Raw genomic sequence first — 56,589 nt, forward strand, 5'->3', positions numbered from 1 at the left:
GCACCTGTCACTGCGTGGGACATCTCGCTCCTTCGATCTGGGCCGGGGGTGGTGGTTCCTGCTCGGTTGGTCATCCCTCGATGTGGATGGCCAGGGCGGGGCACACGGCCGCCGCGTGCCGAACGTCCTCTGCGAGTGCGGCGTGGGGCGCGGGGTCGAGCAGTACGACGACTCCGTCCTCGTCACGCTGGTCGAACACGTCAGGAGCGGCGGCCACGCACTGTCCGGCCGCGACGCACCTGTCCTGCTCGATGCTTATCTTCACGGAGAGCTCCTCACTGCCGTGAGGCACAAAGGCACCTCTGGGAGCGATGGGAATCGACTGGCAGCAGGCCGACGCGACAGAAGTGGGGCCCTTCAGGGGGCACGCGTCCCGGCGTCTCTGCACTCCGCAGTGAACTCCCGCCCAGAAATTAAGTCAATCGGTTGATTGAAAATATCTCGACGGGGTTCCTACGCACCGTCGGTCACCGGTGCCTGCCACAGTCCGACGATCGCGTCGACCAGGCCGATGGAGACCGACCGCCAGCCGGTCCCGGGGAGGGCGGAACCGTCCGCCAGGACATGCTCGTACTCGGCGCACATGGACAGACAGATGTGCCGGGTCATGGCGGTCCGTTCCGCGCGCACCGCGACCGGGAGGTCGGGGAGACAGCGGTGCACGCCCTCAAGAACCTGCCACTGCGCGGGAGACGTGATGGTCTCGTCGACCACGACCTCGTGGAGTACGGGGTCGACCATCACCTGGGCGCAGAAGCGCGCATACCACGTCGGGCTGCCCTGCCCCGCCAGGTACTGCGGCAGCGCACACACCAGGCAGGACACCCAGTCCCGCAGTTCCCAGGAGTCGCCGATCTCGGCCAGGAGACGCCTGGTGACCTGCTCGATCTGCTCGGTGTGTTTGTGGGCGATGGCCCGCACCAGGCCGTTCCGGGTGCCGAAGTGGTAACTGACGGCCGCCGTGTTCCCCTGCCCCGCGGCGAGGCTGATCTGGCGGTTGGACACCGCGTACACACCCCGCTCGGCGAACAGCCGCTCGGCCGCGGTCATGATGAGTTCCCGGGTCGCCTTCACGTTCTCGACCCGCACAGTCCCACCCGACATGCTGACTTCCTCCGGGGCACCCTGGCGCTCGACCTGGCACAACCGCCGAATAGCGAGCCAGCTTACACGCGAACCTTCGTGGCCGAACCTGTCCGCTCGTCGCTCTCGGCCACATCACGACCGTTGCGGAGCCATGGTCCACTCCGCTCTCGCCCGGTCGAGGAGGAACCGGCGATCGGTCTCGAGGAGCAGCCGGCGGCCGATCAGGCGTGTGACCGACGCGTCATAGGCGGCAAGGTAGCGGTCGAGCGAGCCGTAGCGGGCACGCAGCTCGTCCCCGGTAGAGGGATGCCAGCCGCCGAAGTTTCCGCACGTGGCCGCGGCGTTCGCGGTCGACACGGGCCGCAGCGCCGGTGGCGCGGGAGAACCGAGCGGCAGCTCGGCCGCGGCGAAGCGCACTCCCCCTACCGGGAACCCGTCCGCGTCGACCCGGGGCACCCACACCTCGCGGCCGGGCAGACCGTTCAACAGCGCGTGGTCGGCGGGCTTCGCGTCGGCTCGGAACAGTCGCTCCGGCGGCATCGGCGCCGACACACCGCCCACGATCCGGTGTTCCAGGGCCACCAGCATCGCCCGGGAGTAGGGCCGGTTGTCGATGGGGTTGAGCGGGATGGCCTCACCGTCGTTGCATCCCTGCGCGAACGCGGAGTCCGCCGCCGCCTGGCTCAGCATCGGCTTGTGCGCGGCCGGCCAGTCGTACCGATGGTAGCCGGGCGCACCGGGCGCCTGCCGGGACACGCCGGCCCGCAGCCGGTAGTAGTCGGTGTACGCGGCCACGTCCACGAACACCGGATCGCTGGTGGGCCTGTGCAGTACCTGACGTGGCGTCAGGGGGGCTGCGTCGGGCCGGACATAGGCCGTCTGCGGTTCACCGTCGGCGGCGGCGACCGCGTTGATGGCCAGTTGGTTCCCGGTGCCGTCCTGGGCGTAGGCCCCCTGGAATACCTGTCCGCGCGCGTCGTTGAACCCCTCGGCGACAAAACTGGTCACGAACCAGGCGGCCTGGCTCAGTCCGACGAGTAGCCGGTGCCGGTACGAGCCGAGCGGTGAACCGGCGTGGCCGAGCCGGCCGTCGCGCAGCAGCCGGGCGAAGTCACGGACGATCACCTGACCGACTCCTTGCGCGTCGTCGGGCACGCCCGGTGAGTAGCCGGCCTGCCACTGAACCCGTGCGTAGGATCGGCTGCCGTCGAAGAGGAAGCCGTTGCCCATTCCCGGGGCGTACGAGACGTCCTGCGGCGCGCCCGACGGCACGTCGAAGCCGTTGAAGTCGCGGAGCATGAGCGGAGTTCCGCGGTTCTCCGCCTCGATCACGACCGTCCCGTACGCATCCGGACCCGCCGGGCGGATCACCTCGAAGCCGGAGGTGTAGGCGTACGTGCCGTCGTCGAGGACCGTGTCGAGTCCCGCCACGGGCTCGTCGCGCGACACGGTGCCCGCGATGATGCCGGCCAGCCGCTCGTACGGGGTGCCGCCGAACGCTCCCAAGTCCTCCCGGCGGGTCACTCCGACATCCGTGATGCCCGAGCCCGAGACGGCTCTCGCCGCGAGCGTCAGAGCGGAAGCGGATGTCGGCAGGGACGCCGCCGCACCGAGCGCGAGTAACAGGAACGAGCGTCGGTTCAGCATCTGGTCTCCTTCAAGGAGGTGGCAGGGGAAGGGTGGCGGACCCCGGAACAGGGCGCGGCCAGCTCGGTGTTCCTTGCCGCGTCGCCGCTGGTGGAGGGGGTCCTGGGTCGGTACTTCCAGAACTGCAACGAAGCCGCGCCCCATGACCCGGCGACCGGGATCGGGCACGAGGGGGAGCCGACCGGGGTGGCGGCCCACGCGGTGGACACCGAGGCCTCGGTCCGGCTGTGGGCGCTGTCCGAGAAGATGCTGGGCATCTGAGACACCCAGGTCCACTTCAGCAGCGCCCTGAACGGGCGCGGGCGGTGCCGATGTACGGCGCCGCGGCGGGGGCGCGGCCGGCCCCGACGACAGGGCACCCGACGGGTGGTGTATCGCCGCGGCACTGTCGACCGAGCGCTCAGTGGGCCCCGTGCACGGGCAGGACGACGGCCGACGGGCGAGCGGGGTCGTGGTACACCTCCTGGTCTGCCGGGCGGAGTTCGACGGCGGTGGCGTGCGGCTCTCCCGTACCGGGGTTGCGGGCGAAGCGAGGGAAGGAGCCGCTGGAGACCTGCACCCTGATGCGGTGTCCGCGTCGGAACCGGTGGGCGGTGGGCCACAGTCGCACGGTGGCCCGGGACACTTTGTCGGCACCGGAGACCGAGACCAGGCCGTCGCACACGTTGACCGACCGGCCCCGCTCGTCCACGTCGCACAGCCGCACGAACACGTCCGCGAACGGCCTGCTGGAGCGGAACCAGATCTGGGCGCCCACCTCGCCGACGACCTCGACGTCCTGGTCGAGGACAGGCGTGGTATAGGTGAGCACGTCCGGGCGTGCCTCCAGCCTGGCATTGTCCTTGCGTCCGCCGCCGGAGGCGCGGACCCCGCCCACCGCCGGAGTCGGGTCCGCCGGGTCGTATCGGTACCGGTCGGGTGCCGAGACGGGCGGTGCCCCGGTGGACAGGGCGCCATCGGGCTGCAGGTGGAAGCTCCGGGGCCAGTAGCCGCGCGGCGGCCAGGAGGCGAAGTCGGCCCAGGCCTCCTCCCCCGTCACGTACAGACGCACCGGGGGCCTCCGTGGTGGCTCCCGGCCCTGGGCGAGCGCGAGTCCGAAGGTGAGCAGTTCGCGGGTGGGCGTGTTGTCGAGGTTGGCGTGGGTCCAGGGCCCGATGGTCAACCGAGCTTCACGGCCCGCTTCCTGCAGCGCCTGGAAGTCACGGATCTGGCCGGGCAGGAAGATGTCGTACCAGCCGCCGATCGAGCTCACGGGCACGGTCGTGGCCGGCACCCGGTGCCGGTGGTCGATGCCGGTCCAGCGCTCCGCATCTGCATCGTGCGCGAGGATGTCCTGGATGTAGGGGACGCGCTGCCCGGTGGCGGCGACGTCAGCCCGGTCCAACGGCAGTGTGTCCAGCGCCCGTTGCCTGCGCCGCATCCGGGCCAGCCCGCGCAGCACTCCGGCGGGCTCGTCGACGGCGTTGGTCACTCCCCAGATGAACGTCGTCTCCAGGGACAGTCCGTCGGAGCGCAGGAACTCCAGGGTCAGCGCGGAATCCGTCATGTTCGGGATCATCGCCTTGACCTGCGGCGGGAGCCGGTCGGCCACGGCCCACTGGACGTACCCGAGATAGCTGGCCCCCGCCAGCACGACGGACTCGCCGCACCACGGCTGTTTGATCACCCAGTCCAGCGTGGTGAGGCCGTCGTCGCGTTCCTGCCGGATGGGATCGAAGTCCCCGCCCGAGCCGTGCGTGCCCCGCACGCTCTGGATCAGCACCTGGAAGCCGCGCTCCGCGGGGACGCGGCCGAGCTGCACGCCGATCGGCCCTCGCCTGCCGTACGGGGATCTCACCAGTACGAGCGGCAGGCGCTCGCCGCCGGAGCGGGGTGCCCAGCGGTCGGCCAGCAACGTGGTGCCGTCGGCCATCGGCACCCGGAGGTCCCGCTGGACGACGACGTCCCGCGTCCGTGGCGGCGGCAGTCCGAGCATGCGCTGGGCGAGATGGCTGATCGGTCTCACGGCTCCTCCTCGTCCGTTCCCGAATCGCCCGCCGCGCCGCGCGAGGACCGAGACTGTCCGCCTCGGCCCCGCGCCGCGGGCTCGCGCCGGGCGTACGGCGGTCACGCCGCGATCTGCTCGGCGATCGCTTCGGGCCACGGCGCCCGGGCGGCGATCAGGGCCCGCCAGGCGCGCAGGACCTTGGGGCTCTTGCCCGCGGCCAGCACACCGTTCAGCCGATCACCCTTGCGGTAGGCGACGAGGAGCTGCCGGGCGTCGAAGTCACTGCCCAGCACGAGTGCCTCGTCGTGGTCGCGCAGGTTGCCGTAGGCCTGGAACTTGGTCTTGTACTGGTCGGACCAGAAGTACGGCACCGGGGCGAAGGGACGCCGGTCATCGGGCTGGAGCAGGTTGCGGGCGACCGCCATGCCCTGTTCGGCGGCGTGGGTGCGGTGCTCGACCCGCATCAGCGTGTCGAAGAGGGGGTTGTGCCAGCGGGCCACGTCCCCGACGCCGTAGACGCCGGGCGCGGCGGCACAGTACTCGTCGCAGACCAGGCCGTTGTCCACGGTGAGCCCGCTGCCCGCCAGCCAGTCGGTGTTGGGTACCGAGCCGATGGCCACCAGCACGTCGTCGGCCGGGATCACGGTCGCGTCGGTCAGCCGCACACCGGTGACACCGGCGTCGTCGCCGAGGACCTCGGCGACCGCGGCCTGCGTCCGCACGTCGACGCCCTGCTCGTGGTGGAGGCGGGTCAGGAAGGTGCCTGCCTCCTCGCCGACGGCCAGGGCCAGAGGTACCGCCGCCGATTCCAGCATCGTCACCTCGACCCCGAGGTCACGGGCCGTGGCGGCCACCTCGGCGCCGATGAATCCGGCGCCGACGATCACCAGCCGCCTGCCCGGGCGCAGGGCGTCCTTGAGCGCCAGTGCGTCCGGCAGGGTGCGCAGGACGTGCAGACCGGGCCGCGGCTCGGCTCCGGGCAGCCGCCGGGGACGCACTCCGGTCGCGATGACCAGACCGTCGTAGCGCACCTCGGAGCCGTCGGCCAGTGTCACCGCGCGGCGCTCGGTGTCCAGGCCGGTCGCCGCCCTGCCCAGACGCCACTCCACATCGAGTGCCTCGATGTCGGTGGCCGACCGCAGGCTCAGGCGCTCCGGTTCCCACTCCCCGCACAGCAGCTGCTTGGACAAGGGCGGGCGGTCGTAGGGGAGGTGCTGCTCGTCACCGACGAGCGTGACCTCGCCCTCGAACTTCGCTCTGCGCAGCGCCTCCGCTACGGCCAGGCCGCCCGCCGACGCCCCGACCACGACGACGCGCTTCATGCGGCGACCCACTTCTCGATGCCGACTGCCACCTTCACCCGACTCTCCTCCCGCAACTGGAAGTCCACTACCGGTTACCCCAGTGAACCATAAGTGGGAGTGAACTACTGCTTGCTAGACTGGGTTCGTGACTATGGACACCTCGAGACAGCTGCGCGCCGACGCCGCCCGCAACGCCGAGCGGATCCAGCGGGCCGCCCGGAAGGTCTGGGCGGAGCAGGGCCCTGACGCTCCCCTGGAGGAGATCGCCCGCCGGGCCGGCGTGGGCATCTCGACGCTCTACCGCCGCTTCCCCGACAAAGGTGTCCTCGCGAGAGCGGCACTCGAACAGTGCCTCGCCGAGGATCTGTCTCCGGCCCAGGAGCGAGCCCTGGCGAACCCCGATCCGCTGCTCGGTTTCACCATGCTGATCGAGGCGGCGCTGGCCCTGGTGGCACGCGAGCACAACACGCTGACGGCCGCCCGCATGTCCGGCTCGCTCACCGCGGACGTCGCCGCCGAGTTCAACGAAGGGCTCGCCGTGCTGGCCCAGCGCAGCCAGCGGTCCGGCCTCATGCGGGCCGATCTGGCCCCGGAGGATCTGCCCAGGTTCGTGGTCATGCTCTTCAGCATCCTGTGGACCATGGACGCGAAGACCAACGGCTGGCGCCGCTATCTCGCCTTCCTGCTCGACGCTCTGACCCTCGACGCGGCGAATCCGCTGCCTCCGGTCGCGGCCCTGCTGACAAGACCGCGGCCGGAGAACTTCCCGATCTGACCTCAGCCCTCGGCGCGCGCTCCCTGCGCGCCCGGTGCGCCGCCCCTGCGGGCGACATCCCCGAGCCAGGCCAGGCTCGGCTTGGGGGTGCGCGCGAAGGTCTCGCGATCGACGGCTATGAGCCCGAACGTGGGCGCCCAGTGACCCCACTCGTAGTTGTCCAGGGCCGACCAGTGCAGGTATCCGCGGACGTCGACGCCGTCGGCGACCGCCTGGTGGAGGTGCCCGAGGGCCTCGGTCGTGTACGCGATCCGGCGGGTGTCGTCGGTGGTGGCGATGCCGTTCTCGGTGACCAGCAGCGGGAGCTGCCCGTCCGTGGCCTCCCAGGCCTGGCGCAGCGCGATGCCGAGGGCGTCGGGCCGGTACGCCCAGCCGGTCAGGGTGTTGTCCGGGTGGTCGGGGTGGGCGACGATCCCCTTCTCGTCGACGGTCTGGCTGGTGTAGGACTGCACGCCCAGGAAGTCGTCGCCGCGGGCTCCGTCGTGGTAGAGGTCCTCCCATGCCCACTTCAGTTCCGCGTGCAGCTTCTCGGCGCCGGGGGCGGGGACCAGAGCCTGCTGCGCCACGGTCCAGCCGACCTTGGCCGAGGTGTGCTCGTGTACGACGGCCACGGCGGCCCGGTGGGCCCGGACCAGGGCCTCGCCGATCTCCTTGCTGGGCGTGGGCATCCGCACGTCCGCGCCGAGGTTGATGTCGGCTCCCTCGGCGACGGCCGCCGCCATGCCGCTCATCAGGGCCAGGATGTTGGGCTCGTTGATCGTCACTATCCAGTTGACGTCGTGCAGGATCGTGCAGGCCCGCTCCACGTACCGGGTGAAACGGTCGACGGCCGTCGGGCCGGTCCAGCCGCCCTCGTCGGCGAACCAGCGCGGGCTGCTGAAGTGGTGCAGGGTGACCACCGGTTCCAGGCCGAGGCCGCGCGCGGTCTCGATCATGCGCCGGTAGTGGGCCAGTTCGGCCTTGGAGAACTGGTTGGGCTCGGGCTCGATGCGGGCCCACTCGATGCCGAACCGGTAGGCGTTCAGCCCGGCGTCGGCCAGCAGCCGCATGTCCTCGCCGTAGCGGTGGTAGCTGTCCAGAGCGTCCCCGCTGAGTTCCAGGATGCCCTGGCTCTGGTGCTCCATACGCCACCAGTCGCTGTTGACGTTGTTGCCCTCGATCTGGTGCGGCGAGGTGGACGCGCCCCACAGGAAGTCGGGGCGAAGGTCGGACGTACGGCTGGTCATCGGGTTGCCTCCAGGATCTCGGTGAGGTCGTCGGTGGACACGGAAACGCCGGGAAAGTGCAGGAACTGACGGGCCGGGATGGAGGCGACCATCTCCATCATGTCGCCGTTGGCCTCGGCCTGTTGGCGCTCCTGCTCGGTGGCCTCGGCCATCAGCGCCGCGCGGAGCATCGGGCCGGCGACCGGGTGGGCGAGCCAGTCGCCGATGGCGGAGTCGAGGGACAGCGCGGCCGCGATGTTGTCCCCGATGAGGGTGACCGTCTGTTCGGCGACGACCTCGGCCGCGCTCTCGCCGATCTGCACGGTGTACGCGCCGGGGGCGACATGCCAGCGGTCGGCTTCGATGTCGTAATGCGCGAACGCCCTCCGCTCCAGCAGCAGTTCGACGATGCGGGACTCCCCCGGCCGCAACTCGACCTTGGTGAAGGCGCGCAGCTCGCGCGCGGGGCGACGAACCCGGCCCGCGGTGGTGGCGACGTACACCTGGACGACGTGCTTGCCGGTCCGCTCGCCGGTGTTGGTCACCCGCAGCCGGACGGTGGCGGTGTCGTCCCCGGTGACGTCGACCGACAGAGCGTCCGTTTCGAAGGTCGTGTAGCTCAGGCCGTGGCCGAAGGGGTAGCGGACGGCGCGCCCGACGCTCTCGTAGTGCCGGTAGCCGACCATCACGCCCTCGCCGTGGCGGACCTGGCCCGCTTCGCCGGGGAAGTTGAGAAAGCTGGGAGTGTCCTCCAGCCGCAACGGGACGGTCTCGGCCAGCCGGCCGGAGGGGTTGACGGCGCCGGAGAGCACGTCCGCGAGGGCGCTCCCGCCAGCCTGGCCGAGGAGCCAGCCCGCCACGATCGCGTCGGCACTGTCGTGCCAGCCCTCCAGGGACACCACGCCGCCGGTCGACAGGACGACCACCGTGCGCGGGGCGACCGCGGCCACGGCGCGCACCAGCTCCACCTGGTCCGCGGGCAGGTCCAGGTTCTCGCGGTCCACGCCCTCGGTCTCGCCCCGCAGGCCGACGAAGACCACGGCGACCTCGGCCCCGCACACGGCCCGTACGGCCTCCTCGCGGAGGGTCTCGGCGTCGCCCGTCCCGTCGGTGGTGAAGCCGGGCACGTACGTCACCAGGTGGCCGAGGGAGCGGAGCGCGTCCAGCGGGGTGTCCACACGGGTGGCGTTGACGAGCGAGCTGCCACCGCCCTGGAACTGCGGCCGGGCGGCGAACTCCCCGACGACGGTGAGGCGGAGGCCGTCCGCGAGCGGCAGGGTGTACTTGTCGTTCTTCAGCAGGACGACACAGTCGGCGGCCACCTCCCGAGCCAGGGCATGGTGGTCGGCGGCCACCGCGTCCACGCCGGTCTCGGAGGCGACGGCGAGCCGGGCCAGCGCGGCCACCCGCCGTACGCTCGCGTCGACCACGGCCTGGTCCAGCCGGCCCTCGCGCACCGCCTCCACGATCGCCGCGTCGTGCGCCTCGTCCGGGCCGGGCATCTGCAGGTCCAGGCCGGCCGCCAGGGCCGCCACCCGGTCGCCGACGGCGCCCCAGTCCGAGACGACGACGCCCTCGAAGCCCCACTCCGTGCGCAGCACGTCGGTGAGCAGCCGGCGGTTCTCGGAGGCCGGGACGCCATTGATCTTGTTGTACGCGGACATGACGGCTGCCGGACGCGCCTCGGTGACCACGCGTTCGAAGGCGGCGAGGTAGATCTCGCGCAGGGTGCGCTCGTCGACCTCGGCGCTGACGCGCATCCGCTCGGTCTCCTGGTTGTTGACCGCGAAGTGCTTCACGGTCGCGCCCACGCCCTGCGCCTGCGCCCCGCGCACGAACGCGGCGCCCAGGACGCCGGACAGCAGCGGGTCCTCGGAGTAGTACTCGAAGTTGCGCCCGCAGAGCGGGGACCGCTTGATGTTCACGCCCGGCCCGAGGACGACCCCTACGCCCAGCGCACGGGCCTCGCGGCCCACGGCCGCGCCCACGCGCTCGGCCAGCTCCGCGTCCCAGCTCGAACCGACCGCGACGGCCGGGGCGAAGCAGGTGGCCGGCTCGCTCGCGTGGAAGCCCAGGTGGTCGGCGCCGGCCTTCTGACGGCGGATCCCGTGCGGGCCGTCGGTCAGCACCACCGCCGCCACACCCGCCTCATCGAGCGGCTGGGTGGACCAGAAGTCCCCTCCGGAGAGCAGGGACGCCTTCCTCTCCAAGGGGAGAGTGGCCGGATCTGGCTGTGGCATGAGCGGGATCCTTTCGGGAGATTCGACCACGTCAACGCGGGTCTCGGAGGACCGGGAGGCCGTGGCCGCCCAAGGTCACAGAAATGTTTCCGTCATCGAAAATCTATCACTCAAAAAAATTAAGAGCTAGCCTGCGCGCTGGGAGCACGAAGGCTCCACCCGTACGAAAGGGCCGGGGTTCCGCAATGTCACTCAACGTCGAGTCACCGCAGCAAGCAGAGGAAGCCGGCAAGGCCGGCTTCGGGGCGCGGTTCGCACTCATCCTGATCGCTCTCCTGTGGGCATCCCAGCTCAACGGCCTCATCGGCCTGATGGGCTCGAATGCGCAGTCACAGATCGCGATCCACTACCACACCACCCAGATCGCCTGGTTCACCCAGATCGGGTCTCTGGTCGGCGTCTTCGCCACGCCCTTCATCGTGAAGGCGGCGGGCATCTACGGCAAGAAGCGCCTGCTCGTCATCATCACCACCCTCGGCCTGGTCGGCGACCTGGTCGCCGCCGTCTCCACCAACTACGAGACGCTGCTCGTCGGCCGCGCGATCGCTGGCTTCTACGGCCCCTCGATCGCGCTCGTCTACGCCCTCGCCCGGGACGTCTTCCCGCCCAAGCTGGTCGGCCCGGCCAGCGGCTTCCTCGGCGGCGGCATGGGCGTCCTCGCCCTCGGCGGCCCCTTCCTGTCCGGCTGGATCCTCGACGACTACGGCTACCGCGGCGTCCTGTGGTTCATGGTCATCGCCACCGCGATCGGCCTGCTGGCCCTGCTGTTCGTGGTGCCGGAGAGCAAGGTCCGCGAGGCCCGTACCCCGATCGACTGGGTCGGCGGCCTCCTGCTCGGCGGCGGCCTGACATCGGTCGCCTACGGCGTCGGCAAGGGCGAGCACTGGGGCTGGACCAGCGGCAACACCGTGTCCTTCATCGGCGGCGGACTGGTGGCCGTAGTCGTCTTCGTCCTGGTGGAGCGCAAGGTCTCCCACCCGATGTTCCCCATCACCCTGCTCGGACGCCGTCGCATCTGGTCGACGTTCCTGGTCACGGGCATGATCATGGCCGCACTGTTCGCCCAGGGCATGATCATGAACCTGCTCGTCCTGATGCCGAAGATCCCTGGACTGTCCGACGGCCTGGGTTGGTCGGCCACGAAGAACGCGTGGGTCAGCGCACCCAACAGCGTGCTGCTCATCGCGGTCTCGGTGGCGACCGGCATGCTGGCGCGGCGCATCGACTCCCGTGTGCTGCTGGCGACCGGCGGCACTCTGCTCGCCGTCGGTATCGCCCTCATCTCCCAGTTCCACGAGACCGTCGGCCAGATCATGTCGATCGGTGTGATCAGCGGCATCGGGATGGGCATGGTCGTGGCTCTGGTGCCCATCATGGTCATCGAGTCGGTCAGGCCGGAGGAACAGGCGCTCGGCAACGGCGCGCAGAGCATGATGCAGGGCGTTCTGCAGTCCGTGCTCACTCAGGTGGCGTTCGTCGTCGTCGCGCAGAACAGCCACGTCATGAAGGGCACCGCCTTCTACGTCGACGACAGCTACAGCAAGGGCTTCCTGCTCTTCGCCGGTGTGGTCGCCGTCGGCACCCTGCTCATCGCCCTGATCCCCAAGGCCAAGAGCCTCGACGACGTGCCGGTCGGTCAGTCGGCCTGACCTGGCTCTCCCGCGGCCCCGCCCCGGTCGGTTCCGTCCACACCACGGTGCCGACCGGGGCGACGGCGTGCGTGCTCCGGAAGAGCGGACCGGGCAGGCCGCGGCAATGGGTCCGCAGGCTCCTCCCGACCCGCCTCCTCCTTCCCGACGGGAGACTCATGCCGTCCGAAAACCCCAGGTCCGCTGCCCACGTCTTCGACCCCAGCGCCCGGTGGATCGGCCGCGACCATCCCACACCTCCGTCGTCCCCGGGAGCCGGCCACCGGCACCGCTGCTCCGGCGGGACTTCAGCCTCGCGCACCGGCCCGAGCGCGCCGCATTGCACATCGTCGGCCTGGGGTACCAGGTGACGGAGATCAACGGCCGCCCGGTGAGCGACGCGCTGCTGGACCCGCCTGCCTCCCAGTACGACAGGACGGCGTACGCCCGCACGTTCGACGTGACCGGGTTGCTGCACGAGGGCGAGAAGACCATCGGCGTCGAACTCGGCCGTTCCTACGCATCGGGGGTCGGCGGCCCCGAGGCGGTCTGGGCCTCGGAACCGCGGCCGCTCGCCCAGCTCGACATCGCCCTGCCGGACGGCGGCAGGCGACGCGTCGTCAGCGACGGCAGCCGGCGCATGGCCGACGGGCCCACGCGAGACTGGATGTTCCTCGGCGAGCACCACGACGCCCGGGCCGAGAAGACGGGCTGGACCACTCCGGACACGACGACTCGTCCTGGAGACCCGCGCCCGAACAGCCCGCACCCACCGGGGCTGTGGTCCCGGCGGACATGCCCGCAGTGAGGATCACCGACACGTTCGGCCCGGTCGGGGTGACCCGCTCCGACAGAGGTACGAAGGTATACGACTTCGGCCGGATCACGGCCGGGTGGACCCGGATCTCGGTCAAGGGCAGCCGCGGCACGAAGGTGACCCTGACTTGCGGTCAGATGCACATCGACAGCTACACCCTGAGCGGTGCGGGCCGCGAGGTGTGGGAACCGCGGTTCATCCGCCATGGATTCCAGTACGTCGAAGTCTCCTGTCCCGACGACGCCCTGTCGACATTCCGCATCGAGGCCCGTGAGAACCACACGGCACTCGAGTCGACGGGAACCTTCTGCAGCGGCAACCCGCTGCTTGACCGCATCCACGAGAACCAGCGCCGCAGCCTCCTGCTCGACCACTGAGGTTTCCCCACCGACACCTCGTGGCGGGACCGGCAGGGCTGGACCGCCGACACAGCGCTCCACATGGACGGCGGGATCCTCAACTTCGCGGGAGTGGCCGAAGTTTACGATCGTTTCCTGCGCACCCTGCGCGACGCGCGGCCGGCGGCCGGCGCGACGCCGATCTACGCGCACTTCGGCGGCGAGCACCCCATGTACAACGACCCGTCCTGGTCGGGCACGCTGGTGCCGATGCCGTGGACGCTGTACCAGCACTATGGGGACCCGGAGTACCTCAGAGACAACTACGAGGCCATGGTCACGTGGATGGACCTGATGGACGCCATGGTCGCCAAGTCCGGTGACCTGTAAGACGCCTACTCGTTCGGGGATCGCTCCTCCCCCGGCAGCGAGGACGGAGGCACGGTGGTGCTCAGTCCTCCGGAGGGCGGCGCCGTCACGGCCAACGGGCATCTGTACCTGGAGGCGAGCGCGCTGGCCCGCATCGCCCGTGAGCTGGACCGCCCAGGGGACGCCCCGAGGTTCGACTCGATGGCCGGCCGTATCGCCGCCACCTTCTACGCCGCCTTCTTCGACGCCGCGGCGAGCGTCTACCGGACCCCGACCCAGCAGGGCTACCGGCGGACCTCCAACCTGGTGCCGCTGGCCTTCGGGCTGGTCCCGGCCGGCCACGAGGAAGCGGTGCCGGCCAACCTGGTCGCCGATCTCACGGCGCGGGGCCACCGTCTCAACACCGGGGCGATCGGCACCAAGCTCCTGCTTCCCGTGCTCACAGAGCACGGACTGGTGGACGTGCCCACCGGTGTTCCGACCGAGATCCTCGTGCCGTTCCGCAGGGACGATGTGCAGGTCGTCGAGGGGCAGGTCACGGCGGCGGACGCACAGGGCGATCACACCTCCTACCGGACCGCCTCGGCGCGGACGGTACTGCGCGGTCGCTGACGGACCGCCGTCGGCGAGGTCACGGCCTGCCCTGACCGTCCGACGGCGCCAGCATACGCGTGAAGGTCTCGGCGATCGCGGCGATGTCCACGGTGGGGTCGTGCATCCACTGGATCTGCAGTCCGTCCAACACGGCCAGCAGCGCCCTGGCCAGGTGAGCGGCCGGTTCGTCGGCCCGGAGCACACCGGTGCGCTGCTGGTCCTCGAAGTCCCCCGTGACCTCGGCCGCGAGAACCCGGTAACGCTCCGCGAAATAGTTGTGCGCGGGGCTCTCCGGATCGGTGGCCGCCGCCGAGAGCGTGACGTACAGCTTGGCCAGTCCGGGGTGATCGGTGGTGTGCCGGGTGCTCGCCACCATGCCCTGGATCATGCTGTGCCCCTCGGCCGCGGCATTGGCGGACGCCTTGCCCATCAGATCCCGGCGCTCCAGAACGGCGAGCAACAGCTCGTCGCGCGTGGGGAAGTAGTACGTCAGCGCCGGCTGGGTCACCCCGACACGATCGGCGATGTCCTGCAGCGAGGCGCGCTCACCGTACTCGTCGACGGCCTCGTAGGCGGCCTGCAGGATCTGTTCCCGGCGCTCCGCGCTCTTGCGGTACGGGCCTCGTGGCTTTCGCTGATTCGTCACCCGTCAGACCGTACTTCACCTTGTCCGCCGACGAATCGGCCCCGTCAGCCCAGACCATGCGGAAGCCGCCTGGCCACACCCTTGCCCCGCCAATATATGAAATATATTATGGCCAACTGCCATCCGGAATCCGAATGCGAAGGAGTCACATGCCGATCGACGACGTCGCCCAGAGGCAGGCGGAAGCGGACCGGACAGAACGCCCCCTGGGCGAGATCAGAGGGATCAATCACCTCGTCCTGCTCACCGTCGACATGGACAAGACCCTCGACTTCTACTGCGGGCTTCTCGGCATGCGGGTGCGGGCCTCAGTAGCCATGGATCAGGCCGCGGCGGGGATCTGGCGAGACAGCGCGACCGCCGAGGAAGACATCGAGTGCAAGCGGCTGTACTTCCTCGAGATGCCCGACGGCGGCCTGCTCGCCTTCGCCGAGGTCGACAAGTTCGACGAGAACGACGACTACTCCGCCTTCGACATCTGGCCCGAGGAGCGCCCGGCCGAGGCCGGGAAGCGGGTGACGAGGAAGATGGATCACATCGCTTTCAACGTGGCCTCGGTGGAGGACCTGAAGGCGGTGCGCGAGAAGCTGATCAGTGCCGGTATCGCCTGCACGCCGGTCCAGGACCTCCGAAGCTCGCCGTTCGTCTACTCGGTGTACGCGCACGATCCGAACGGCACCCCGATCGAGTTCGCGGCCTTCGGCTGGACGAACCCCGAGAAGTGGAACGACCTCACGGGCTCCCCGTGGTACACCGATCCCGACCCCGCGCCGTCGTTCCGTGGGTTCGACGACACGTTGGTCGGGGACGGACCGGTTCCCGGGAAGAAGTAGGCGCGCCAGGAGTCACACGGGTGCGGTGCCGGAGCCGAAGAAGCGGCGGTGACCTGCCTGTCCGTCGCGCGGCGGCGGTCGGGTCGCCACCGCGGATCAGTCCGTCGCGCTCCCGACGTGCGCCTCGGTCCATACGGTTACGGCATGGCGCGGACGCCGGAGCCCACCGCGGCATCCGCCGCCGCGCGGTGGTAGGTGCGGCCGGCCCGTCCCGCTGATCGCAGTCCGCCGCGGGTGGTGAGCCCGGCGGTGTCCACGCCATTCGGTTCCCTGGTCGGAGACCGCGCCCCGATCGCGGCCCTGCCGTGCGCGAGCCGTATGCGGGCGATGACCACCCACGGCGAAACAGCCACCACGCCGCCCGTCGCTCCTCCGGCGGGCGGCGTGGTTCTTCTCTGTCTCAGGCCTTGGCAGGCGCCTCGCCGCGGATCCGGCCGGCAGCGCGCTCGGCCAGCATGATCGTGACGAGGTTCGTGCCGGCCCGGGGGACGGTCGGGAACGAGGAGGCGTCGACCACTCGGAGGCCGTCGACACCCAGCACCCTGCACTCGCTGTCGAGCACGGCCTGGGGATCGGACGGGTCGCCCATCCGGCAGCTCGACGCGACGTGCGCGGTGTCCTGCACCAACGCCGCGGACCACGACTCGAACTCGGAGGCGCCCATCTTCATGTCCACCTCGTTCCCGGCGATGTCGCGCACCGCCTTGACATCGGCGAACGACGCCTGGGCGAGCAGTTCGCCGATGTGGTCGAACACCGTCCGCAGCCGCGTCCTGTCCCGGTCGTCGGAAAGCAGGTTGAGGTCCACGGTCGGCGCCGCGTACGGGTCGGTGCCGGCGATCGAGACGCTGCCCCGCGAGAACACCTGGTTGAGCACACCCAGCATCGACGGCGGCAACTGCCCCGCCGGCTCGTCCACGTTCACCACGTTCACCGCGGTCACCGCCAGGTCGCCCGTGCCGGTTTCCGCGTGCCCCGAGCTGTAACGGAGCATCAGGTTGCCGCGCTGGCCCACCTGTGAGGTCCGGACCGCCTGGTCCGTCTCGACGCTCAGGATGATGCCATGGTGGTCCTGCAGGCCCACGCCGACCGGCAGATCGACGACCGGGTCCACACCGGCGGCACGCAGCACCTCGGCGGGGCCGACGCCGGAGCGCTGGAGGATGGCGGGCGAGAAGGTGGCCCCCGCCGAGACGACCACGTTGTCGGCCCGCACATCGCGCCACTCGCCGTCGATGCGCACCCGCACCCCGGTCACCCGGGTACCGGAGAGCAGCACCTTGTCGACGTGGGCGTCACCGATCACGGAGAGGTTCTCGCGCCCACGTGCCGGGGTGATGTACCCGTCGCCGGTGGTGACGCGCCGGTCGTCGATGATGTTCATCGCGAACGGGGAGATTCCGAGCGCCCCGGGAGCGCTGTGGTCGGGGGCATAGGTGTGCCCGAAGGACATCGCCGCGCCGTGGAAGGCCTCGTCCATCGACCCCCAGCCTTCGGGCTTCAGCCGTGTGATCGGGATCGGCCCGTCCACCCCGTGGTACTTCTCGGCACCGAAGTCCAGGTCGTTCTCCAGCTTGTTGAAGTATGGCAGTACGTCCGCCGCTCCCCAGCCGTCGCAGCCGAGGGCAGCCCAGTCGTCGAACTCCTCCATCGGCGGGCGGATTGCGTAGCACGCGTTGATCACCGAGCTTCCGCCCAGGCCACGGCCGCGGAGGTAGCGCAGTGGCTCCCGGTCCGGGCGGCTGCGGGCGGTGAGGTCCTGCCAGAAGTAGTCGGGGAGGATCGAGTAACCGGCCCAGGCGAAGAGCCCGGTCGCGGTGCGCAGTTCCCCCGGCAGATCACCGCCGGCGCCCCAGTCGTGACCCGCTTCCAGCAACAGCACCCGCGTCGACAGGTCCTCCGACAATCGCCCGGCGAGGGTAGTTCCCGCGGAACCGGCACCGACAACTATGTAGTCGTAACTCAACTCGTTCATCAGGCACTCTCCTTCTCGTCGTCCACCGAGAAACAGATGAGGTGACGGACCCGGTGACCGGGTTCCGGACCGTTCATGGACAGACGGGTCGGCTGCGGCCCGGCGCCCGTCCGGCCCGGGCCGCAGCCGACCCGACATCGTGCGTTCTCGCGCGCCCTGTCCGACGCGCCCGTGTTGCGGATGAGGCAGCCGCGTCACGCGGGCTCTACGAACGTCCCCTTGGTCAGGAACACCCGGGAGAGGAAACGCCATTCGCCGTCGTCCTCGCGGACGATCTCGTCGCAGTACTGGGCGAAGGAGTTCTGGCGGCGGCCGTCCTTATGGACACCGATCGCCTCCATGGTCGACCGGGCCGTGGCGCGATCCCCCGACACGCTGATGTTCGTGGCGTGGACCATCTGGACGAGGAACGTCATCGCCTCCACCGAGCCCTTGATCGCGTCGGTCACCGCGTCACGGCCTTCGGCGGAGTACACGGCTGCGTCCCCCTCCATCACCCGCCACACCACCTTCTCGGCCAGCAGCGAGCCGAGGTTGTCCCACTCCCGCGCGTTGGTGTAGTCGGTGTAGGCGTCGACCAGGTGTCTGATCGCGGCGTGCTCCGCCGGGTTCTCGGTGACGTTGCGGCTCGTCATGCGGTCTGCTCCCTGGTTGCGTGAAGTCCGGCGGCGTAGCCGAAGACCATGCTGTCGGCGATGCTGGCGCCCGGACCGAGGTAGCGGCGGCCCATGACCGTCGCCGTGTTGTTCCCGCTCGCGTAGAGGCCCGGGATCGGCTGGTCGTCCTGGTTGAGGACCTGGCCGTTCGGGTCGGTCACCAGCCCGCCACAGGTGCCGATGTCCGAGGGGACGACCTGCACCGCGTAGAAGGGGCCGCGGTCCAGTGGTCCGATCGCCGGGTTGGGCTTGTAGCCGGGGTCGCCGTAGGCCCGGTCGAGGGCGGACTCGCCGCGGTGGAACTCCGGGTCGAGTCCGTTGCGGGCGTGCTCGTTGAAACGGGTCACCGTCGACGCGAGGCCCGCCGGGTCGATGTCGCACAGACGGGCCAGCTCTTCCAGGGTGGCGGCGCGCTTGATCGCCCCGGACTCCAGCCACTGAGGCGGAATCCTGCCGGGCAGCCCCTTGTCCACCGCGTACCGCTTGCGGAACGCGTCGTCGAACACCTGCCAGCACGGGATGGCCCGGTTCACCGGGTCACGCTCGTACATCGCCTTGCCGACGGCCATCTTGGACGCGGTCTCGTTGACGAAGCGCTGCCCGCTCGCGTCGACGAAGATCGATCCCGGACGCTGCCGGGCCATGTTGAGCGCCGACTCGGCCAGCAGCGGGTCGGCGCACATCGGGATCCACCAGGCCTCGTCCATGAGGTCGGTCTTCGCGCCGATCTCCATCGCGGCCAGCAACGGCTCGCCCTCGTCGCCGGGATTGGCCATGGTCCACTGGCCCTCGTTGGGCTGGTCTCCGCTGTACTTGCGGCGCATCTCCGCGTTGTGCGCGAACCCGCCCGCCGCCAGCAGCACGCCTTTCCGGGCCTCCACGAGGATCTCCTGGCCGTCCCTGACCGCCCGGACACCGACGACCCGGCCGTTCTCGGTGACGAGCCCGCGCACCGCCGTACCCGTCCGGATCTCGACCCCGCCGCGCAGCGCGACGTGCAGCATCCGCCCGATCAGCGCGGTCCCGTTGGTGAGCATCCGCCGTCCGCTGACCCGGGCGGCGATCGTACGGGTCGCCACCCTCGCCCCGATGCCGAAGCACCGCAGGCTGCGGTTGTAGGACGACAGGTAGCGCATCTCGTTGGTCTTCACGACCAGTTGAAGGGTCGCGGCGAGCCCGAGCTGGAGCTTGGGGAGCCAGTCCCCGAGCTTGCGGCCGTCGAACGGCTTGGGCTCGAAGGCACGGCCCGCCGCCCGGCCGCCCGGGTACTCCGGGTAGTAGTCGGAGTTGTTCATGCAGTGCTCGAACCGCAGGCCTCGGCCCTGGAGGAAGGTGACCATCTTGCTGCCGTGGTCGAGGAACGCCCGCCGACGCTCGATCGACGACGAGGGGCCGACGTCACCGACCACGTGCTCGAAGTACGTCATTCCGTCGGAGACGGAGTCGGGGATCCCCGCCGCCGCCATCACGGGGTTCGCGGGGATCCAGACGATCCCGCCGGACATGGCCGTCGAGCCCCCGACGAGGTCCCGCTTCTCCAGCATCAGCACCCGGGCTCCGGCATGGCGAGCGGCGAGGGCGCCCACGAACGCCCCGCCGCCGCTGCCGACGACTATGAAGTCGACCGAGTCATCCCAATTCGTCATACCTGGCCTCACCCCTAAGTGGGCTCTTGATACGCGGCCTCCCGCCGCCTGATGTCACGCCCGCCCCCCGCCGCGAAGTCCGCGGCCGACCGGTTCTGCTCACGTCGGGAACCGGCCCTCCACGCCGCTGATCAGCTCGATCGTGTTCCCGTCGGGGTCCTTGCCGTACACCGCCTTGAGGCCTTCGAAGGGCCCGCCGGTCACCACGACCGGCTTGGAGAGGAACTCCACACCGAGGGCCCGCAGGCGCTCGTACTCGGTGCTCACGTCGTCGACCGAGAGCGCGATGTGGAAGCTGCCCACGTCGTTGGAGGCGAGGGGACGCGCCCCCTCGCCCTCGGGGTCGACGTACTGGAGGAGTTCGATCCGGTGGTCGCCCAACGAGACGAACATCAGGAGCAGTCGGGCGTTCTCGACGCCGACGACCGTCCCCAGCCAGGCCTCGTCGACCGGCGCCGGCTCGGGGAAGCTCCTCGTGAAGCCGAGAGCCTCGTAGAACGCGATGGACGCGTGGATGTCGGAGACGGTGATGCCCGTGTGGTGCATCGACACATTCGGCATGTGCTTCCTTCCGGTTCTGCTCGCGGACCGGACCGGTCCGACGGGGTTCGACGGGTCCTCAACGGACGGGTGCGGCCAGCCCGAGGTTGCCGCGCAGCGTGGCCGCCTCGTATGCGGTACGGAACCTGCCGCGCCGCTGGAGTTCGGGCACGACCAGGTCGACGAAGAGTTCGAGGTCGTCGGGCAGCAGCGGATTCTGGATGACCAGTCCGTCGCACGCCTCGTCGTCCACCCAGGCCTCGACGAAGTCGGCGACGTCCGCCGGGCTGCCGGTGACCTCGGGGTGGCCGCGCCCGCTGGAGAGCGCTCCGAGCAGGCCGCGCACGGTCATCTTCGGGTTGTTCTCACGGATGAGCCGTACCGCGTCGAGGAAGCCGCTGTGACGGGCGTCCCCGGTGGGCGTCAGGTCGGGGATCGGGCCGTCCAGGTCATACGGGCCGAGGTCCATGTCGGTGAGGAAGCGGATCTCCCCGATCGCGACCACCGGGTCGAGGCCGTCCAGCATCAACTGCCGTCCGGCCCGCGCCTCGCGCTCGGTCGCGGCCACGAACGGGCTCATGCCCGGCAGCACCCGCACGGTGTCGGGATCCCGGCCGGCGCGGTCCGCGCGGTCCTTGATGTCCTTGTAGAACGCCTTCGCCGCGGCCAGGTCCGGCTGCACCGTGAAGACGACGTCGGCGATCTCGGCGGCGAGGCCGCGGCCGCTGTCGGACACGCCGGCCCGGACGATCACCGGGCGTCCCTGGGGAGGACGGGGCATGTTGAGCGGGCCGTCGATCCGGTACGCCCGCCCCTGCCTGTCCGGGATCCGGGAGCCGTCCAGGCTGACGAAGCGCCCCTGCCCCCGGTCCCGGGGGAAGGACTTCTCGTGCCAGGTGTCCCAGTAGGCGAGGACGCCGTCGACGACCTCCCGGGCGTGCCCGTACAGCTCTTCCTTGGTCCGCGGCGGCGTGACACCGACCCGCCGCTCCACCGCCAGCGGGGTGGTGACCACGTTCCAGCCCGCGCGACCGTGCGAGAGATGGTCGAGCGAGCCGAAGATCCGGGCGAGCTGGTAGGGGCTGTTGACCGTCGTGGAGCTGGTGGCCACCAGGCCCAGGTGCTCCGTGCAGGTCGACAGGGCCGCCAGCAGGGTCAACGGCTCCAGCACTCCGTAGGGCGTGTTCTCGAAGGCCTGAGGGCTGTGGTGGTCGGCGCCGATCGGGCCGAGCAGGTCCGCCAGGAACAGGAAGTCGAGCTTGCCTCGCTCGGCGGTCCTGGCGACGTGCGGGAAGAAGGCCACGTCCCTATGGCCCGCCGGGTCGCAGTCGCGGTGACGCCACGCCGCCTGGTGCGCCCCTGGCGCGAGAGCGAGAGCGCCCAGGTGGATGCGAGAGGTGCCCATGCGCCGGCCTTCCTGATGCCTTGGTCCCGGAGCGGCCCACGGCCGGATCGGCCCTATCCAGGGAGCGGGGAGATGCCGTACTGCGGCTCTTGGCATCGCCTCGCTGCTCCGGGACCTCTGCGGTACGACCGGACAACCCAATAGATGAAATACTATATATTTAATTCTGGCCAGTCAAGACTGCCTCTGTTGCAGCCGGGAGCAGGACGAGATCCGCCACCCTGCGGCGGTGCCACGCCGACGACCCGAACAGCGCGGCGTCGCTCGTGGCCCTTTTCAGCCACAGGTGCGCGTCGTGCTCCCAGGTGAAGCCGATACCGCCGTGCACCTGTACGGCGTCGCCGCAGACACTCAACGCCGCGTCACCGGCATACGCCTTCGCGGTGGCCACGGCGATCGCGGCCTCCTGAAGCGGACCGTTCCAGGCGTCCAGGGCCGCCCCCACCGCGGCTCGCGAGCACTCCACGGCGATGGCCATGTCGGCGCACTTGTGCTTGACCGCCTGGTAGGAGCCGATCGCGCGGCCGAACTGATGCCGCTGGGCGGCATAGGCGGCCGTCTCCTCGGTGGTGCGCTCGACGAGCCCGAGCCCCGAGACCGCGACGGCCAGCGCACCAGCGCGCTGCACCCGCTCGATGAGCGGGCCGGCCACGCCCGGACCGGCCAGCAGCCGGTCGGCCCCCACCTCGACCCCGGTCAGGACGACCCGGCCCAGCCGCCGGGTACGGTCGACCGTCTCGATGTGCTCGATCCTCGCCTGGGCCGAGTCGATCGCCGCCAGCACCGGACCCTGCGGCCCGACGGCCCCGACGATCAGCGAGTCGCTGCCCACTGCGTCCACCACGTACCCGCTGACGCCGTCGAGCCGTGTCCCGCGCCCGACCGGAGTCGCGCGTACCTCCCACGTCCCGGTGGACGGCCGCCCGTCCGGACCGCCGACGGCCACGGCCACAGTGCGCTCCCCCACCGCGATCCCCGGCAGCAGTTCCGCGGCCACCGCGCGGTTGTCGGTCCCGGTCAGCGCGGTCGCCGCCAGAACACCGGAGGAGAGGATGGGAAGCGGCACGACACCCCTGCCCAGCTCGTGCAGCACCACGGCCATGTCGGCGAACTCGGCACCGGCTCCGCCGTACTCCTCGGGGACGAGCAGCCCGGCCAGCCCGAGTTCCACGACCGTGCGCCACAGCGCCGGGTCGTGTCCCTCGGGTCGGTCCAGTGCCGTCCGCACCTGCTGCGGACCGGCCCGGTCGGTCAGCAGGTCGCGTACCATCGCACGCAGGTCGTCCCGTTCACTGCTCATCGTGGCTCCCCGGCTGCCCGGGGCTCGCGGGGAAGGCCCAGGTGACGTTCTCCGATGATGTTGCGCTGGATCTCGTTGGTGCCGCCCGCGATCGTCCAGGACCAGGAGCCGACGAAGTCAGTCAACCAGTCGCCGCTCTCCCAGCCGGCGGACATCAGCAGCGGTCGCGACACCTGGGCCGGCAGGCCCTGCAGTTCGACGGCCGTGTGCATGAGGCGCTGCAGCAGTTCGCTGTAGCAGACCTTGGCGATCGAGGCCTCGGCGCCGCCGCCGCGGCCCTCCATCGATTCGATCATGCGGGCGCACAGGCCGCGCAGGATCTGCACCTCGCCGTAGAGCCCGCCGAGCCGTTCCCGTACGGCCGGATCCTCCAGCACCGGGCCGCCGTCCTCGCCGCGCCAGCCGGCGGCGGCGTCCAGCAGCGCCCGGATCCCATTGCGGTGCAGTCGCTCCACCAGTTCAAGGAGTGTGACGCCCCGCTCGGAGGCCAGCGTGCTCTGCGAGACGTGCCACCCCTCGTGCTCCGGGCCGAGCAGGTTGGCCACCGGCACCTCGACGTCGGTGAGGAACAGCTCGCAGAACTCCGCCGCGCCCGTGGCCTGCTTGATCGGCCGTACCTCCACGCCCGGCGAGGTCATGTCCACCAGCAGGAAGCTGATGCCGTGGCGCTTGGGGGCGGACGGGTCGGTGCGCGCCAGGAGGATGCACCAGTCGGCATGCATGGCCCAACTGGTCCATACTTTCTGGCCGTTCACGACATACACGTCGCCTCGGCGCTCGGCCCTGGTGGACAGTCCCGCCAGGTCCGAGCCGGCGCCGGGTTCGGAGAAGCCCTGGCACCAGACGTCACCGGAGCGGATGCCCGGGATGAAGCGGCGCCGCTGCTCCTCGGTGCCGTGGTGCAGGATCGCGGGCGCCGCGTTGTAGACCGCCACCTGGTACAGCGCGAGCCGGGGCGCGTCGGCCCGGGCCAGTTCCTGGGCGATCACCACCTGCTCCGCCAGCGGGCGGTCGGCGCCGCCCAGTCCCGCGGGCCAGTGCGAGGCGAAGTAGCCGCCCGACTCCAGGGTCGCCCGCCACTCGCGCTGCAGGACGACCACGTCCTCGGGCGACGCGCCCGCCTCCTTGGCCCGCCAGTCCCGCGGCACGTTCTCCTCGCACCAGCGCCGGACCTCGGCGCGGAAGGTGTCGAGGTCCCTGTCCGTCATCGTGAACCTCCCGGACGCCGCCAAGGCGTCACCGCCGTGTCCGGGGCAGTCACCCGCGACCGCCCACGGGCACCCGTACGCGACCCGCTCACCCGCGACCACTCCCCGAGCCGCTGCGCCTGCGCGCCTTCTCCCGCAGTTCCTCGACCACCGCCCGGTGCTCCGGGGCGTCGAAGGAGCGGTACTCCTCGGCCAGCGCGTACTCCAGCACGTCGGCGAAGGCCCGCCGCACATGCAGGTTCAGCGCCTGCTTGGTGCTCCGCACCGCCTGTGGGGGCTGGGCGGCGAGCCGCTCCGCGAGGCGCAGGGCGGCATCGACCAGTTCGTCGTCGGGCACGACGCGGTTGGCCAGGCCGATCGCCACCGCCTGCTCCGCGGGAATCCGGTCCCCCGTCAGCAGGTACTCCTTGGCGCGCAGCATGCCGACCAGGTACGGCCAGAAGAGCGTGCCGCCGTCCGCGGCGGTGAGCCCGAGCCCGACATGCGGATCGGCGAGGAACGCGCTTTCCGCCATCAGGACGATGTCGCTGCCCACGGCCAGGGAGCACCCGAGACCGACGGCCGGCCCGTTCACGGCGGCCACGACGGGGAGGGGGAAGTCGACGATCTCGGCCAGCAATCGGCGTGCCCCGTCGATCTCGTGCTGCCGCGCTTCGGTGTCGTCCCACCACCGCGCGACCGCCTCGAGGTCGCCGCCCGCGCTGAACGCCCGGCCCGCCCCGGTGAGCACGACGGCCCGGGCCTCGGTGTCGGCCGCCAGATGGGCCCACACCCTCTCCAGGGCGCGGTGCAGCCGCGGCACCATCGCGTTGAGCGACTCGGGCCGGTTCAGCGTGACCACCCGCACCGGCCCGCGTTCCTCTATCAACAGCTCCGGTGCGAAAGGGTTATGCGGTCCTTGCACAACAACTCCTGTCGTACGACGCCCTGTCGACGCGGAACGCGGCTGCGCCCGAAGCGCTCACTGCCATTTCACGACGCCGTCGCGGCCGAGTTCCTCGATGCCCTCCTCGTCGTAGCCGAGTTCGCGCAGGATCTCGCGGGTGTGCGACCCGAGCGGCGCGTAGGCGTTGCCCTCCACGCAGGGTGTCTCGCTGAACTCCAGGACCGGGGCGTGCCGGAAGTAGGCGGTCCCCTCGGTTCCGGCGCCGGTCTTCGCCGGCACCATGAACCCGATCTCGGTGGTGTGCGGGTCCTCGTGGAGGAAACGCTTGTGCCCGGGGCCGTCGGCGCGCACGCAGGCTGTGCCGCGGCCGGTGAGGAACTGCTCCCAGTCGGCGGCGGTCCGTGTCTTGAACACGCCTTCGAGTACCTCTCCGAGCTCGCCCCGGTGCTCGTACCGGCGCGCGCTGCTGCTGAATCGCACGTCGCCGGGCAGGTCGCTCCGGCCGAGTGCCTCGCACAGGGCGGCGAACTCCGCGTCCCACATCGCCGCGAGGAACACCCAGCCGTCGCCGGTCTCGTAGAGCCGGTAGGTCGCCTCCAGGCCCAGCTGCTGCCCGTCGGGGTTACGGCGGGGCGGCTTGCCCGGGTAGTCCATGGCGTCGTCGGAGTTGCAGTAGACGACCGAGCCCATCATGGTCGTGTCGACGCACTGCCCCTTGCCGGTGCGGAACTTCCCGGCGAGGCCGAGCATGATGCCGGTCGCCACACCGCTGCCCGAGATCGGGTCCGGCGACTGGTCGCCGATGGGGCTGTTTCCCTCGCCGGACTGGAAGACCGAGTTGCCGGAGAAGGCGCCGATGGTGGGGTTGAAGGCCGCGCGTCGGGAGTCCGGTCCGGTGGAGCCGTACGCGCTCGCGTGCACGTAGACCAGATCGGGCTTGACCTTGCACAAGCTGTCGTAGTCGATGCCCAGCCGCTCCGGGACCCCCGGGCGGAAGTTGTGCATGACGACGTCGGCCTGCGCGACCAGTTGGCCGAGGATCTCCCGGCCGGCCTCCGACTTGAGGTCGACGCAGACGCTTTCCTTGCCCTGGTTGCAGCGGATCATGCCCTCGTTCGTGGCGAGCAGCCGATACGGGTCACCCGACCGCGGCTCCACCTTGATCACGCGGGCGCCGAGGTCGGCGAGCAGCGCGGTGGACCAGGGCGCGGCCAGCCAGGAGGCCAGTTCCAGTACCACGATCCCGTCCAGCGGACGCTTGGGGTCCCCGCCGGTCGGCGCCGGGCGGTCGGGCACGCGGGGGTTTCCGAGGATCTCGGCGGTGTGCTCGCCCGGGACGGGTGCGGGGCGGTCGATGACGGCGGGTGTGTCCCGCAGCAGTGCGATCGGGCCGAGCTGGGCGATGGTGCCGACGCGCGGGTCCTCGACCTCGACGAGCATGCCGGAGTGGCGGAACTGCTCGTGGTGGATCGCTTCCTGCGTGGTCTGCATGACCTCGCCGGCCACGTCGGGGTTGCGCCGGTAGATCTCTCGCCACTCCGCGGACGTCTTCTCCTTCATCCGCGCCATGATCATCAGGTTGAGGTCGATGCGGTACTGGTCGTCCTCGTAGGAGGTCGGCGCTCCCGAGTAGCGGGGGTCGTCGAAGATCCACCCGAAGCCGATCGTCTCGATCCACTTCCGGAAGAGGTCCTGCTGGATGTGCGAGTGCATGATCCAGTGCCCGTCCTTGCACTCGGTGCAGAGCTGGGACGGGATCGCCCGGTAGGGGTCGGTCTCCTTGCGGTCCAGCACCAGCTCACCGCGGAGCACAGCGTCGGGGGAGACCTCACTCGCATACCGGTCGGGCGGGAGCGTCTCGCCCTCCAGCCGGCGCCAGGGGTTGTTCGGCGCCGTCACACCCGCGAGCAGGCTCGTGCTGACCCGCTGGCCGCGACCGGTCATCTGGACGACGCGCAGCGCGGCCAGGGTGCCCTGCACGATGAACATCGCGGTGTGGTACGAAGTGTCGTTGATCGCACGGAAGTTGGGCCTGCCGGGCACCCAGCCGACCTGGTCGCGCATCCGGCCCGACTTGGCGTTGACGATGCCGTCGTAGGCACCGTACTGGTGGTACGGTCCCCGCTCGCCGAACGCCGACACCGACAGGTAGACCAGCGCGGGGTTCACCCGGCGGGCGTCGTCGTAGCCGATGCCCCATGCGTCGGCCCGGCCGGGGCCGAGGCCCTCGATGACCACGTCGGCGCCCGCGAGCAGGTTGGTGATGTGCTCGCCCGCCCCGGGCGAGGTGAGGTCGAGGTCGATGCTCTTCTTGCCGCGGTTCCACACGAGGTAGGCCGGGTGCTCCCACCACGGGTCACCGCCCGCGGGCTCGATACGGACGACCTCGGCCCCGTAGTCCGCCAGGATCATCGTGGCCAGTGGGCCGGCCATGCCCTGGGTGAGGTCGAGTACCCGCGCTCCGTCGAGGATCTGTGTCATCCCTTTTCTTCCCTGTCAGCGATGCGGCAGCTGGTCGAGGACGGCCCGCGTGAGGGCCGGCGTCCGGGACCCGCCCGTACATGGACGGCCCCGGGACCCCCGGCGTCCGGCCGCGCCGGACGCCGGGGAACGCCGGTCGGCTTCCACCCGCGGTCGGTCACGACTGCGGCGACGGGCGTCCGGGCTCGAACTCGATGTGCCGCAGGGTCTTCAACGTGCTCTCGTACTCCGGCGCGGCGGCCAGCCCCTCGTCGACGACCATCGGCATGCCGGCGGCCGTACGCACGTATTCGAGCAGCTGCACACCGTCCGGGCCCGGGACGAAGGCCGGGACCTGCACGCCCGCCTCGATCAGCAGGATGTCGTCCCGGGTCACCTCCCGGTCGCCGACCTGCATCGTCCCCTCCATCACCAGCACCCAGCGGGCGTCCCGGTGCCGGTGCGGGGGCACGACCTGCCCGGCCGCGTAGCCGGTGTCCAGCATGACGCCGCGCAGCGGGTCGTCCACCTCACCGACGTTCCACACCGCGCCGCCGCCGGACAGTTCCCCGGACTCGAGCCCCTTGACGGTGTCGTTGGGGAGCACGGCCTTGCCCGCGTTCTGCTCCGAGCCCGGCGGCCGGGAGGAGAAGGGCGAGCCCGTCCTGACGTAGTCACCGCACGACGCCTCGAACATGTCGGGTGCCATCGCGAAGATGATGGACTCCCGGGTCGCGAGGGTCGGGTGGTCGCGGAACTCCTCCGCGTACCCCCCGCCGGCCCGGGCCCTGGAGAACACCTCCAGCAACTGGCAGCCGGACGGCCCCATCACCAGCGGGCCGTACTCGACGTTCTCCGGCGAGATCACGACGTCGCCGCGCTTCATCCACCGGTCACCGAGCATGACCTCGCCGTCGAGCACCACGACGGCGATCGCCTCGTCGTGCCAGTGCTGCGGCCAGTACTGGTTGGCCGGCATGCGGATGTCGGGCACGATCGTCTGGAATTCGGCGTCCTTTGCGCCGATGACCCACTGGTCGCTCCAGACCTGTCCACCGGGTGCCTCGCGCAGCACCTCGTCGTTCGGCCCTCGGCGTCCGCCGGACTGCACCCGCCGGAACACCACCTCGCGCGGTCCGGCGGCCTCGCCGGAACCGTCCGGCCCGGCCTGTTCAGCTGTCGTCATGCTCGCACCTGCTCCCTGTCTGCTTCAGGTATCCGTGCACGGTCAGGCCGTCGGCCGGACGAGGACGGCGCGCCGCCACACGCTGCCCCGTCCCCGGATGCAGGTGGTCCCGTCGGTCGCCGGGGCCCGGAAGAGTCCCTTCGTCGGCCCGGAATTCGTCCGCGGAAGTGATCTGCCGACGGCCCGTCCCGGCCACCGCACCGAAGGGCACACCCGAACACCCCAGGTGCGGAATGAAGATATTTTATATACTAGATTCTGTGCGGCCGGAGCGTCAACCATGGTGCGTCGCTTCCTCCGTCCCGGCCGCTGACGGCACCCATAGCCCGTGCCACGCTTCTGACCTGCAGCGATGCGACATCTCCGGATCCGGTCAGCGCCGGCCGGCGCTGACCGGAAGCCCCGGGGCGGGACCCCGGCCACGACCTTGACGCACCCGGCTCGTCGTGTTGAGATCCGTTACCAGCCGCTCTGCGCCAGTCCCGGAGCACGCGAAACCGGCATGCACGCGACGTCCATGCCGGCCTCAGACACCCCGTCCGGTCCTCTCGCCGAGTTCCGCCGCGCATCGGCGGCCAAGCCGGGTCATCGGAATCGGCAAAGCACCGACGGACGACCAGGGAGTTGATCAGGACGTGACAGATGGTGGAGCCCCTCCCGGTCCGACGACAGCAACCGCCGACACCGCAGCGGACGATCCGGCCCCGTCACGTCCGGTCCGGCCCCTGCCGCTGCTGGACGACCTCAACCGCTCCTACTGGTGCGGCGGGGCCGACGGACGACTGCACATTCATCGGTGCGGGACATGCGCCCACTACATCCATCCGCCCGCGCCCGTCTGCGGCAGCTGCTACGGCCGCGACGTCGGCGCCGAGCCGGTCTCCGGCCGCGGCATCGTCTACGCGTTCACCGTCAACCACCAGGCGTGGCTGCCGGACTTCCCGCCCCCGTACATCGTCGCCCTGATCGAGCTGGAGGAGCAGGAAGGCCTGCGCGTCCTCACGAACATCGTCGGCTGCGACGTCGCCTCGGTGCACGTCGGGATGCCGGTTGCCGTGGAGTTCGTCGAGCAGGCCGATGTCCATGTACCGGTTTTCCGCCCGCTTGCCGGTCATGAGGGAGAAGCCATGAACGTGCAAGCAGTGCTGCCGCGCCGTACGGCGTCCGCCCGTCGTGGCGGCGGGTCGTGACGGGCGAGCGGTTCGCACGCTCCGTGGTGATCTCGGGTTTCGCCCGCTCGGACGTGGGGCGGCGGCTCAACCGCGAGTCGCTGGATCTGACGATCGACGCATGTCTCGACGCGGTCGCCGACGCCGGGCTCACCCCCGGCGACATCGACGGCCTGGTCACCTGGCCGGGCGAACTCACCGGCGCGATGACCGGGTTCGGCAATCCGGGCGTCAACGCGGTGCAGGACGCGCTGTCGTTGAACCTCGAGTGGTACGCGACGGGCGCCAGCGAGGGGTTCAACGTCCTCGGGTCCTTCATCGACGGCTGCATGGCGGTGGCCACCGGTCTCGCCCGCCACGTCCTCGTGTACCGGACCGTGACCGAGGCGACGTACCAGGGCCGACGGCGACGAGCCGCCAGCGTGGGCGGCGACCGGGAACGGTCGGGCAGCTGGACCCAGTGGCTGGCGCCTTACGGCGCCGCGTCGGCGGCCAACTGGGCCGCGCTGCAGGCGCAACGGCACTTCCACGTCTACGGGACGACCGAGCAGCAGCTGGGCGCGATCGCGGTGCAGATGCGTAGGCACGCGGCGCTCAATCCCGACGCGATCTACCGCGATCCGATGTCGCTCGACGACTACCTGGCGGCGCGCGTCATCTCCACGCCGCTGCGGCTGTTCGACTGCGACGTCCCCGCGGACGGCGCGCACGCCTTCGTGCTTTCGCACGCGGACTACGCGCCGGACGCCCCGCACCCGGTGCGGGTCGACGCCGTCGCGGCGAGCCGGCACGGCACCGGATCGTGGGTCTTCCGCGACGACATGACGACGATGGCCGCCCACGACACGGCCGCCCGGCTGTGGCACGAGACCGACCTGCGCCCACAGAACGTCGACCTGGTCCAGCTCTACGACGGGTTCTCCATCTTCCCCCTCCTCTGGCTGGAGGCCCTGGGTTTCTGCGAACCGGGGGAGTCCGGAGCCTTCGTGGAGGGCGGGCAGCGCATCGCGATCGACGGCGACCTGCCGATGAACACCGCGGGCGGGCAGCTGTCCGAGGGCAGGTATCTCGGCTGGGGTCTGCTCCATGAGGCCTGCGTCCAGCTGCGGCGCGAGGCGGGCGGCCGCCAGGTCGCGGACGCGAACGTCGCGTTGGTCGCGGGCGGCGGCGGCAACGTCGCCCAGTCGCTGCTGTTGACCCGCCATGGCTGATCCCGGGGGCGCTACACCGGGCGCCCCCGGGAAGTCGCCGTACTGACCGAAACCGAGAAGGAGAGACCCCCCATGGTCACCCCGCACCCGCCGCAACCGCTGACGCCCGCCAGGACGGCCGTCCTGGCGCTGGATCTCACGGAGATGATCGTGGAGCACTACGCGACCGACGGCCCCGCCGCGGTCGGCAACGCGGCCACGGTCATCGAGGCCGCCCGAACCGAGGCCGCGAAGATCGTCCACGTTCTGCCGGGCGGCTTCACATCCCTGGACGCGACCTGGCCCGCCGGAAGACCACATCCCGCCGTCGCGCCTCAGGACGGTGAACTCGTGTTGGCCAAGGCCCGGATCGGGGCGTTCTCCACGACGGGCCTCGAAGTCCACCTACGCGCCGAGGGCCGGGACACCCTGGTATTGACCGGCATCGCGACCAGCGGAGTCGTCCTGTCGACCGCGCGGGCGGGATACGACCTCGGCTACCGGGTGGTAGTCGTGGACGACGCCTGCTCCGACCCGGACCGCTCCGTACACGAGGCGCTCGTCAGGCCGGTCCACCCCGACAGCTGGCTCGGTCTGTGGCGGATCGCGGAGATCACGACGGCCGCGGAGATCGTCGAGAAGCTCCGCTCGGAGGTGTGAGGCGCGGGGCCCGCCGTCCATCACAGCGACGGCCCATTGCCTCCACCCACTGATTATATATAATGCATGCATCGGTTTCGTGAGTGAGGAACGGCAGCGTGTCACATCCGACGATTCCGGAACACCTACGACGAGTAGCCGAGAGCAACCCCACCTCCCCGGCCCTGACCGATCCGGTCGGCGAAGTGAGCCACGCCGAGCTGGCCGGGCAGATCGAGTCGACCGCCCGGGCCTTCCGGGCCCTCGATCTGCCCCCCGGCGCACGCGTCGGCCTGGCGTTGGAGCCGTCGATCCCTTACGTCACCGCGGTACTCGGCGCGATGGCCGCGGGCCTGACCCCCGTGCTGATGAACACCCGCCTGGCCCCTCCCGAGACCGCCGCCTTCCTGCGACCGCTCAGCGCGGACCTGATCGTGCACGACACCGCGCATGCCGGTTGGGCCGCAGAGGTGCGGCTGGACCGGCTGCTGATGGACACGACCGCGGAGCAGGCTTCGCCGCGGGCCCGTATGGCGCCGCTCGACGGGAGAGGACTCACCGGTCCCCTCCCCCCGGTGGGCGCCGACGCGCCCGCGCTGATCCTGCCGACCGGCGGCACCACGGGCGGCCCCAAGGGCGTGTGGTTCGACCACGCCGCACTCTGGCGCGGCGTCGCGGCGTCCGCGGCGAATCTCCCCCGGCTGCCCGAAGACCGCGACCTCTACTTCGCGCCGTTCTTCCACATCATGTTCCCGGCACAGCTCCTGTACTCGCTCTTCACCGGCGGGCACACGGAGATCCTGCCCGGCTTCGACGCGGGCCGGGCACTCGACGCCATCGCGCGCGGCGCGACCCGGCTCGGCGGCGCACCGACGCTGATGGCCCGGCTGCGAAGGCATCCGGACTTCGAGAGGGTGCCGCGCGAGCGGATCACGCAGATCCTCTACGGATCCGCCCCGTCCTCGACCGAGTTCGTGGAATCCCTGGTCCGCGACTACCCGAACGCGCGAATCCACTCCCTCTACGGAGCCACTGAGTACGGCGGTCCGGTCACCTCCATCCGCCACGAGGACCTGCTCGCCGGCCGGCAGCAGGGGGTCGGGCGGTGCTGGCCGGGGCAGCAGGTCCGCGTGGTCGACGACCTGGGCAACCCATGCCCGCCCGGTACCACCGGCTACTTCAGCGTCCGCTCCCTGGGGCAGGCCAACGGCTACTGGGGCCTGCCCCAGGCAACGGAGGCGGCCTTCCAGCCTGAGGGAGTGCGGGTCGGGGACATGGGGCGGACCGACGGCGAGGGCTGGTTCCACCTGGACGGGCGGGACAGCGAGATGATCGTCACCGGTGGTGAGAACGTCTTCCCGAGCGAGGTCGAGCAGGTCCTCCACCAGCACGCGTCGGTTCGTGACGCGCTGGTGTTCGGCGTGCCCGACGACGACTGGGGCGCTCGCGTCGAGGCACTGGTCGTCCCCGAACCCGGAGCCGCCCTCGTCACCGAGGAGCTGCTGAGTTTCGCGAGGACCAGGATCGCGAGGTACAAGCTGCCCAAGCACATCCAGGCGGTCGACGCGCTGCCCCTCACCGCCAACAGCAAGCCCGACCGGGCCGCGGCGATCCGTCTGGTGTCACAGCCCGGATGAGCAGGTGCCCGGCCGCGGCGGCCGGAACGCTCAGTCGGCCGCGCGCTGCCGCTCGTCGACGTACTCCGCCAGTTGCTCACCGGAGCGCCGCATGTGCTCCTGCATGAGCCGGCGGGCACTCTCACCGTCCTTGCGCGCGACCGCGTCGATCAACTGCTGATGGTCGTGGATGGTGGTGGCGCTCCACCCCTCGATCGAGGTGTAGAAGTGAGGAGGCACCCAGCGGGACACCAGCTGGATCACGTCCGCGAGTTTGGACGAGTCGGCAGCGAGGTTGATCTCGCGGTGAAAACGGTGGTTGAGCAGCTCGAGCTCGGCGGCGTCGTGCCGCTCAGCCGCCTGGTGCAGTTGCTTCTGGATGGACTGCAGCCGCTCCACCAGCGACTCCGAGCCCTTGATCGTGGCACGGGCCGCCAGCTCGCCCGCGGCCATCGCGTTGATGAAGAAGAGGTCGCGGATGTCGTCGCCGGTCACCTTGGTGACTCGGAAACCGCGGCGCGGCGCCAGCTCCAGGAAGCCTTCCGATCGCAACGACTGCAACGCCTCACGAGCGGGCGTCGTGGAGATCTGCAGCTCCTGCGCAATCGTCTCGGGGCGCACCGCGTCGCCCGCGACCAGCACCCCGGACGTGATCCTTTCACGTACATACGCAGCGGCCACGTCGGCCAATTGCGGCCTGTCCCCTACCGACACCTCTGTCACCCTTCAGCGTCCTCGCGTGATGGCACTTCCACCAGAACAAACATTCTAGATACTATAGTTGATTTTCCATGCGGAGATTGTACGTAGGTGATCTTGCTGAAGAGTGGGCTCTCCCGGTTTCCTACTCGAAGAGCTTCAACACCTCGGTCACCAGTTTGTCGACGTCGTCCAGGGAGCCGGTCGCAGCCACGTAACGGTCAGGTCTGACGACATAGACCTGGTCCTGGGGCCGGGCCAGCAGGAGATCCCGCAGGCCGCCGTGGGAGTCGAAGACCGCGAGGGTCTCGGTGTCCGGGCCGGCAGGGCGCTCACGCGGGTCCTCCTGCCCCTGACGGCGGTAGGAGGGAGGGGCGTGGACCTCGACCACCGCCGCCCCGAGCTCGGCCCAGGCCCGGGCCTTCGCCGGAGAGAGCCTCGCATGGGCACCTGGGACGAGTGACAGCAGCGCGAGCCGGTGTCCGAGGACCTCGTCGAGGAGTTCGCTGCGACCGTCGGTGGTCTGCACGCGGGGCTGCGGGAACGCCTTGCCCACCAGGGAGTTCTTCCCCTGCCGCGCTGCGCGTACGAAGCCCTCCTGATAGTGGGGGATCGGTTTGTACTTCATCTGCAGGATGTAGTCACGGGCTCCGGGGATGCGTTGCGCGCCCCGGAACGCCGTGTTGCGCAGCACCTCGGTGACGCGGCTGCGCGGCTGGTAGAGGCGGCCGATCCCGGTCGCGAACTCGACCATCGTCTTCGCCACCTCGCGGCGCTCCTGGTCATAGGTGTCCAGGAGGGAGTCGGCAGCATGGCCGCGCACGACCATGGCCAGTTTCCAGGCCAGGTTGGTGACGTCCCGGATGCCGGAATTCATGCCCTGGCCGAAGAACGGCGGCTGAAGGTGCGCGGCGTCGCCGGCGAGGAACACGCGGCCCTCACGGAACCGTGCAGCCGTGCGGGAGTGGTGCCAGTAGACGCGTCGGCGGATCGGCCGCGGCAGCTCTCCTGCCGGATAGAACGGCGCGATGAGCTCGGCCACCCTCGACGGCTCGGTCATCTCGGCCGGATCCTCGCCGTCGAGGATCTTGAACTCGAACCGGCGGTGGCCGAAGGGCAGCGGGATGGTCATCGACGGCCGCTTCGGGGAGGTGAACACCGCCGAGTACGGCGCGTCCCAGGTGTCGTCGGCCACGTCGACGACCAGCCAGGTCATCGGGGCTGTGTCGCCGAGCATCGGGATGTCGAGGATGCGCCGCAGGAAGCTGCGCCCGCCGTCGGCGCCCACGGCGTACCCGCCTGTGAGGACGCGCTCGCCGTCCGCGTGACGGGTGACCAGCCGCACCGACTTCTCGCCCGGATCGAGCTGGACCACCTCATGGCCCGACAGGAAGGTGACGCTGTCCCAGCGCTCCAGGCTGGCCCGCAGCTTGCGTTCGAGGTCGGGCTGGAAGAAGAGGTTGCGCCGTGGCCAGCCCTGGGGAGCCTGGGTCGGGGCGACATGGGCGAGGACCCGGCCGCGCGAGTCGTAATAGCGGATCGGGGCGTTGCGTACGGCGTCCTGGAGCACCGGCTCCGCCATGCCGAACGTCTGGAGGCTTCGCAGCGCCTCGTCGTCGATGCCGACGGCTCGCGGTTCCTCGATGACCTCGGCGTTCTGCTCGACGAGCGCCACGTGGAGGTCGGCGGCACCGAGCAGGTTGGCGAGCACCAGGCCCGCCGGCCCGGCACCGACGATCACCACGTCGAAGAATTCGGTCATGTCCACTCCCCTCACCCCAGCACGAACGGATCGCGGGTGGCGCCGGCGGTCTCGATCCACACGGCCTTGTCGACAAGGAAGTCCGAGAGCCCCTCAAGGCCGTTCTCCCTGCCGATGCCGCTGTGCCCACGTCCGCCGAACGGCATCGAGTAGTTGAGGGTGCGGTAGGAGTTCACCCACACCGTTCCCGCCCGCAGGCGTCGGCTGACGCCCAGCGCGCGGTTGACATCACGGGTCCAGATGCCCGCGGCGAGGCCGTACTGGGTATCGTTGGCGATCTCCACGGCCTCGTCGGTGTCGGAGAACGGGATCACCGTCAACACCGGTCCGAAGATCTCCTCCTGGGCCACGGCACTGGAGTTCGGCAACCCGGTGACCACCGTGGGCTCGAAGAACAGCCCGCCCCGGCCGCCGTCGGAGCCGCCCGTCACGATCTCGCCGCCCTCCTTCTGGGCCAGCCGGACGTAGTGCTGCACCTTCTCCCACTGGCCGCGGAAGCAGATGGGGCCCATCTCGGTCGCGCCGTCCAGCGGGTTGCCGAGCTTGATCGTGCGGGCCCGGGCGACGACGCGTTCCACCAGTTCGTCGTAGACGGACTGGTGGACCAGGGCCCGTGAGCCCGCGATGCACGTCTGACCGGCCGCGGCGAAGATGCCCGCGATGACGCCGTTGGCCGCGGCGGCCAGGTCGGCGTCCTCGAAGACGATGTTGGCCGACTTGCCGCCGAGTTCGAGGGTGACCGGTGTGAAGTTGCTGACGGCCGAGCGCGCCACCGCCACGCCCGTCACCTCGGACCCGGTGAAGGACACGTGCGCCAGCCGTGGATCGCCGACCAGCCACTCCCCCACCTCGCGGCGCGAACCGGAGACGGTGTTGACGGTGCCCGGCGGCAGTCCGGCCTCGGCCAGCAGCGAGCCCAGGCGCAGGACGGCGCTCGGGGCGTGCTCGGAGGGCTTGGCGACCACCGTGCACCCGGCCGCGAGGGCGGGCGCGAGCTTGAAGGTCAGCAGCAGCAGCGGCGAGTTCCAGGGAAGCACGGCCCCGACGACGCCCGCGGCCTCCTTCGCGACGAACCCGAAGAACTCCCGTTTGCCGGTGTCGACCACCCGGCCGTCGATCTTGTCGGCCAGGCCGGCGTAATACTCGTAGAACTCGGGAAGTGCCTTGACCTGGCCCTTCATCTCCCGCAGGAGTTTGCCGTTGTCCCTGGTCTCCGCCTCGGCGAGCTCGTCGACGTGCTCGGCGAACACACGGCCGAGTGCACGGATGAGGTCACGCCGTTCGCGCCCCGTCAGGGCGCCCCACCCACCGGTGAACGCGGCATTCGCGGCCGCGACGGCGTCCCGCACATCGGCCTCGGTGGCCTCCGGGGCGGACGCCCACGGCTCGCCCGTATAGGGGTCGACCGAGGTGAAGGTGGACCCACCGCGGCGCTGTTCGCCGCCGATGGTCATCGCGAGTTCGAGCATCGTCTCCTCCTAGGTCGTTCCGGCGGACGCCCGGCCGGGCACGGTCACCCGCTCCAAAAGCGCGGTCGCTCCCTGCGCGAGCAGAGTCACGTCGGCGCCGACGCCCAGCAGTTGCGCACCCGCTTCGGCATAGGCCATGGCGTCGTCGGGGTCGAACGCGTTCACGCCGGCGGTCTTGCCCGCGGCGCGAACGGTCTCGATCGCCCCGAGCACCGCCGAACGCACGCGGGGGTCCCGGGGCCGGCCGAGCAGGCCCATGGAACCCGCCAGGTCGGCCGGACCGACGAACACCGCGTCGATGCCGTCGACGGCGGTGATCGCCGTGAGGTTCTCCAGTCCCGCGACGGATTCCACCTGGGCGAGGAGGGAGAACGTCGACTCGGCGTTCGTCAGGTAGTCGGGCACCCGGTTCCAGCGGCTGGCGCGGGCGAACCCGCCGCCCACTCCGCGCGCCCCGTCCGGCGGGTACCGCGTCGCCGCGACGATGCGCCGTGCGTCCTCGGCGGATTCGATCATCGGGACCATGAGCCCCCTGGCGCCGAGGTCCAGCAGCGTCCCGAGTTCCCGGGGTTCACGGCTTCCGACGCGCACGACGGTGAAGACCGGCGCGGCCTCCAGTACGCGGAGCTGGGCGAGGAGCCGGTCCGGTGAGCAGAACGAGTGCTCGGTGTCGATGATGATCCAGTCGGCCCCGGCTCCCCCGAGGATCTCGGCGGCGGTGTCCGACGCGGACGCGATCCACAGACCGCGCATCACCTCGCCGGCCGCGAGGGCGGACCGCCATGCCGCCGCGTCGACGGCCGCGTGGCCCCTGGGGTACTCGCTCACGTGAATCGGCACGACACCGCTCCGAGCTCACCGAAATCCGCCTCGACGAGGTCCCCGGCTACGACGTGGACGGAGCTGATGAAGGAGCCCGACAGCACGACGGACCCGGCGGTCAGGTGGTCTCCGTAGACGGCCAGCTTGTCGGCGAGCCAGGCCACGGCCCGCGCCGGGTCGCCCAGTACGGCGGTGGCGAGGCCCGTGTCCACGATCTCGCCGTTCACCAGCAGCTCCGCACCCACCGCGCGGGGACGCAGTTCGCCCGCGTCCGCGCGCCCGGGGCCGAGGACCAGCCCGGCGTCGGCCGCGTTGTCCGCGACCGTGTCGACGATCGAGCGCCGTCGGCCGGTCGCCGGGTCGGTCATCCGGACCCGGCTGTCGAGGATCTCGATGGCCGGGCACACGTAGCCGGTGGCGGCGCGCACATCCTCCGGTGTCACGCCCGGACCCCGCAGGTCCCGCTCCAGGACGTACGCCAACTCCATCTCGACCCGCGGGTAGTTGAAGGCCGCGGCGCTCGTCCGCCCGCCGTCGGGCACGCGCATGTCGTCATAGAGCACGCCGTAGTCGGGCTCCTCGATTCCCATGGCGCGCTGCATCGGGATGGCCGTCAGACCGACCTTGCGGCCGATGACTCCGCCTCCGCCGTCGAGCACCATGCGGACGCCCCGGCGCTGCACCGCGTAGGCGTCCTCGATGTCCATGTCCGGGTACTGGAGGGCGGGTTGAGGGATCGTGTGCACCTCGGCCCGGGCCCGGTGGAGGTCGGCCGCGAGCTTCTCGATCTCCGCGTCACTCAGCATCGTCGCGTCCGAGGAAGGCGAGGGCGGCGGGGTTGAACGTCGCGGGATCCTCGAAGTGCGGCCAATGCCGCACCTCGGGCATCTCCAGGACCTCGGCCCCGGGGATCAGGGAGGCCACTTTGCGGGCGGTGGTCTGGTACTCGCCGTGATCGGCGCCCGAGGCGACGACCAGCGTCGGAGCCTTGATCGACTCCCACTCGCCGACGTCGAGCAGGTTGCGGGGGCGGATCTCCGGGTCCTGGAGCGCCAGGAGATGGTCGATCGTGGCGCGGGTGTCGTCCCGGCGGTAGATCATCTGCCGCAGGGCGATCAGGTCCGGCAGCCGCCGCTCCTTACGCGCGATGAGGTGCTCGAACATGGCCTTGATCGAGTCCCACTCCGGGTTCTGAACCGCCTTGGTGCGCTCGGCCCGGATGCGCGCCATGTTGGACTGGGTGGCCACGAGTCCGGCCGGCGACATGAGCACCAGTCGGCGCATCCGCTCGGGGTGCGACACGGCGATCCGGGCCGCGACCCACGCGCCCAGCGACATGCCGATGAAGTGCGCCCGGTCTACTTCGAGTTCACGCATGACGCCCAGGACGTGATCGACGTACACCGGCACCTCGTACGGCTGGTCGGGCTTGTCGCTGAAGCCGTTGCCGACCATGTCGAACGCCACGCACCGGTACCGCCCGCTCAGCGGGCCGAGCGCGGTCGCGAAGGTCTCCCAGTGGCCTCCGGTGCCGTGCAGCAGGACCACGGGGACCCCGTCGGCGGGACCGGCCTCGACGACCCGGGTGCGCACGCCGTCGACGTCGACCCAGCGCTGGGTGAAGGCGACCTCGGCCAGTGACTGCCACACACTGCTCTCGCTCATGAGCCCACTCCCTGCGACGTCAACGCCTGGTCGGTTACCGGCGGGGCATCCCAGACCCGCGCCGGTACCTCCAGTTCGGCGTCGCCCACGACCACCACGGCACCCTCGTCGGAGGTCAACGACAGCTGCACCGCGACCCGCACGCCGTCCTCGCGGGGGGTCACTTCGGTGACCTCCCCCGCACAGGTAAGACTCGCGCCGAGCCAGACCTGGTCACGGAACTTGACTGAGAACCGGCGCACGGCGTCGGTGCCGAACAGGTCGGCCACGTAGGTGGAGAGCAACGCGGCCTGGTACATGCCCTGCGCGAAGACGCCCCGGTAGCCGGCGGCCACGGCGTAGTCCTTGTCGTAGTGGATCGGATTGAAGTCCCCCGACGCACCGGAGTACTTGACCAGCATCTCCGAGGTGACCGGTCCGAAGACCCGCGTCGGCAGCGCCCCTCCGGCCTGTTTCCACGTCACGAGGGTGCTCCTCCGCGCTCGATGAGCGTGCTGCGCATACGGGCCGCCACCTTTCCGTCACGTGCGTCGGTGAAGGTGGTCTCCACCACCGCGAACCTCATGAGACCGCCCCGGCTGCCGCGTTTCTCGAAGCGCTCGACCAGGCGTTCCTGCGCGACGAGTTCCATACCCGGCTCCAGCGGGCCATTTGGGTAGAAGAACTCCTGGCTGCCGTGCAGCAGCCGAGCGCGGTCGAACCCGGTGACGGCCTTGTCCTCAGGGCCGAACCACTGGTCCACGGTCATGGGAAAGGTCCAGGGTGCCGCGTCAGTGTCCTCCCCCGTGGGCCACTGGACGGCTCGCCGGAACTGACGGACCGCTCCCTCTTCGACCTTGAAGCGCACCGATCGCCCCTCGTCCCTGGTCGTGCCGCCGCTCATGCGGTCACCTCCGGGACGAACTCGGGGGCGCTGTAGCGGTCGTCCAGCCGGCGAGGGCGCAGGACGACCGGGAGTCCGATCTCCACGACCGCGGGGTCGGCGCCGTCGAGGTTGGCCGTGATCCGCGGCCCCTCCTCCAGGTCGACCATCGCCACCACGTACGGCAGCCGGTCACGGAACGGCGGGAGGTCGTTCAGGTGGACGACGGAGTAGGTGTAGACCCGGCCACGGCCGCTGGCCCGCACCCACTCCACCTCCTCGCTCCAGCAGAGGGGGCACATGCCCCGCGGATAGAAGTAGAGGTGCCCGCACGGGACGCACTGTTCAAGGAGCAGCCGGCCCTCGTTGAGGGCCTGCCACCACTTCTCGGTGTGGTCGTCGGTCTGGGGCAGGTCGAACCTGGGTCCGGCCGGGCGCGCGGTCGAGTCGGTCACGGGGCTCATCCGATGCTCAGCCCCGGGGCCTGGACCCGGAACAGCCGGGTGCCCAGCAGACGGCCCAGTTCGTTGGCGTCCCAGCGCTGGCCGCCGTTGGAGACGGACGCGGCCTCGGTCCACGGCTGCATCAGATGGATCTTGTCCCCGATCGCGCGCAGCACCTGTCCGTTGACGTAACCCGCCTCGTCGCTGGCGAGCCAGGCCACGAGCGGGGAGCTGACGGCCGGGTCCATCGGGTCGAACTCGTCGCCGTCGATCTCGTCGGCCTCGCGGATCCGCACGTCCCACTTGCCCACGGAAGCTGTGATCCGCGTGTTGGCGGCCGGGCCGATGCAGTTAACGGTCACGCCCGTCCGGCTCAGTTCGAGGCTCAGGGTGAGCGTGAGACCGGCGACGGCGGCCTTGGCCGCGGCATAGTTGGACTGGCCGAAGTTGCCCACCAGCCCCGCGCCCGACGTCGTGTTGATGATCCGCGCGTTCAGCCGCTCCCCGGCCTTGGCCCGCTCACGCCAGTGCTGGGCCGCGTAGTGCGAGGTCAGCCAGGTGCCCCGCAGGTGGACGGCGATGACCTTGTCGAAGTCCTCGGGGGTCATCTTCCACACGACCTTGTCGCGCACGATACCCGCGTTGTTGACGACGACGTCGAGTTTGCCGAAGGCGTCGACGGCACGGCCGATCATCAGCTCGACGTCGGCATCCGAGCTGACGTCGCCGTAGTCGGCGATCGCCTCGCCGCCCGCTTCCTTGATGAGTGCTACGACGTCGTCGGCGTCCTTGCCCGACCCCTCACCGGAGACGGAACCGCCCAGGTCGTTGACAACGACCTGCGCGCCGTGGCGCGCGAGTTCGAGAGCGTGTCCCCGCCCGATGCCGTGACCCGCGCCGGTGACGAGGGCGACCTTTCCCTCCAACAGGTGTGACATTGACGTCCTTTCACATCTGGAATCACGAACTGGGCGGTCAGTCCCGCGCGAGGATCACGGTGGCGGAGGAGGAGAACCAGCCTCCGGTCCCGCTCACACAGGCCAGGGCGGCGTCCGGCACCTGCCGGGCCTCCGCTTCACCGCGAAGCTGCCGGGTAGCCTCGACGAGCAGGAACAGGCCTCGCATCCCCGGGTGGCAGGCCGACAGACCTCCGCCGTCGGTGTTCACCGGGAGCCCGCCGCCGGGGCCGATCCCGGTCTCGGTGACGAATGCGCCGCCCTCGCCCTTCGCGCAGAACCCGAGGTCTTCGAGGGTGACCACGACTCCGTAGGTGAAGGCGTCGTAGATCTGGCACACGTCGATGTCCGAGGGGGTGACACCGGCCCGTTTGAAGGCCAGGGGCCCGGTGACCGCCGCCGGGGAGACCGTGAAGTCCTCCCACTGGCTCATCGTCGAGTGTGAGGCGTGTTCGGCGCTGCCGAGCACCCGTACGGGTGTCTGCGGCAGGTCCCTCGCGCGGTCCTCGGTGGTGAGGATCACCGCGGCCGCGCCGTCGGAGCGCAGGCAGCAGTGCGGCGAGGTGAAAGGAGTGGCGATCATGCGCGCGCCGTGCACGTCGTCGAGCGACATCGGGGTACGGCGCTCGGCGGCCGGGTTGAGCTCGGCGAACCGTCGGGCCTCGACCGCCACGGTCGCGAGCTGGTCGATCGTCGTGCCGTACTCGTGCATGTGGCGCTGGGCGGCCATGGCGTACTTCGACACCAGGCTGGCACCCGCCGGCGTGTCGAACTGCGCGGGACCCGCCGAGCCGAACGACATGTTGGCTGAGCGTCGGCCCAGTTTGACGTCGGACCGCGCCGTCGAACCGTAGGCGAGCAGAACCGTCTCGGCATGCCCCTGCGCGATCGCGTCCACGGCGTGCGCGGCCATGACCTCCCAGGTGCTGCCGCCCACCGAGGTCGCCTCCAGCCAGGTGGGGCGCAGGCCCAGGTGCTCGGCCACCTCGATCGGCGGGAGCACTCCGAGCCCGGTGGAACCGAACCCGTCGATGTCCTCGGGCTTCAGTCCGGTCTCCACGAGCGCCCTGCGCGACGCGCGGGCCAGGAGTTGGAACGCCGAGAACTGCGGCACCGATCCGCTCTCGGCGAGCCCGACTCCTGCGATCGCCACGCGGCGGTTCATCGGCCCACGAACTTCGGCGCACGGCGTTCGAGGAGGCTGGCCAGCCCCTCGGCGCGGTCCTCGGTGGTCGAGTTCAGGGCCACGCTGGCGCGCTCCTCGGCGGCGGAGTGAGCCAGTGAGGAGTCCATGGCCCGGCGGTAGAGCTGCTTGGCCAGGCCGAGGGAGCGGGTCGGGCCGGCGGCGAGTCGTTCGGCGAAGTCGCGTGCGGTGGGCATCAGTTCCTCCGTCGGTACCGACCGCGAGATGACGTTCCAGCTCTCCAGGGTCGCGGAGGTGATCGAGTCCGAGAGCAGGGCGATCTCCGCCAGTCGGCGGTAGGGCACGAGCCGGGTCAGGAAGTACGGGTCGCCCGCGTGGGGCACCATGCCGGCCCGGGTGAAGACATGGGTCCAGCGTGCTTGGGAGTCGGCCACCACGATGTCGCCCAGCAGGGCCAGCAGCCATCCCACGCCGCCGACGGAGCCGTTGACCGCCGTCACTACGGGGGTCTCCATCGCCCAGAGCACCTCGAAGAGCTCGGCGAACGGCTCGTACACCGTCCGGTAGTCGAGCGTCGAGTCGGTCTGGCGCGTCGACTCCTGCGACATGTCGGCACCCACGCAGAAATGGCGCCCGCTGCCCGTGATCAGGATCGCCCGAACACCTTCGGCCTGGGCCCCTCGCAGGAAGGCAGTCAGTTCGGTCGCCGTCACCCGGTCAACGGTGCCTGGCCCCGACGGCGCGAGCGTGAGCTCGGCGACCCCGTGGGCGACCCTGACCGAGACGTCGCCCAAGTGGCGCTCGACCATGCGTTCCTCCCTACTCCCAGAATTATATATAACATATTAAATGTCAGAGTCGTGAGTGAATGGTTCGATACCCCTTTCACCAACCACCCCGCACTGTGATGCCCATACCAGTGATCCACTCGGACACCGGCTCATAGCCGACGGTGGAGAACGGGTCGGTGCCGCCTGCCGCACCGGCCGCGATCCAGGTCCGGACCTCGTTGGCCCCGACCCCGGCCTCCCGCGTCGCGTGCTCGGCCATCGCCAGCAGGGTCTCCACGTCCCACTTCTCCATGGCCCTGAGGAAGGCCATGTCCCAGCCCGGCTTGACCAGGCGGCTCGCCAGCTCGAAGCCGGCTTCGAGCTGGGCCCGACGCTCCTCCTCGGTTTTGTCGTGACGCTCGTCGAGAAGGCTCGGCGGCGCGTGTGACAATCCCCCGGTGCCGATGAGCAGGATCCGCCGGTCCAGTGGCTCGAGCACCTCACCGACGACCCGGCCGAACTCGTGGACCCGCCCCGGGGCCGGCAAGGGCGGGCTCGCGCAGTTCACCGCGATCGGGACCACCGGGACGGTGGCCGCCTCGGGAAGCAGCAGGCGCAGCGGCTGCCCGAAAGCGTGGTCCAGCGCCACGCCCCTCGCCACCGCCAGGTCGAAGCCACGGTCGATGATGCTCTCGGCGAGGCGTCGCACCAGCGGCTCCGGAACGGGCAGCGGCCCGCCGGCCGCACCGCCCTCCGCCCGCAGCGTCCCATGCAGGACGACACCGAACGTCGGCACGACGTGGGCGAACGCCCGTCTGTGGTCCCCTCCGAAGACGACCACGAGCTCCGGGTCGAACTCCGCGACCGATCGACGCACTCGCGCCATCGCCGCCCGGAAGTCCTGGCCGAGAACGCCCGCCGCGTCCCGGTCCAACCCCGGCGCATGACTGGCGCAGACCGTCATGTAGCTCGACATAGTCCGCTCTCCCCCGTCGACCGTCGGGGCAGGACCGTCACCGGTCCCGCATCAGTTCGGCCGCTAGAGACACGTATAGAGAAAACGATCACTCGAAACGAAACGGTGGAGCGCCGCGGCAAGGCGATCCGCTCCCCGACTCCTGGGCGGGGGGCGCCTGCCCTCTCGCACCTCGTTCATATATACTATATTTATTTGCCTGCCAAGTCAAGCGACCCCGGTCGGCCCGCCACATCGACGCCTGAGTCAATATACTATATATACTTGCGGATCGTTCATGACGAACGGAGGTCACGAGACGCACGTCCGATGTGATCGCGTCACGGTGCTCCCACATCGCCGGCCGGTGGGTCGAGGGCGAGAAACCCTGCCCGGTCACCGATCCCGCGTCCGAGACCGAGGTGTGCGTCCTCTCGGCCGCTCCCCTGCAGGATGTGCGAAAGGCCGTCACGGAAGCACGGCGCAGTTTTGACGACGGTGTCTGGACAGACCGTCCGGCGCGGGAGCGCGCTCAGGTCGTACGAGCGTTCCTCGACCGGCTCGAATCCATGCGCGACGAACTCGTCGCCACTCTTGTCGCCGAGGCGGGTCAGCCAGTCCCGTTCGCCGAGACCACCCAGGTCGAGGCGGGTCTCGCTCTCGCCCGCGCCACGGTCGACCTGTACCTGTCGCTCCCCGAGGAGGAGGCGACCGGGGTACCGGTCGGCGAGCTGGTGCGCGGACGGGTGGCGCTGAGCGTGCGCCGTCACGAACCGGTCGGCGTGATCACCGCGATCACTCCCTACAACGCGGCGCTGCTGATGGCGCTGCAGAAGGTCGTCCCGGCGCTGCTCGCCGGCAACTCGGTGGTCCTGCGGCCGAGCCCGCTTACTCCGCTGTCCTCGCTGAGCCTCGGCGTCGCGGCCGAGGATGCCGGACTGCCACCGGGCGTCCTCAGCGTGGTGATCGAGGACGGGCCGGCCGGCGCCGAACTGCTCACCAGCCACCTGGGCCTCGACCTGGTGTCTTTCACCGGCTCGACCGCGGTCGGCCGCCGGATCCTCGCCCAGGCCGCCCCGACGGTGAAGCAGGTCGCGCTGGAACTCGGCGGGAAGTCCGCGCAGATCTACCTGCCGGACGCGCGGCACCGAGTCGGTCCTGGGGCCGCGGCCGTCGTCGCGATGACTTCCGGTCAGGCGTGCTCCGCGGCAACCCGCATGCTGGTGCCCGAGGAGCGGAAGGAGGAGGTGCTGGCCACTGTGTCGGCCGTCCATGCCGGACTCCCGGTCGGCCCGCCCACCGCGCCCGGCACGATGCTCGGGCCGGTGATCAGCGACGGGCAGCGGGCCCGCTGCGAGGAGTTCGTCGCGCTCGTCCTGCGGCACGGCGGCAGGGTGGTGACGGGCGGTGGACGGCCCGCCGGACTGGAGCGCGGGTACGCGGGTACTACGTGGAACCGACCGTCCTCGACGTGCCGGACAACGGCAACCCCGCCGCCCAGGAGGAGAGCTTCGGACCGGTGCTCACGGTGATCGGCTACCGCGACCTCGACGACGCGGTACGGATCGCCAACGACACTCCCTACGGCCTCTCCGCACACGTCCACTCGGCAGACGCGGCGGCGGCGACGGTCCTGGCCCGCCGGATCCGCAGCGGGACGCAACGCCGACACCGGCCTGCTCAGCGCCTACGCGCCCAACGGCGGCTACAAGCAGAGCGGGCTCGGGCGTGAGCGCGGGACCGAGGGAATACGCGCCTTCCAGGAGGTCAAGCACATGGTCATCGGCGAGCTCGCCCGCTGAGACCCCGCGCCGACTCCCCGCACCATGACGTCGCCTTCATGTGCGAGGTCTGCGGGGGGGGCCGTCCGAGCCGGGGAGGTGTGTCCCGGACGGCCTGCCCCCGCGCCGCCGTGGACCAGAACGCTGTCGTGCTCGTGGCCCAGTAGGCGTCGTAGGCGGTCACACGCCGGACGTAGACCGCGACGGAGCTCGCGAAGAGGCCCCCCGTTCGAGGAGCGCGTAGCGGGTGAGACAGGAGCCGAGGAAGCCGGTGCCGCCGGTGACCAGCAAAGTCGTCGGCGACCTCCGAGGCAGTTCCGCACGGGCAGGGACAGGCGACGGACAGACCTCATGGACACTGCTCTCCTCCTCCACTGATCACGGACGGGCCCTGCCCGAGGGCACATCAGGCCTTCACCGGCCCGGCTCGGGTGCGCCGCCGGCGATCCGCAACGACGCGGGGCCGAACGCGCCACTGGCGATGAGCGGCTCGTCGACGAGCCGCTGCAGGCTCTGGCTCTTGATCCGCCAACCGTCAGCCGTTCTGCGGTAGGTGTCGTGATAGTGCCCGTATCCCCGGACGCCGAACTGGCCGGGCAGGTCGGTCGGCGAGTGGCTGTGGATGGCGGGATCCCAGTACAGGACCTCCTGCATCGCCCAGACCCCGTGCACCTCGACGTCACTCACCTGCTCGAAGCGGGGCGTGAATCCCTGGTGCACGCAGGTGATCCCGGCCAGTCGTTCGGCCAGCAAGTCCACGAAGGCGGTCGGGTCGGAGTCCCCGGACGCGCCGATCGCCGCATCGGGCGCGAACAACTCGGCCGGCTGAGGCCACTGCTTCCTGTTCGACGAGCGAGGTACGGCTTCGGCGGGTGGGGAGGTTCCCGCGGCATCGGCGCCCGGCCGGAGCGACCCGCTCCGCCCCTAGCCCTCTGTGCCTGCCCCTCCTCCGCCGCGACGATTGACGGGCCGCTAGAACATAATATATTACATTGAGTGGGGCGAGCCGCGGAACCTGACAGCTCCTACGCCTCAGCGAAGCGAGGGAGGCGATCCGCCTCCGTGCGACCAGCCGGTTGACCCCCGCACCCGTACCAGTCCGGCCAGCCGAAAGGACAGCCCCGATGACGAGTTCGGACAAGTTCGACGACTTCTTCATCAGCCACGTCGAGTTGATGCACCGGCCTGGTGAACTGGATCTCGCGATCAAGTTCTTCGAGGCCCTCGGGTGCGTCACGGAAGACCTCACCGAGGACTTCAACGCGCCGTGGACCATCACAGGCATCTTCTCGGGCAAGGGCGACCGCAGCGACGTACTCAACAACGTCCTCTACCTCAGCGAACTGCGGGAGCCTGACGCGCAGCTCGACCGTCATCTCAGCGCGCTCGCCGCCGGAGAGGGCGAGCTGGGCGAAGCGCTCCGCGCCTACGACCAGATCCGGAGGCGGCCGGGTGACGTGACGCACTTCGGCCTGCGGTACGAGACCTTCGAGGAGCTGGCCGAGGTGACCGACCGGCTCACCAACGAGCTGCCGGAGGAGCTGAAGGGGCGGGTCACGGTGATACCGACGGGTCCGCTCCCCCTGCCCCGGACCGGTCGCGAGGTGAACCAGGCCTTTGTCCACACGGATGTGATCGGTGGCGGCCTGTACCCGTTCGGCCAGCTGATCGAGCTGCAGGGCCAGCGTCCGCTGCCGCAGGGCTGACACCCCACTCGGCTTCGTCCGCCGCGCTCACAGCCGCCGTCGGGCGACCAGGCTCATTCAAGAGATTCCGGCTGAACTCGACAGGGACTGACGCACCAGCGCATACGCCGCGGCATCCGATTCGAGCCACCCACCCCGCATCCGCAATGCCTGCCGCCGGCTCACGTCGCGTCGTGACCGCAGGCCGTACCCGTCTCCATGACGAGAAGGACGGTGCACTATGTCAACCGAGCTTGGACACCCGCTGGACCTGACCGGGAAGGTCGCCCTGGTGACCGGCGGCAACAGCGGGATCGGGCGCGCCGCCGCGACCGCGTTGGCGCGTGCCGGGGCCTCGGTCGCGATCTGGGGCCGGCGCAAGGAGCGCAACGAGGCGGTCGCCGAGGAATTGCGTGCGATCGGCGCCACGGTGCACGCGGCGTCCGTCGACATCTCCGACCCGGAGGCCGTCCGTGCCGGTGCCGAAGAGGTGATCGAGACACTCGGCCGGCTCGACATCGCCTTCGCCAACGCCGGCGATCTCGTGCCGAGCGCCGCTTTCCTGGACACCGGCGACGAGGCCCGCGCGCAGCAGTTCGGGACGGTCCTGGACGGAACGTGGAACACCGTGGCCGCGGCGGCCCGGCACATGGTGGCTCGGGCCGAGGCCGGTGACCCGGGCGGGTCGATCATCCTGACCGGCAGTCTGGCGACGAAGCACGGGGCGCCGGGGCTCGCCCACTACGGAGCCGCCAAGGCCGCCCTCGTCGGCCTCGCGAAGAGCACGGCCGTCGAGTTCGGCCGGTACGGCGTGCGCGTGAACGTGATCAACCCGGGGTTCATCGCGACGGAGACCGGCGGAGCCCCGTTCGCCGAGTTGCTGGCCCAGAGGGCGCCCGTCCCTCGCTACGGACAGCCCGGCGAGATCGCCGGGGCTGTCGTCTATCTCGCCAGCGATGCCGCCGCCTACCACACCGGTGACGTCCTGACGATCGACGGCGGCTGGACGTCCGCCGTGATGTGAGTCCGGTCGTAGCGAGGCCTGCCCACGGGGCAGGCCAGGCTCGGACTCCATGAATTTCACAGATTCCGCGATGAAGGGGAAACCGTGGCGGTAGACAACGCTTTGGGACAGGCATTCACCTACAACCGGAAGACGGAGCTCACGGCCGAGGAGAAGGCCAACGTCGAGCTGGTGAACAGCTTCGTGATGTCGTTCTGGAACCCGGAGGAGATCCTGTACTCCTCCATCGCACCTGACGGCGTGGTCCGCACCGCGCATGTCCTGCCGCCGACGGTCGGACCGGAGGGCTGCAGGGAGCAGATCTTCCAGCACCTGAAGTCGACGGACCGGGTCGATGTCAAGATCCATGACACCTTCGCCGAGGGCCCCATCGTCGTCAACATCCGGACCGACATCGTGCAGTCGGAGGACAAGCCCGATCAGCCGTTCCCCCTCGTCGGCGTCTTCTACCTGAAGGACGGCCGGATCCAGGAGTGGACCGACTACGTGTGCGGAGCGTCCTGAGCGCCGATGCGCGCACCCGGCCGCCGACGGTGGACGCGGCAACGCGTCCACCGTCGGCGGCGGTTGAACAACCTCCAGAGGAGATGACGATGACCCAGGCCGACCCGTTCGCGCAGCCCGTTCCCGACCACATCCCACCGGAAATGGTGCGGGAGCACCCCGTGTCCCGCGGTTCGACGACCACCGAGCTGCCGCACGCCGTGCTGGCACAGATCCAGAACGGCCCCGAGGTCTACTACGCGCCCTCGGTGCCGCTGGGCGGTGGCGCATGGGTGTTCTGGCGGGCCGACCACTGCCGCAAGATCGCGATGGACGCCGAGCACTTCAGCAGCAAGGACCAGTTCCCGTTCTCGATGCTGACCGGTGGCGAGTGGCGCATGATCCCCGCGGAGATCGATCCGCCGAGCCACCTGGACTACCGGAAGATCCTCAACCCCCTTCTCTCGCCGGCCGCGATCGAAGCCCTTGAGGACAAGGTCAACGAGTACGCGCGCGAGTCCGTGGCCACCTTCAGGGCACGCGGACACGTCGAGTTCATGAAGGAGTTCGCCCTCGAGTACCCGGTCCGGATCTTCCTCGAGTTGATGGGCCTGCCCCTCGACCGGACAGAGCAGTTCCTCGCCTGGGAACACGGGATGATCTACGCCCCCACCCTGCAGCAGGTGCAGACCAACACCCAGGCCGTGGTGGACTATCTGAGGTCGGAGATCGACGCGCGCCGGGACGCGCCGGGTGACGACTTCATCGGCCGCATCCTGCGCTCCGACATCGCCGGCCGCAAGCTCGACGACAACGAGCTGCTCGGTATCTGTTTCACGCTGTACATCGGGGGGCTGGACACCGTCGCGGCCCATCTCGGCCATCTCGTTCGCCACCTCGCCGAGAACCATGACGACCAGGCCTACCTGCGCGCGAACCGGGACAGGATCGACGACGCCATCGAGGAGCTGATGCGGGCCTACGGCGCCACGAGCGTGATGCGTCAGTGCGTCGGTGACACAACGGTCGGCGGCGTGACGGTGAAGGCCGGAGACCGGGTCCTGCTGTTGTTCTCGTTGGCCGGTCGTGACCCCGCCGAGTTCTCGAATCCGCACGCCATCCAGTTCGACCGGAAACCGCGGCACGTCAGTTTCGGTTACGGCCGGCACCTGTGCATGGGAATGCACCTGGCCCGCCGTGAACTGCGTGTCGCGATCAACACCCTGTTCGACATGCTCCCGCCCTTCCGCATCGCCTCGGACGCCGAGATCGTCAGTGACATGGGCGGGATGATCCAGCCGCAGTCGCTCCCGCTCGTCTGGGACGTGTAGCGGCCGGCGCCGAGGGGTCCTGTGCCAGGCCGGGACCGTGATGGTCGGGCGCAAGTGACCGGGTCCCGCTTCGGACCACCAGTGCCGGACCGGCCGTCGAGGCCGGAGGAGGCTGGACGGCGAGGCGGGGCCCGGTCGCGTTTCCCGGTGGCCTGCGCCGTGTCCGGTCAGCGCATCACACTCGCCGAGGCTCTTCGCCCGGCTCAGTACGAAGCTGACGTCACGTCGCGGTCGGCCGCATCGACGACTTCGCCAAGAGCGCACGTCCGGACAGACGTGACCGGCCTGAACCCATGCCGGGCGGGCATGGGTTCAGGCCGTTCGCCGCACGCCGTGTCAGTCCTCCTGGTGGAAGAAGTCGGTGCCCGCCGAGCTTCCGCGGCGGACCCAGGGCTGGTGGACAAGGCTTCCGCCGTCGACGAAGAAGGTCTGTCCGGTGATGTAGGACGCCTTGCCGGAGGACAGGTAGACCACCAGGTGGGCGACATCGTCCGCCTCGCCGAGGCGCGGGGTCAGCATGCAGTCCTGGAACCTCTCCTTCATCTCGTCCGGCCAGATCGAGAGCAGCTCGGGGGACCACACTCCGCTGGGCGCGATGACGTTGCACCGTACGCCCTGCTGCCCGTAGGTGGTGGCGATGGACCGGGTGAGGCCGATCTGCGCGGCCTTCGAGGAGGAGTAGGCGATCAGTCCCAGGTCTCCGGCGAACGCCGCGGTCGAGGTGAAGTTCACGATCGTCCCCGACCCCTGCGCGATCATGGTGGGAAGGAAGTGCTTCGCCGTCAGCATGGGACCGCGGAGGTTCACCGCCATGACCCGGTCCCAGAACTCCGCCTCCATGGTGGTGATGTCGCCGTCCATCGGCGCGAGGTCCAGCGCGGCGGCGACGTTGGCGAGGCTGTCTATCCGGCCGTACTCGCCGAGCGTCGTCTTGACCAGCTCGACGACCGAAGCCTCTTCACTGACGTCGACGACCTGCCCGATGGCCTTCCCTCCCGCTGCCTCGATGTCGGCGACAATCTCGTCGATCTTGGCTGCGGCCAGGTCCGCGACGACGACGGTGGCACCCGCCTCCGCCAGGCGGCGTGAGCACGCGGAGCCGATGTACCCGGCTCCCCCCACGACAACGGCGACCTTGTCAGTGAGTTCCATGGCTTTCCTCTCGCTCGACACTGAGACTAAATCTATAATATATATTACATGCAATACGGGAGGTGTGCCCGCCCTGCAAGCACGGATCGCCCGAAGTCGGCGCCCGTCGAAGCCTTGACCGCACCCACCCCGAGAAATATATTATGTACAATGACTGTCAGGTTGGCAGTGCCACCGCGCACTCCGCCAGGGCCCGCTCGCCGGCCGGGCGCAGGCCTCGATCCCGACCGCTTCGCATCTCGTAGACCACCCGAAGGGATTCGCGCCTTGGGCAGCACCATTGCGGAGATCGCAACGCTGCGAGACTCCGCCGACGTTCTCGACGACCACGAAGAGCTGAACCGCCGCTGGAACGCGGACGGGTACCTGTTCCTGCGTGGCGTCCTCGACACCGACGCGGTGGAGAGGCTCCGCCGCGCGTACATGAACTGTCTGCACGAACAGGGGTTGGTCACGTCCGTCGACGGCGAGTCCGTGTGGACGGGCGAGCCGGTCAAGGGCAGCCGTGCCATCGAGTACGAGGACCTCGGTGAGGCATGGAGGGCCCTGGCGAACGACCCCGGGACCGAGCGCACACTCCGCGTGGTACTCGGGGAATCGCCGTCGTGGCTGCCCATCGTCTCCTACCGGGCCGCCCTGCCGAGTGAAAGCACACCCGACGACCCGTTCGTCGCCCGCCACCAGGACGGCTTCTACAACCCCGGACTCGATCTGAGGATCTGCTGGATCCCCCTCATGCCGATACCCGCCGATCTCGGGGGCCTGGCCGTCGCCGAGGCACACCACAGCGGCGTCCTGCACGACGGGAAGAGCCAGGCGATCCCGGCCGAGAAGGTGGCGGAGGAATCCTGGCGGCGCATCGATTACCTGCCGGGCGACATCCTCATCTTCAACAAGTTCACGCCGCACTCGGGGCTCGCGAACACCTCGGACCGGATCCGGCTGTCGATCGACATCCGGGTGCTCAACACGGCGGCGCCGAAGCCGGTCGTCGGTGCGGTCGAGAGCATCGACGACTCCAGTGTCACGATCCACGACGAGGACGGCGCCGACGTGACGCTGGCCATCGACGACAGCACCTATATCCGGGGACTGGGCGCCGTACAGTCCCGGTCGGCCAGAGCGCACTTCACTACGGGCGACCGTGTCCTCGCGGCGACCGACGCCGGCCGCACACGTGCCGTGCTGGTCCGCACGGCGACCTGAGCCATCGGCAGCCGGCCGGGTCCTGGTCAACGGGCACCTCGGGCGACGCACCCGCCATGGACTCACGTGGCCCGACCCACCTGGCTCGGTACGGCCGGCGGGCGGACAGGGCACAGCAGACCGCGCGCGACTTCCCGCCTCGGTCGCGGCCGGAACACCCACGCACGCCTCGTGCCTTCGAGGCGTCCGCAGAGCCGTCCGGACAGGTGGGTCGTTCGCCCGGACGCCCGACCCGCGTGAACGACCTTCAGGATCCACCGGAGACGACCACCGTCCCGAAACAGCGGACAGGGGCGGCCGACCGGATACAGCGCGGAGCCGCGTGCCGTGGGTGCCGGCTCCGGGGCGGGACACCCCCCGATGGGCGCGAGCTCGAAGCGGCCTCGGATGCAGCAGGCGTGACATAGGGCCGAGGAGCACTTGATGCGCGTTTTGGACGGGAAATCCGTGATCGTCACTGGGGCCGGCCGGGGCATCGGCGCGGCGTATGCCGAGGCGATCGCCGCGGCAGGAGGGCAGGTCGTCGTCAACGACGTCGACGGCCCTGCCGCCGAGGAGGTGGCGGTGCGGATCCGCGAGCAGGGCGGTGCGGCGGTGGGCGCACCCGCGGACATCACCGACTGGACACAGGCCGAGCAACTCGTGGACCGGTGCGTGAGCGAGTTCGGTTCCCTGGACGGTCTGGTGAACAACGCCGGGATCTTCGAGATGTCGATGCCCGGTGAACTCACCTCGGCCCAGCTGGCGCGGATGTGGAATGTCAACGTCAACGGACTGGCAGCCTGCACGCTGCCCGCCATGCGGCACATGATGCAGGCGGGCTCGGGCTCCATCGTCAACGTCACCTCGGGCGCGCACCTGGGCATCCCCTACATGGTCGGCTACGGCGCGACCAAGGGGGCGGTCGCCTCCATGACCTACTGCTGGGCGATGGAGCTGGCCCCGCACGGAGTACGCGTCAACGCGATCTCCCCACTGGGGCTCACCGGCCAGACGACCACCTCGGCGGCCTTCGCCGACACCCACCGGCTCGCGAGCATGAGCGGACTCGGCACCGGCAACAAGCCCGACGCCTCCGCCAACGCCCCGGTGGCGGTGTACCTGCTGTCCGAGAAGTCGCACCGGGTCACCGGCCAGATCGTACGCATCGAGGGAACAGCGCTCTCGCTGATCGCGCATCCCGCCGTTCGCGAGCCGATCCTGCGCCGCGAGTCGGGCTGGTCGGCCGACGTCATCGCGGAGGTGTTCGAGGGCGAACTGGGAGGGCACCTGGTCCCCCTGGGGGTCACGCCCTTGTTGCGCGCGGAGTACCTCGACGGCGCCTCGGCTCTCTGGAGTGCGGACCGGGACGCCAAGGACCCGGTGGGAACCGAAGGATCGAGGCAGCGTTGAGCGGGCAGCACACAGGACACGGGGACCGCATGGGTGACTACGACATCGCCGTCATCGGCGCCGGCCTCGGCGGCGTGTACGCCATGCACCGGTTCACGAGTCAGGGATGGTCGGTTGTCGGGCTCGAAGGCGCGAGCGACGTCGGCGGGGTCTGGTACCACAACCGCTACCCGGGTGCCCGGGTCGACCTGGACAGCCTGGACTACTGCTACTCGTTCTCCGAGGACGTCTGGCGCTCCTGGCAGTGGCGTGAACGCTACGCCTCCCAGCCCGAGTTGCTCGGCTACCTCAACTCCGTGGCCGACCGGCTCGACGTACGGCGCCACTTCCACTTCGAGACCTGGCTGAACGGCGCGACCTGGGACCCGGCACGACGCCGGTACGACCTGATCACGGCCGACGGCCGCCGGTTGTCGTGCCGCTTCCTCGTCCTCACCACCGGACAGCTCTCGGCGGCCCGGAAGCCCGGCTTCCCGGGCCTGGACAGGTTCCGCGGACAGTGGGTGATGACCAGCCACTGGCCGCAGGACGAGGTCGAGACGACGGGCAAGCGCATCGCCGTCATCGGCACGGGCTCCTCGGGGGTCCAGACGATCTCGACGCTCGCGTCGGAGGCCGAGCACCTGTACGTGTTCCAGCGCACGGCCAACTACGCGGTGCCGGCGCAGAACCGGCCGCTCGACGGCATGGTCCAGAAGGAACTCGGCGACCGGCTCCCGGTCGAGCGCGAGCATCTGCTCACCGACACCGCGGGTGGGGTCCGGATCCCCGAACCACAGCACCCGATGAGCCACTACGTCACGGCCGAACGCGACGCGATGCTCGTACGCCAGTGGGAGGCCGGCGGCCAGGGCATGAACTCGGTCTTCCTCGACCAGGGGCGGGATCCGCAGGTCAACGACGTCGTCGCGGACTTCGTGCGGGACCGCATCCGTGGGGCGGTACGCGACCGCGCGGTGGCCGAGGCCCTGTGTCCCACCTATCCCATCGGAACCCGGCGGCTGTGCCTGGAGATCGGCTACTACGACGCCTTCAACCAGGACAACGTGTCGCTGGTCGACCTGCGGGACGACCCGATCATCGAGATCACCGAGACCGGCCTCCGTACCCGCGACCACCACCACGAGGTCGACCTCATCGTCTTCGCCCTGGGGTTCGACGCGTTCACCGGGGCCATCGACGGGGCCAACATCCGCAACGAGCAAGGGATCACCCCCACGGACCGGTGGCGCTCCGGCCCGCGCACCCAGCTCGGCATGATGACCGCGGGCTTTCCCAACCTGTTCCTGCCCACGGGACCGGGCAGCCCTTCGGTGCTCGGCAACCTCTTCCTGCAGAACGAGTACTCGATCGACTGGATCGCCGACTGCATCGCCCACCTCGATGAGAAGAAGTACGCCAGTATCGAGCCGAGCGAGGCCGGCGAGGCGGAGTGGACGGCTCACGTCGCTCAGCTGGCGCAGGGCCTGCTGCGGCTCGGTATTGACAACTACATGGTGCACGTGTCCGACGACGGCTCCAGGACGTTCATTCCCTACATCGGCGGTGTCCGGCGCCATGTCGCGAGCATGCGTGAGGCCGCCGCAGGGGACTACGCGGGATTCGACCTGCGCTGAACAGATCGGACAGATCGGCCGCCACGG

52 protein-coding genes and 3 pseudogenes (1 of these 55 cut by a window edge) are annotated in these 56,589 nt (G+C 70.1%); 20 read left to right on the plus strand and 35 right to left on the minus strand.

Annotated elements, in window-relative coordinates; translation table 11 throughout:
• The 4 genes from ABZ490_RS23895 to ABZ490_RS23910 all read right to left on the minus strand — a co-directional run.
• Positions 1–23, minus strand: partial view of a cytochrome P450 gene (locus tag ABZ490_RS23895; RefSeq protein WP_358993227.1) — the beginning only. The gene continues 1,222 nt to the left of window position 1, outside the view; 23 of the gene's 1,245 nt are visible here — the first part of the coding sequence; it begins with the start codon at positions 21–23; the stop codon falls past the left edge of the window.
• Positions 24–70: 47 nt separating this feature from the next.
• A complete protein-coding gene (locus tag ABZ490_RS23900) occupies positions 71–265 on the minus strand; it encodes a ferredoxin (RefSeq protein ID WP_358993230.1) in 195 nt (64 codons plus the stop codon).
• Positions 266–453: 188 nt separating this feature from the next.
• Positions 454–1,104: a TetR family transcriptional regulator gene (locus ABZ490_RS23905; protein ID WP_358993233.1), complete on the minus strand. Its 651-nt coding sequence runs from the start codon at positions 1,102–1,104 to the stop codon at positions 454–456.
• Between the two features lie 114 nt (positions 1,105–1,218).
• Positions 1,219–2,733: an alpha/beta hydrolase domain-containing protein gene (locus ABZ490_RS23910; protein WP_358993236.1), complete on the minus strand. Its 1,515-nt coding sequence runs from the start codon at positions 2,731–2,733 to the stop codon at positions 1,219–1,221.
• Positions 2,734–2,751: 18 nt separating this feature from the next.
• On the opposite strand from ABZ490_RS23910, the gene ABZ490_RS23915 reads away from it, so the two are divergent.
• The gene (locus tag ABZ490_RS23915) at positions 2,752–2,994 is read left to right on the plus strand and encodes a hypothetical protein (protein WP_358993239.1); all 243 of its coding nucleotides are present in this window, start codon (positions 2,752–2,754) and stop codon (positions 2,992–2,994) included.
• 139 nt (positions 2,995–3,133) lie between these two features.
• On the opposite strand, the gene ABZ490_RS23920 is transcribed toward ABZ490_RS23915, so the two are convergent.
• Together ABZ490_RS23920 and ABZ490_RS23925 are read right to left on the minus strand one after the other, a co-directional pair.
• A complete protein-coding gene (locus ABZ490_RS23920) occupies positions 3,134–4,738 on the minus strand; it encodes a CocE/NonD family hydrolase (RefSeq protein ID WP_358993243.1) in 1,605 nt (534 codons plus the stop codon).
• Positions 4,739–4,839: 101 nt separating this feature from the next.
• Positions 4,840–6,042, minus strand: a complete 1,203-nt coding sequence (locus tag ABZ490_RS23925; protein ID WP_358993246.1) for an FAD-dependent oxidoreductase — start codon at positions 6,040–6,042, stop codon at positions 4,840–4,842.
• 133 nt (positions 6,043–6,175) lie between these two features.
• Here ABZ490_RS23925 and ABZ490_RS23930 point away from each other — a divergent pair, with 133 nt between their 5' ends.
• A complete protein-coding gene (locus tag ABZ490_RS23930) occupies positions 6,176–6,799 on the plus strand; it encodes a helix-turn-helix domain-containing protein (RefSeq protein WP_358993491.1) in 624 nt (207 codons plus the stop codon).
• A gap of 2 nt (positions 6,800–6,801) precedes the next feature.
• Here ABZ490_RS23930 and ABZ490_RS23935 read toward each other — a convergent pair whose 3' ends face one another.
• Together ABZ490_RS23935 and ABZ490_RS23940 are read right to left on the minus strand one after the other, a co-directional pair.
• A complete protein-coding gene (locus ABZ490_RS23935) occupies positions 6,802–8,025 on the minus strand; it encodes a family 1 glycosylhydrolase (protein WP_358993249.1) in 1,224 nt (407 codons plus the stop codon).
• Positions 8,022–10,244 carry a glycoside hydrolase family 3 C-terminal domain-containing protein gene (locus ABZ490_RS23940; protein ID WP_358993253.1) on the minus strand — a complete coding sequence of 741 codons (2,223 nt, stop codon included), beginning with the start codon at positions 10,242–10,244 and terminating at the stop codon, positions 8,022–8,024. The genes ABZ490_RS23935 and ABZ490_RS23940 overlap by 4 nt, the downstream gene beginning before the upstream one ends.
• Positions 10,245–10,429: 185 nt before the next feature.
• On the opposite strand from ABZ490_RS23940, the gene ABZ490_RS23945 reads away from it, so the two are divergent.
• The 4 genes and pseudogenes from ABZ490_RS23945 to ABZ490_RS23960 form a co-directional block, all read left to right on the plus strand.
• The gene (locus tag ABZ490_RS23945) at positions 10,430–11,893 is read left to right on the plus strand and encodes an MFS transporter (protein ID WP_358993256.1); all 1,464 of its coding nucleotides are present in this window, start codon (positions 10,430–10,432) and stop codon (positions 11,891–11,893) included.
• A 106-nt stretch (positions 11,894–11,999) separates the two neighbouring features.
• Positions 12,000–12,680: an alpha-L-rhamnosidase N-terminal domain-containing protein gene (locus tag ABZ490_RS23950; protein WP_358993494.1), complete on the plus strand. Its 681-nt coding sequence runs from the start codon at positions 12,000–12,002 to the stop codon at positions 12,678–12,680.
• Positions 12,668–13,066 carry a family 78 glycoside hydrolase catalytic domain gene (locus tag ABZ490_RS23955; protein ID WP_358993259.1) on the plus strand — a complete coding sequence of 133 codons (399 nt, stop codon included), beginning with the start codon at positions 12,668–12,670 and terminating at the stop codon, positions 13,064–13,066. Before ABZ490_RS23950 ends, ABZ490_RS23955 begins: the two co-directional genes overlap by 13 nt.
• Before the next feature lie 12 nt (positions 13,067–13,078).
• Positions 13,079–14,008, plus strand: a pseudogene (locus ABZ490_RS23960) (hypothetical protein); the annotation flags it as partial.
• A gap of 19 nt (positions 14,009–14,027) precedes the next feature.
• Here ABZ490_RS23960 and ABZ490_RS23965 read toward each other — a convergent pair.
• Entirely contained in the window at positions 14,028–14,636 is a 609-nt protein-coding gene (locus tag ABZ490_RS23965; protein WP_358993262.1) for a TetR/AcrR family transcriptional regulator, read from the minus strand.
• A 149-nt stretch (positions 14,637–14,785) separates the two neighbouring features.
• On the opposite strand from ABZ490_RS23965, the gene ABZ490_RS23970 reads away from it, so the two are divergent.
• Entirely contained in the window at positions 14,786–15,469 is a 684-nt protein-coding gene (locus tag ABZ490_RS23970) for a VOC family protein (protein WP_358993265.1), read from the plus strand.
• Positions 15,470–15,606: 137 nt separating this feature from the next.
• Here ABZ490_RS23970 and ABZ490_RS23975 read toward each other — a convergent pair whose 3' ends face one another.
• The 11 genes from ABZ490_RS23975 to ABZ490_RS24025 form a co-directional block, all read right to left on the minus strand.
• Positions 15,607–15,825 carry a hypothetical protein gene (locus ABZ490_RS23975; protein ID WP_358993268.1) on the minus strand — a complete coding sequence of 73 codons (219 nt, stop codon included), beginning with the start codon at positions 15,823–15,825 and terminating at the stop codon, positions 15,607–15,609.
• A 44-nt stretch (positions 15,826–15,869) separates the two neighbouring features.
• Positions 15,870–17,444 (minus strand): GMC family oxidoreductase N-terminal domain-containing protein, encoded by a 1,575-nt coding sequence (locus tag ABZ490_RS23980; protein WP_358993271.1) that lies wholly within the window; start codon positions 17,442–17,444, stop codon positions 15,870–15,872.
• 194 nt (positions 17,445–17,638) lie between these two features.
• Positions 17,639–18,079: a nuclear transport factor 2 family protein gene (locus ABZ490_RS23985; RefSeq protein WP_358993274.1), complete on the minus strand. Its 441-nt coding sequence runs from the start codon at positions 18,077–18,079 to the stop codon at positions 17,639–17,641.
• The gene (locus ABZ490_RS23990; protein WP_358993277.1) at positions 18,076–19,746 is read right to left on the minus strand and encodes an FAD-binding protein; all 1,671 of its coding nucleotides are present in this window, start codon (positions 19,744–19,746) and stop codon (positions 18,076–18,078) included. The genes ABZ490_RS23985 and ABZ490_RS23990 overlap by 4 nt, the downstream gene beginning before the upstream one ends.
• Before the next feature lie 99 nt (positions 19,747–19,845).
• A complete protein-coding gene (locus ABZ490_RS23995; protein WP_358993281.1) occupies positions 19,846–20,307 on the minus strand; it encodes a VOC family protein in 462 nt (153 codons plus the stop codon).
• 58 nt (positions 20,308–20,365) lie between these two features.
• Entirely contained in the window at positions 20,366–21,691 is a 1,326-nt protein-coding gene (locus ABZ490_RS24000) for an NtaA/DmoA family FMN-dependent monooxygenase (protein WP_358993284.1), read from the minus strand.
• 160 nt (positions 21,692–21,851) lie between these two features.
• Entirely contained in the window at positions 21,852–22,991 is a 1,140-nt protein-coding gene (locus ABZ490_RS24005) for an acyl-CoA dehydrogenase family protein (RefSeq protein ID WP_358993287.1), read from the minus strand.
• A complete protein-coding gene (locus tag ABZ490_RS24010; RefSeq protein ID WP_358993290.1) occupies positions 22,988–24,199 on the minus strand; it encodes an acyl-CoA dehydrogenase family protein in 1,212 nt (403 codons plus the stop codon). Before ABZ490_RS24010 ends, ABZ490_RS24005 begins: the two co-directional genes overlap by 4 nt.
• Positions 24,200–24,287: 88 nt before the next feature.
• On the minus strand, positions 24,288–25,046 hold the full coding sequence (locus tag ABZ490_RS24015; protein WP_358993293.1) for an enoyl-CoA hydratase-related protein: 759 nt from the start codon (positions 25,044–25,046) through the stop codon (positions 24,288–24,290).
• 114 nt (positions 25,047–25,160) lie between these two features.
• Entirely contained in the window at positions 25,161–27,566 is a 2,406-nt protein-coding gene (locus ABZ490_RS24020; protein WP_358993296.1) for a CoA transferase, read from the minus strand.
• A gap of 157 nt (positions 27,567–27,723) precedes the next feature.
• Positions 27,724–28,731 carry a hypothetical protein gene (locus ABZ490_RS24025; protein ID WP_358993299.1) on the minus strand — a complete coding sequence of 336 codons (1,008 nt, stop codon included), beginning with the start codon at positions 28,729–28,731 and terminating at the stop codon, positions 27,724–27,726.
• A 635-nt stretch (positions 28,732–29,366) separates the two neighbouring features.
• Between ABZ490_RS24025 and ABZ490_RS24030 the strand changes: the two genes are divergently transcribed.
• The 4 genes from ABZ490_RS24030 (at position 29,367) to ABZ490_RS24045 (ending at position 33,366) form a co-directional block, all read left to right on the plus strand.
• Positions 29,367–29,921, plus strand: a complete 555-nt coding sequence (locus ABZ490_RS24030) for an OB-fold domain-containing protein (protein ID WP_358993302.1) — start codon at positions 29,367–29,369, stop codon at positions 29,919–29,921.
• On the plus strand, positions 29,918–31,111 hold the full coding sequence (locus ABZ490_RS24035; RefSeq protein WP_358993305.1) for a thiolase family protein: 1,194 nt from the start codon (positions 29,918–29,920) through the stop codon (positions 31,109–31,111). Before ABZ490_RS24030 ends, ABZ490_RS24035 begins: the two co-directional genes overlap by 4 nt.
• 72 nt (positions 31,112–31,183) lie before the next feature.
• Positions 31,184–31,750: an isochorismatase family cysteine hydrolase gene (locus ABZ490_RS24040; RefSeq protein WP_358993308.1), complete on the plus strand. Its 567-nt coding sequence runs from the start codon at positions 31,184–31,186 to the stop codon at positions 31,748–31,750.
• 98 nt (positions 31,751–31,848) lie between these two features.
• Positions 31,849–33,366 (plus strand): class I adenylate-forming enzyme family protein, encoded by a 1,518-nt coding sequence (locus ABZ490_RS24045; RefSeq protein ID WP_358993311.1) that lies wholly within the window; start codon positions 31,849–31,851, stop codon positions 33,364–33,366.
• Positions 33,367–33,396: 30 nt separating this feature from the next.
• Here ABZ490_RS24045 and ABZ490_RS24050 read toward each other — a convergent pair whose 3' ends face one another.
• The 13 genes from ABZ490_RS24050 to ABZ490_RS24110 form a co-directional block, all read right to left on the minus strand.
• Entirely contained in the window at positions 33,397–34,068 is a 672-nt protein-coding gene (locus ABZ490_RS24050; protein WP_358993314.1) for a GntR family transcriptional regulator, read from the minus strand.
• Between the two features lie 121 nt (positions 34,069–34,189).
• Positions 34,190–35,806 (minus strand): bifunctional 3-(3-hydroxy-phenyl)propionate/3-hydroxycinnamic acid hydroxylase, encoded by a 1,617-nt coding sequence (locus ABZ490_RS24055; protein WP_358993317.1) that lies wholly within the window; start codon positions 35,804–35,806, stop codon positions 34,190–34,192.
• Positions 35,807–35,817: 11 nt separating this feature from the next.
• Positions 35,818–37,275 carry an aldehyde dehydrogenase gene (locus tag ABZ490_RS24060; protein WP_358993320.1) on the minus strand — a complete coding sequence of 486 codons (1,458 nt, stop codon included), beginning with the start codon at positions 37,273–37,275 and terminating at the stop codon, positions 35,818–35,820.
• Between the two features lie 9 nt (positions 37,276–37,284).
• A complete protein-coding gene (locus tag ABZ490_RS24065; protein WP_358993323.1) occupies positions 37,285–38,115 on the minus strand; it encodes an aldolase/citrate lyase family protein in 831 nt (276 codons plus the stop codon).
• Positions 38,100–38,903 carry a fumarylacetoacetate hydrolase family protein gene (locus ABZ490_RS24070; RefSeq protein ID WP_358993326.1) on the minus strand — a complete coding sequence of 268 codons (804 nt, stop codon included), beginning with the start codon at positions 38,901–38,903 and terminating at the stop codon, positions 38,100–38,102. The genes ABZ490_RS24065 and ABZ490_RS24070 overlap by 16 nt, the downstream gene beginning before the upstream one ends.
• The gene (locus ABZ490_RS24075; protein ID WP_358993329.1) at positions 38,893–39,762 is read right to left on the minus strand and encodes an alpha/beta hydrolase; all 870 of its coding nucleotides are present in this window, start codon (positions 39,760–39,762) and stop codon (positions 38,893–38,895) included. The genes ABZ490_RS24070 and ABZ490_RS24075 overlap by 11 nt, the downstream gene beginning before the upstream one ends.
• Positions 39,759–40,226 carry a MaoC/PaaZ C-terminal domain-containing protein gene (locus ABZ490_RS24080; RefSeq protein ID WP_358993332.1) on the minus strand — a complete coding sequence of 156 codons (468 nt, stop codon included), beginning with the start codon at positions 40,224–40,226 and terminating at the stop codon, positions 39,759–39,761. Before ABZ490_RS24080 ends, ABZ490_RS24075 begins: the two co-directional genes overlap by 4 nt.
• The gene (locus ABZ490_RS24085; protein ID WP_358993335.1) at positions 40,223–40,645 is read right to left on the minus strand and encodes a MaoC family dehydratase N-terminal domain-containing protein; all 423 of its coding nucleotides are present in this window, start codon (positions 40,643–40,645) and stop codon (positions 40,223–40,225) included. The genes ABZ490_RS24080 and ABZ490_RS24085 overlap by 4 nt, the downstream gene beginning before the upstream one ends.
• Positions 40,642–41,079, minus strand: coding sequence for a Zn-ribbon domain-containing OB-fold protein (locus ABZ490_RS24090; protein WP_358993338.1), 438 nt, complete (start codon positions 41,077–41,079; stop codon positions 40,642–40,644). The genes ABZ490_RS24085 and ABZ490_RS24090 overlap by 4 nt, the downstream gene beginning before the upstream one ends.
• 5 nt (positions 41,080–41,084) lie before the next feature.
• Positions 41,085–42,005 carry an SDR family NAD(P)-dependent oxidoreductase gene (locus ABZ490_RS24095; RefSeq protein WP_358993341.1) on the minus strand — a complete coding sequence of 307 codons (921 nt, stop codon included), beginning with the start codon at positions 42,003–42,005 and terminating at the stop codon, positions 41,085–41,087.
• A 37-nt stretch (positions 42,006–42,042) separates the two neighbouring features.
• Positions 42,043–43,188, minus strand: a complete 1,146-nt coding sequence (locus ABZ490_RS24100) for an acetyl-CoA acetyltransferase (RefSeq protein WP_358993344.1) — start codon at positions 43,186–43,188, stop codon at positions 42,043–42,045.
• Positions 43,185–43,976, minus strand: a complete 792-nt coding sequence (locus ABZ490_RS24105) for an enoyl-CoA hydratase-related protein (protein ID WP_358993347.1) — start codon at positions 43,974–43,976, stop codon at positions 43,185–43,187. The genes ABZ490_RS24100 and ABZ490_RS24105 overlap by 4 nt, the downstream gene beginning before the upstream one ends.
• 76 nt (positions 43,977–44,052) lie before the next feature.
• Positions 44,053–44,913, minus strand: coding sequence for a 3-carboxyethylcatechol 2,3-dioxygenase (locus ABZ490_RS24110; protein ID WP_358993350.1), 861 nt, complete (start codon positions 44,911–44,913; stop codon positions 44,053–44,055).
• Between the two features lie 311 nt (positions 44,914–45,224).
• On the opposite strand from ABZ490_RS24110, the gene ABZ490_RS24115 reads away from it, so the two are divergent.
• A complete protein-coding gene (locus ABZ490_RS24115) occupies positions 45,225–46,424 on the plus strand; it encodes an aldehyde dehydrogenase family protein (RefSeq protein WP_358993353.1) in 1,200 nt (399 codons plus the stop codon).
• Positions 46,364–46,694 (plus strand): annotated as a pseudogene (locus ABZ490_RS24120) (aldehyde dehydrogenase family protein). The gene ABZ490_RS24115 and the pseudogene ABZ490_RS24120 overlap by 61 nt, the downstream one beginning before the upstream one ends.
• 393 nt (positions 46,695–47,087) lie before the next feature.
• On the opposite strand, the pseudogene ABZ490_RS24125 reads toward ABZ490_RS24120, so the two are convergent.
• Positions 47,088–47,519, minus strand: a pseudogene (locus tag ABZ490_RS24125) (nuclear transport factor 2 family protein); the annotation flags it as partial.
• 278 nt (positions 47,520–47,797) lie between these two features.
• Here ABZ490_RS24125 and ABZ490_RS24130 point away from each other — a divergent pair.
• The 4 genes from ABZ490_RS24130 (at position 47,798) to ABZ490_RS24145 (ending at position 51,196) form a co-directional block, all read left to right on the plus strand.
• On the plus strand, positions 47,798–48,379 hold the full coding sequence (locus ABZ490_RS24130) for a hypothetical protein (RefSeq protein ID WP_358993356.1): 582 nt from the start codon (positions 47,798–47,800) through the stop codon (positions 48,377–48,379).
• A 220-nt stretch (positions 48,380–48,599) separates the two neighbouring features.
• A complete protein-coding gene (locus tag ABZ490_RS24135) occupies positions 48,600–49,382 on the plus strand; it encodes an SDR family NAD(P)-dependent oxidoreductase (RefSeq protein WP_358993359.1) in 783 nt (260 codons plus the stop codon).
• 84 nt (positions 49,383–49,466) lie between these two features.
• Positions 49,467–49,886 carry a limonene-1,2-epoxide hydrolase family protein gene (locus ABZ490_RS24140; protein ID WP_358993362.1) on the plus strand — a complete coding sequence of 140 codons (420 nt, stop codon included), beginning with the start codon at positions 49,467–49,469 and terminating at the stop codon, positions 49,884–49,886.
• Between the two features lie 89 nt (positions 49,887–49,975).
• A complete protein-coding gene (locus ABZ490_RS24145; protein WP_358993365.1) occupies positions 49,976–51,196 on the plus strand; it encodes a cytochrome P450 in 1,221 nt (406 codons plus the stop codon).
• Between the two features lie 336 nt (positions 51,197–51,532).
• On the opposite strand, the gene ABZ490_RS24150 is transcribed toward ABZ490_RS24145, so the two are convergent.
• Positions 51,533–52,348 carry an SDR family oxidoreductase gene (locus ABZ490_RS24150; protein WP_358993368.1) on the minus strand — a complete coding sequence of 272 codons (816 nt, stop codon included), beginning with the start codon at positions 52,346–52,348 and terminating at the stop codon, positions 51,533–51,535.
• A 267-nt stretch (positions 52,349–52,615) separates the two neighbouring features.
• On the opposite strand from ABZ490_RS24150, the gene ABZ490_RS24155 reads away from it, so the two are divergent.
• The 3 genes from ABZ490_RS24155 (at position 52,616) to ABZ490_RS24165 (ending at position 56,562) form a co-directional block, all read left to right on the plus strand.
• On the plus strand, positions 52,616–53,554 hold the full coding sequence (locus tag ABZ490_RS24155; protein WP_358993371.1) for a phytanoyl-CoA dioxygenase family protein: 939 nt from the start codon (positions 52,616–52,618) through the stop codon (positions 53,552–53,554).
• 423 nt (positions 53,555–53,977) lie between these two features.
• Positions 53,978–54,946 (plus strand): SDR family oxidoreductase, encoded by a 969-nt coding sequence (locus ABZ490_RS24160; RefSeq protein ID WP_358993374.1) that lies wholly within the window; start codon positions 53,978–53,980, stop codon positions 54,944–54,946.
• A 29-nt stretch (positions 54,947–54,975) separates the two neighbouring features.
• Complete coding sequence (locus tag ABZ490_RS24165; RefSeq protein WP_358993377.1) at positions 54,976–56,562, plus strand: NAD(P)/FAD-dependent oxidoreductase; 1,587 nt, start codon at positions 54,976–54,978, stop codon at positions 56,560–56,562.
• Positions 56,563–56,589: the final 27 nt, after the last annotated feature.

The organism is Streptomyces sp. NPDC005811, assembly GCF_040630405.1.
Taxonomy (GTDB): Bacteria; Actinomycetota; Actinomycetes; order Streptomycetales; family Streptomycetaceae; genus Streptomyces.

What these genes read in the sequence shown, in the direction of transcription:
- ABZ490_RS24095 (WP_358993341.1), bottom strand. Translation starts at nt 42,005, where the DNA reads ATGTCACACCTGTTGGAGGGAAAGGTCGCCCTCGTCACCGGCGCGGGT.
- ABZ490_RS24085 (WP_358993335.1), bottom strand. Translation starts at nt 40,645, where the DNA reads ATGAGCGGCGGCACGACCAGGGACGAGGGGCGATCGGTGCGCTTCAAG.
- ABZ490_RS23930 (WP_358993491.1), top strand. Translation starts at nt 6,176, where the DNA reads ATGGACACCTCGAGACAGCTGCGCGCCGACGCCGCCCGCAACGCCGAG.
- ABZ490_RS24070 (WP_358993326.1), bottom strand. Translation starts at nt 38,903, where the DNA reads ATGCTGAGTGACGCGGAGATCGAGAAGCTCGCGGCCGACCTCCACCGG.
- ABZ490_RS24000 (WP_358993284.1), bottom strand. Translation starts at nt 21,691, where the DNA reads ATGGGCACCTCTCGCATCCACCTGGGCGCTCTCGCTCTCGCGCCAGGG.
- ABZ490_RS23935 (WP_358993249.1), bottom strand. Translation starts at nt 8,025, where the DNA reads ATGACCAGCCGTACGTCCGACCTTCGCCCCGACTTCCTGTGGGGCGCG.
- ABZ490_RS24100 (WP_358993344.1), bottom strand. Translation starts at nt 43,188, where the DNA reads ATGAACCGCCGCGTGGCGATCGCAGGAGTCGGGCTCGCCGAGAGCGGA.
- ABZ490_RS24010 (WP_358993290.1), bottom strand. Translation starts at nt 24,199, where the DNA reads ATGACGGACAGGGACCTCGACACCTTCCGCGCCGAGGTCCGGCGCTGG.
- ABZ490_RS24020 (WP_358993296.1), bottom strand. Translation starts at nt 27,566, where the DNA reads ATGACACAGATCCTCGACGGAGCGCGGGTACTCGACCTCACCCAGGGC.
- ABZ490_RS23945 (WP_358993256.1), top strand. Translation starts at nt 10,430, where the DNA reads ATGTCACTCAACGTCGAGTCACCGCAGCAAGCAGAGGAAGCCGGCAAG.
- ABZ490_RS24135 (WP_358993359.1), top strand. Translation starts at nt 48,600, where the DNA reads ATGTCAACCGAGCTTGGACACCCGCTGGACCTGACCGGGAAGGTCGCC.
- ABZ490_RS24040 (WP_358993308.1), top strand. Translation starts at nt 31,184, where the DNA reads ATGGTCACCCCGCACCCGCCGCAACCGCTGACGCCCGCCAGGACGGCC.
- ABZ490_RS23905 (WP_358993233.1), bottom strand. Translation starts at nt 1,104, where the DNA reads ATGTCGGGTGGGACTGTGCGGGTCGAGAACGTGAAGGCGACCCGGGAA.
- ABZ490_RS24110 (WP_358993350.1), bottom strand. Translation starts at nt 44,913, where the DNA reads ATGTCGAGCTACATGACGGTCTGCGCCAGTCATGCGCCGGGGTTGGAC.
- ABZ490_RS24150 (WP_358993368.1), bottom strand. Translation starts at nt 52,348, where the DNA reads ATGGAACTCACTGACAAGGTCGCCGTTGTCGTGGGGGGAGCCGGGTAC.
- ABZ490_RS23985 (WP_358993274.1), bottom strand. Translation starts at nt 18,079, where the DNA reads ATGACGAGCCGCAACGTCACCGAGAACCCGGCGGAGCACGCCGCGATC.
- ABZ490_RS24005 (WP_358993287.1), bottom strand. Translation starts at nt 22,991, where the DNA reads ATGAGCAGTGAACGGGACGACCTGCGTGCGATGGTACGCGACCTGCTG.
- ABZ490_RS23950 (WP_358993494.1), top strand. Translation starts at nt 12,000, where the DNA reads ATGGGTCCGCAGGCTCCTCCCGACCCGCCTCCTCCTTCCCGACGGGAG.
- ABZ490_RS23910 (WP_358993236.1), bottom strand. Translation starts at nt 2,733, where the DNA reads ATGCTGAACCGACGCTCGTTCCTGTTACTCGCGCTCGGTGCGGCGGCG.
- ABZ490_RS24075 (WP_358993329.1), bottom strand. Translation starts at nt 39,762, where the DNA reads ATGAGCGAGAGCAGTGTGTGGCAGTCACTGGCCGAGGTCGCCTTCACC.
- ABZ490_RS24060 (WP_358993320.1), bottom strand. Translation starts at nt 37,275, where the DNA reads ATGCTCGAACTCGCGATGACCATCGGCGGCGAACAGCGCCGCGGTGGG.
- ABZ490_RS23925 (WP_358993246.1), bottom strand. Translation starts at nt 6,042, where the DNA reads ATGAAGCGCGTCGTCGTGGTCGGGGCGTCGGCGGGCGGCCTGGCCGTA.
- ABZ490_RS23955 (WP_358993259.1), top strand. Translation starts at nt 12,668, where the DNA reads ATGCCCGCAGTGAGGATCACCGACACGTTCGGCCCGGTCGGGGTGACC.
- ABZ490_RS23995 (WP_358993281.1), bottom strand. Translation starts at nt 20,307, where the DNA reads ATGCCGAATGTGTCGATGCACCACACGGGCATCACCGTCTCCGACATC.
- ABZ490_RS24165 (WP_358993377.1), top strand. Translation starts at nt 54,976, where the DNA reads ATGGGTGACTACGACATCGCCGTCATCGGCGCCGGCCTCGGCGGCGTG.
- ABZ490_RS23970 (WP_358993265.1), top strand. Translation starts at nt 14,786, where the DNA reads ATGCCGATCGACGACGTCGCCCAGAGGCAGGCGGAAGCGGACCGGACA.
- ABZ490_RS24145 (WP_358993365.1), top strand. Translation starts at nt 49,976, where the DNA reads ATGACCCAGGCCGACCCGTTCGCGCAGCCCGTTCCCGACCACATCCCA.
- ABZ490_RS24055 (WP_358993317.1), bottom strand. Translation starts at nt 35,806, where the DNA reads ATGACCGAATTCTTCGACGTGGTGATCGTCGGTGCCGGGCCGGCGGGC.
- ABZ490_RS23990 (WP_358993277.1), bottom strand. Translation starts at nt 19,746, where the DNA reads ATGACGAATTGGGATGACTCGGTCGACTTCATAGTCGTCGGCAGCGGC.
- ABZ490_RS24105 (WP_358993347.1), bottom strand. Translation starts at nt 43,976, where the DNA reads ATGGTCGAGCGCCACTTGGGCGACGTCTCGGTCAGGGTCGCCCACGGG.
- ABZ490_RS23940 (WP_358993253.1), bottom strand. Translation starts at nt 10,244, where the DNA reads ATGCCACAGCCAGATCCGGCCACTCTCCCCTTGGAGAGGAAGGCGTCC.
- ABZ490_RS24130 (WP_358993356.1), top strand. Translation starts at nt 47,798, where the DNA reads ATGACGAGTTCGGACAAGTTCGACGACTTCTTCATCAGCCACGTCGAG.
- ABZ490_RS23980 (WP_358993271.1), bottom strand. Translation starts at nt 17,444, where the DNA reads ATGAACGAGTTGAGTTACGACTACATAGTTGTCGGTGCCGGTTCCGCG.
- ABZ490_RS24025 (WP_358993299.1), bottom strand. Translation starts at nt 28,731, where the DNA reads ATGACGACAGCTGAACAGGCCGGGCCGGACGGTTCCGGCGAGGCCGCC.
- ABZ490_RS24160 (WP_358993374.1), top strand. Translation starts at nt 53,978, where the DNA reads ATGCGCGTTTTGGACGGGAAATCCGTGATCGTCACTGGGGCCGGCCGG.